51 protein-coding genes, 4 tRNA genes and 1 pseudogene (2 of these 56 cut by a window edge) are annotated in these 57,671 nt (G+C 52.5%); 29 read left to right on the top strand and 27 right to left on the bottom strand.

Annotated features, from left to right (window positions below; translation table 11 throughout):
• The 9 genes from hflC to nnr all read right to left on the bottom strand — a co-directional run.
• Window positions 1-135, bottom strand: partial view of a protease modulator HflC gene (gene hflC, locus H5P17_RS01625; RefSeq protein WP_020824908.1) — the 5' end (the start) only. The gene continues 873 nt to the left of window position 1, outside the view; 135 of the gene's 1,008 nt are visible here — the first part of the coding sequence; the start codon lies at window positions 133-135; its stop codon lies off the left edge, out of view.
• Between the two features lie 3 nt (window positions 136-138).
• Window positions 139-1,398, bottom strand: a complete 1,260-nt coding sequence (hflK, locus tag H5P17_RS01630) for an FtsH protease activity modulator HflK (RefSeq protein WP_182820943.1) — start codon at window positions 1,396-1,398, stop codon at window positions 139-141.
• Window positions 1,399-1,466: 68 nt separating this feature from the next.
• Window positions 1,467-2,747: a ribosome rescue GTPase HflX gene (gene hflX, locus H5P17_RS01635; protein ID WP_182820945.1), complete on the bottom strand. Its 1,281-nt coding sequence runs from the start codon at window positions 2,745-2,747 to the stop codon at window positions 1,467-1,469.
• Between the two features lie 95 nt (window positions 2,748-2,842).
• On the bottom strand, window positions 2,843-3,151 hold the full coding sequence (hfq, locus tag H5P17_RS01640; RefSeq protein ID WP_012004894.1) for an RNA chaperone Hfq: 309 nt from the start codon (window positions 3,149-3,151) through the stop codon (window positions 2,843-2,845).
• A gap of 114 nt (window positions 3,152-3,265) precedes the next feature.
• A complete protein-coding gene (miaA, locus tag H5P17_RS01645; RefSeq protein ID WP_182820947.1) occupies window positions 3,266-4,207 on the bottom strand; it encodes a tRNA (adenosine(37)-N6)-dimethylallyltransferase MiaA in 942 nt (313 codons plus the stop codon).
• Entirely contained in the window at window positions 4,200-6,074 is a 1,875-nt protein-coding gene (gene mutL / locus H5P17_RS01650) for a DNA mismatch repair endonuclease MutL (RefSeq protein WP_182820949.1), read from the bottom strand. Before mutL ends, miaA begins: the two co-directional genes overlap by 8 nt.
• Before the next feature lie 22 nt (window positions 6,075-6,096).
• Window positions 6,097-7,893: an N-acetylmuramoyl-L-alanine amidase AmiB gene (gene amiB / locus H5P17_RS01655; RefSeq protein ID WP_182820950.1), complete on the bottom strand. Its 1,797-nt coding sequence runs from the start codon at window positions 7,891-7,893 to the stop codon at window positions 6,097-6,099.
• Between the two features lie 7 nt (window positions 7,894-7,900).
• On the bottom strand, window positions 7,901-8,371 hold the full coding sequence (gene tsaE / locus H5P17_RS01660; RefSeq protein WP_044553933.1) for a tRNA (adenosine(37)-N6)-threonylcarbamoyltransferase complex ATPase subunit type 1 TsaE: 471 nt from the start codon (window positions 8,369-8,371) through the stop codon (window positions 7,901-7,903).
• Window positions 8,372-8,385: 14 nt separating this feature from the next.
• Window positions 8,386-9,897, bottom strand: coding sequence for a bifunctional ADP-dependent NAD(P)H-hydrate dehydratase/NAD(P)H-hydrate epimerase (gene nnr / locus H5P17_RS01665; protein ID WP_182820952.1), 1,512 nt, complete (start codon window positions 9,895-9,897; stop codon window positions 8,386-8,388).
• Between nnr and queG the strand changes: the two genes are divergently transcribed.
• A complete protein-coding gene (gene queG, locus H5P17_RS01670) occupies window positions 9,896-11,035 on the top strand; it encodes a tRNA epoxyqueuosine(34) reductase QueG (protein ID WP_182820954.1) in 1,140 nt (379 codons plus the stop codon). The two genes, nnr and queG, sit on opposite strands and share 2 nt — an antisense overlap.
• A 299-nt stretch (window positions 11,036-11,334) precedes the next feature.
• Here the strand turns inward: queG and H5P17_RS01675 are convergent.
• The 4 genes from H5P17_RS01675 to orn all read right to left on the bottom strand — a co-directional run bounded on the left by H5P17_RS01675 (window position 11,335) and on the right by orn (window position 12,431).
• Window positions 11,335-11,410: transfer RNA gene (locus H5P17_RS01675), tRNA-Gly, on the bottom strand.
• A 55-nt stretch (window positions 11,411-11,465) separates the two neighbouring features.
• A tRNA-Gly gene (locus tag H5P17_RS01680) sits at window positions 11,466-11,541 on the bottom strand.
• A 64-nt stretch (window positions 11,542-11,605) separates the two neighbouring features.
• Window positions 11,606-11,681 (bottom strand) — tRNA-Gly (locus H5P17_RS01685).
• Between the two features lie 204 nt (window positions 11,682-11,885).
• The gene (gene orn, locus H5P17_RS01690) at window positions 11,886-12,431 is read right to left on the bottom strand and encodes an oligoribonuclease (RefSeq protein WP_044553930.1); all 546 of its coding nucleotides are present in this window, start codon (window positions 12,429-12,431) and stop codon (window positions 11,886-11,888) included.
• 183 nt (window positions 12,432-12,614) lie between these two features.
• Between orn and rsgA the strand changes: the two genes are divergently transcribed.
• The 3 genes from rsgA (at window position 12,615) to mscM (ending at window position 17,998) form a co-directional block, all read left to right on the top strand.
• A complete protein-coding gene (gene rsgA / locus H5P17_RS01695; RefSeq protein ID WP_020824898.1) occupies window positions 12,615-13,664 on the top strand; it encodes a small ribosomal subunit biogenesis GTPase RsgA in 1,050 nt (349 codons plus the stop codon).
• Window positions 13,665-13,740: 76 nt separating this feature from the next.
• Window positions 13,741-14,637: an archaetidylserine decarboxylase gene (gene asd, locus H5P17_RS01700; RefSeq protein WP_044553929.1), complete on the top strand. Its 897-nt coding sequence runs from the start codon at window positions 13,741-13,743 to the stop codon at window positions 14,635-14,637.
• Window positions 14,638-14,650: 13 nt separating this feature from the next.
• Window positions 14,651-17,998: a miniconductance mechanosensitive channel MscM gene (gene mscM / locus H5P17_RS01705; protein WP_044553928.1), complete on the top strand. Its 3,348-nt coding sequence runs from the start codon at window positions 14,651-14,653 to the stop codon at window positions 17,996-17,998.
• A 69-nt stretch (window positions 17,999-18,067) separates the two neighbouring features.
• On the opposite strand, the gene epmA is transcribed toward mscM, so the two are convergent.
• Window positions 18,068-19,045, bottom strand: a complete 978-nt coding sequence (gene epmA / locus H5P17_RS01710) for an elongation factor P--(R)-beta-lysine ligase (RefSeq protein WP_020824895.1) — start codon at window positions 19,043-19,045, stop codon at window positions 18,068-18,070.
• A 385-nt stretch (window positions 19,046-19,430) separates the two neighbouring features.
• Here epmA and frdA point away from each other — a divergent pair, with 385 nt between their 5' ends.
• The 5 genes from frdA to blc all read left to right on the top strand — a co-directional run bounded on the left by frdA (window position 19,431) and on the right by blc (window position 23,355).
• On the top strand, window positions 19,431-21,227 hold the full coding sequence (frdA, locus tag H5P17_RS01715) for a fumarate reductase (quinol) flavoprotein subunit (RefSeq protein WP_182820956.1): 1,797 nt from the start codon (window positions 19,431-19,433) through the stop codon (window positions 21,225-21,227).
• On the top strand, window positions 21,220-21,954 hold the full coding sequence (locus H5P17_RS01720; protein ID WP_020824893.1) for a succinate dehydrogenase/fumarate reductase iron-sulfur subunit: 735 nt from the start codon (window positions 21,220-21,222) through the stop codon (window positions 21,952-21,954). The genes frdA and H5P17_RS01720 overlap by 8 nt, the downstream gene beginning before the upstream one ends.
• Window positions 21,955-21,969: 15 nt before the next feature.
• On the top strand, window positions 21,970-22,362 hold the full coding sequence (gene frdC, locus H5P17_RS01725; protein ID WP_037425927.1) for a fumarate reductase subunit FrdC: 393 nt from the start codon (window positions 21,970-21,972) through the stop codon (window positions 22,360-22,362).
• A 12-nt stretch (window positions 22,363-22,374) separates the two neighbouring features.
• Window positions 22,375-22,734, top strand: a complete 360-nt coding sequence (gene frdD, locus H5P17_RS01730; protein ID WP_044553927.1) for a fumarate reductase subunit FrdD — start codon at window positions 22,375-22,377, stop codon at window positions 22,732-22,734.
• An 87-nt stretch (window positions 22,735-22,821) separates the two neighbouring features.
• On the top strand, window positions 22,822-23,355 hold the full coding sequence (gene blc, locus H5P17_RS01735) for an outer membrane lipoprotein Blc (RefSeq protein WP_182820958.1): 534 nt from the start codon (window positions 22,822-22,824) through the stop codon (window positions 23,353-23,355).
• On the opposite strand, the gene sugE is transcribed toward blc, so the two are convergent.
• From sugE to efp, 4 genes are all read right to left on the bottom strand, one after another.
• Entirely contained in the window at window positions 23,349-23,666 is a 318-nt protein-coding gene (gene sugE, locus H5P17_RS01740; RefSeq protein ID WP_020824889.1) for a quaternary ammonium compound efflux SMR transporter SugE, read from the bottom strand. The two genes, blc and sugE, sit on opposite strands and share 7 nt — an antisense overlap.
• 218 nt (window positions 23,667-23,884) lie before the next feature.
• Window positions 23,885-24,016 (bottom strand): entericidin A/B family lipoprotein, encoded by a 132-nt coding sequence (locus tag H5P17_RS01745; RefSeq protein ID WP_044553925.1) that lies wholly within the window; start codon window positions 24,014-24,016, stop codon window positions 23,885-23,887.
• A gap of 121 nt (window positions 24,017-24,137) precedes the next feature.
• Window positions 24,138-24,269 carry an entericidin A/B family lipoprotein gene (locus tag H5P17_RS01750; RefSeq protein WP_071827072.1) on the bottom strand — a complete coding sequence of 44 codons (132 nt, stop codon included), beginning with the start codon at window positions 24,267-24,269 and terminating at the stop codon, window positions 24,138-24,140.
• 71 nt (window positions 24,270-24,340) lie between these two features.
• Entirely contained in the window at window positions 24,341-24,907 is a 567-nt protein-coding gene (gene efp, locus H5P17_RS01755; RefSeq protein WP_020824887.1) for an elongation factor P, read from the bottom strand.
• Window positions 24,908-24,949: 42 nt separating this feature from the next.
• Between efp and epmB the strand changes: the two genes are divergently transcribed.
• Window positions 24,950-25,978 (top strand): EF-P beta-lysylation protein EpmB, encoded by a 1,029-nt coding sequence (epmB, locus tag H5P17_RS01760; protein ID WP_182820959.1) that lies wholly within the window; start codon window positions 24,950-24,952, stop codon window positions 25,976-25,978.
• Window positions 25,979-26,061: 83 nt separating this feature from the next.
• Here epmB and H5P17_RS01765 read toward each other — a convergent pair whose 3' ends face one another.
• From H5P17_RS01765 to H5P17_RS01780, 4 genes are all read right to left on the bottom strand, one after another.
• A complete protein-coding gene (locus tag H5P17_RS01765; protein ID WP_020824885.1) occupies window positions 26,062-26,406 on the bottom strand; it encodes a DUF4156 domain-containing protein in 345 nt (114 codons plus the stop codon).
• Window positions 26,407-26,646: 240 nt separating this feature from the next.
• On the bottom strand, window positions 26,647-28,293 hold the full coding sequence (gene groL, locus H5P17_RS01770; protein ID WP_020824884.1) for a chaperonin GroEL: 1,647 nt from the start codon (window positions 28,291-28,293) through the stop codon (window positions 26,647-26,649).
• A gap of 44 nt (window positions 28,294-28,337) precedes the next feature.
• Window positions 28,338-28,631, bottom strand: a complete 294-nt coding sequence (locus H5P17_RS01775) for a co-chaperone GroES (protein ID WP_004952634.1) — start codon at window positions 28,629-28,631, stop codon at window positions 28,338-28,340.
• Between the two features lie 184 nt (window positions 28,632-28,815).
• Complete coding sequence (locus tag H5P17_RS01780; protein WP_182820961.1) at window positions 28,816-29,307, bottom strand: FxsA family protein; 492 nt, start codon at window positions 29,305-29,307, stop codon at window positions 28,816-28,818.
• Between the two features lie 345 nt (window positions 29,308-29,652).
• Here H5P17_RS01780 and aspA point away from each other — a divergent pair, with 345 nt between their 5' ends.
• From aspA to H5P17_RS01810, 6 genes are all read left to right on the top strand, one after another.
• The gene (gene aspA, locus H5P17_RS01785) at window positions 29,653-31,089 is read left to right on the top strand and encodes an aspartate ammonia-lyase (protein ID WP_020824881.1); all 1,437 of its coding nucleotides are present in this window, start codon (window positions 29,653-29,655) and stop codon (window positions 31,087-31,089) included.
• A gap of 126 nt (window positions 31,090-31,215) precedes the next feature.
• Window positions 31,216-32,517 carry an anaerobic C4-dicarboxylate transporter gene (locus H5P17_RS01790; RefSeq protein ID WP_044553921.1) on the top strand — a complete coding sequence of 434 codons (1,302 nt, stop codon included), beginning with the start codon at window positions 31,216-31,218 and terminating at the stop codon, window positions 32,515-32,517.
• A 125-nt stretch (window positions 32,518-32,642) separates the two neighbouring features.
• On the top strand, window positions 32,643-32,966 hold the full coding sequence (cutA, locus tag H5P17_RS01795; RefSeq protein ID WP_044553920.1) for a divalent cation tolerance protein CutA: 324 nt from the start codon (window positions 32,643-32,645) through the stop codon (window positions 32,964-32,966).
• Window positions 32,942-34,651, top strand: a complete 1,710-nt coding sequence (locus H5P17_RS01800) for a protein-disulfide reductase DsbD (RefSeq protein WP_182820963.1) — start codon at window positions 32,942-32,944, stop codon at window positions 34,649-34,651. The genes cutA and H5P17_RS01800 overlap by 25 nt, the downstream gene beginning before the upstream one ends.
• A 40-nt stretch (window positions 34,652-34,691) precedes the next feature.
• Window positions 34,692-35,267, top strand: a complete 576-nt coding sequence (locus H5P17_RS01805; RefSeq protein ID WP_044553918.1) for a transcriptional regulator — start codon at window positions 34,692-34,694, stop codon at window positions 35,265-35,267.
• 159 nt (window positions 35,268-35,426) lie between these two features.
• Window positions 35,427-35,502 (top strand) — tRNA-Phe (locus H5P17_RS01810).
• Window positions 35,503-35,744: 242 nt separating this feature from the next.
• Here the strand turns inward: H5P17_RS01810 and H5P17_RS01815 are convergent.
• Window positions 35,745-36,728, bottom strand: coding sequence for a site-specific integrase (locus H5P17_RS01815; RefSeq protein ID WP_050135188.1), 984 nt, complete (start codon window positions 36,726-36,728; stop codon window positions 35,745-35,747).
• Window positions 36,729-36,746: 18 nt separating this feature from the next.
• Complete coding sequence (locus H5P17_RS01820) at window positions 36,747-38,186, bottom strand: TraI domain-containing protein (RefSeq protein ID WP_072077654.1); 1,440 nt, start codon at window positions 38,184-38,186, stop codon at window positions 36,747-36,749.
• A gap of 308 nt (window positions 38,187-38,494) precedes the next feature.
• Between H5P17_RS01820 and H5P17_RS01825 the strand changes: the two genes are divergently transcribed.
• The 7 genes and pseudogenes from H5P17_RS01825 to H5P17_RS01855 all read left to right on the top strand — a co-directional run bounded on the left by H5P17_RS01825 (window position 38,495) and on the right by H5P17_RS01855 (window position 44,423).
• Complete coding sequence (locus H5P17_RS01825) at window positions 38,495-38,788, top strand: helix-turn-helix transcriptional regulator (RefSeq protein ID WP_050135222.1); 294 nt, start codon at window positions 38,495-38,497, stop codon at window positions 38,786-38,788.
• Window positions 38,789-38,852: 64 nt separating this feature from the next.
• Window positions 38,853-39,575: an arsenical resistance protein ArsH gene (gene arsH, locus H5P17_RS01830; protein ID WP_050135186.1), complete on the top strand. Its 723-nt coding sequence runs from the start codon at window positions 38,853-38,855 to the stop codon at window positions 39,573-39,575.
• 7 nt (window positions 39,576-39,582) lie between these two features.
• A complete protein-coding gene (locus tag H5P17_RS01835) occupies window positions 39,583-40,128 on the top strand; it encodes a sigma-70 family RNA polymerase sigma factor (RefSeq protein ID WP_050135185.1) in 546 nt (181 codons plus the stop codon).
• A 75-nt stretch (window positions 40,129-40,203) separates the two neighbouring features.
• Complete coding sequence (locus tag H5P17_RS01840) at window positions 40,204-40,563, top strand: arsenic metallochaperone ArsD family protein (RefSeq protein ID WP_050135183.1); 360 nt, start codon at window positions 40,204-40,206, stop codon at window positions 40,561-40,563.
• A gap of 37 nt (window positions 40,564-40,600) precedes the next feature.
• Window positions 40,601-42,367, top strand: a complete 1,767-nt coding sequence (arsA, locus tag H5P17_RS01845) for an arsenical pump-driving ATPase (protein ID WP_050135182.1) — start codon at window positions 40,601-40,603, stop codon at window positions 42,365-42,367.
• Window positions 42,368-42,581: 214 nt separating this feature from the next.
• A pseudogene (locus H5P17_RS01850) lies at window positions 42,582-42,927 on the top strand (recombinase family protein); the annotation flags it as partial.
• Window positions 42,928-42,953: 26 nt separating this feature from the next.
• The gene (locus H5P17_RS01855; RefSeq protein ID WP_182820964.1) at window positions 42,954-44,423 is read left to right on the top strand and encodes a sensor domain-containing diguanylate cyclase; all 1,470 of its coding nucleotides are present in this window, start codon (window positions 42,954-42,956) and stop codon (window positions 44,421-44,423) included.
• Window positions 44,424-45,150: 727 nt separating this feature from the next.
• Here H5P17_RS01855 and H5P17_RS01860 read toward each other — a convergent pair.
• The 3 genes from H5P17_RS01860 to H5P17_RS01870 all read right to left on the bottom strand — a co-directional run bounded on the left by H5P17_RS01860 (window position 45,151) and on the right by H5P17_RS01870 (window position 48,055).
• Window positions 45,151-45,588 (bottom strand): hypothetical protein, encoded by a 438-nt coding sequence (locus tag H5P17_RS01860; RefSeq protein ID WP_050136406.1) that lies wholly within the window; start codon window positions 45,586-45,588, stop codon window positions 45,151-45,153.
• A 345-nt stretch (window positions 45,589-45,933) separates the two neighbouring features.
• A complete protein-coding gene (locus H5P17_RS01865; protein ID WP_050147540.1) occupies window positions 45,934-47,382 on the bottom strand; it encodes a Cu(+)/Ag(+) sensor histidine kinase in 1,449 nt (482 codons plus the stop codon).
• Window positions 47,372-48,055 carry a copper/silver response regulator transcription factor gene (locus H5P17_RS01870; RefSeq protein ID WP_050136401.1) on the bottom strand — a complete coding sequence of 228 codons (684 nt, stop codon included), beginning with the start codon at window positions 48,053-48,055 and terminating at the stop codon, window positions 47,372-47,374. Before H5P17_RS01870 ends, H5P17_RS01865 begins: the two co-directional genes overlap by 11 nt.
• Window positions 48,056-48,250: 195 nt before the next feature.
• Here H5P17_RS01870 and H5P17_RS01875 point away from each other — a divergent pair, with 195 nt between their 5' ends.
• The 6 genes from H5P17_RS01875 to H5P17_RS01900 form a co-directional block, all read left to right on the top strand.
• Complete coding sequence (locus H5P17_RS01875) at window positions 48,251-49,636, top strand: efflux transporter outer membrane subunit (RefSeq protein WP_050147538.1); 1,386 nt, start codon at window positions 48,251-48,253, stop codon at window positions 49,634-49,636.
• 32 nt (window positions 49,637-49,668) lie between these two features.
• Complete coding sequence (cusF, locus tag H5P17_RS01880; RefSeq protein ID WP_050136396.1) at window positions 49,669-50,025, top strand: cation efflux system protein CusF; 357 nt, start codon at window positions 49,669-49,671, stop codon at window positions 50,023-50,025.
• Between the two features lie 127 nt (window positions 50,026-50,152).
• Complete coding sequence (locus H5P17_RS01885) at window positions 50,153-51,436, top strand: efflux RND transporter periplasmic adaptor subunit (RefSeq protein WP_050136391.1); 1,284 nt, start codon at window positions 50,153-50,155, stop codon at window positions 51,434-51,436.
• A gap of 10 nt (window positions 51,437-51,446) precedes the next feature.
• On the top strand, window positions 51,447-54,584 hold the full coding sequence (locus tag H5P17_RS01890; RefSeq protein WP_050136389.1) for a CusA/CzcA family heavy metal efflux RND transporter: 3,138 nt from the start codon (window positions 51,447-51,449) through the stop codon (window positions 54,582-54,584).
• A 102-nt stretch (window positions 54,585-54,686) separates the two neighbouring features.
• The gene (locus tag H5P17_RS01895) at window positions 54,687-55,127 is read left to right on the top strand and encodes a DUF411 domain-containing protein (RefSeq protein WP_050136386.1); all 441 of its coding nucleotides are present in this window, start codon (window positions 54,687-54,689) and stop codon (window positions 55,125-55,127) included.
• A 169-nt stretch (window positions 55,128-55,296) separates the two neighbouring features.
• Window positions 55,297-57,671: the 5' portion of a heavy metal translocating P-type ATPase gene (locus tag H5P17_RS01900; protein WP_306423607.1), read on the top strand. It continues 58 nt past the right edge of the window; only the first 2,375 of its 2,433 coding nucleotides appear in the window; its start codon is at window positions 55,297-55,299; its stop codon lies beyond the right edge, outside the window.

A 57,671-nucleotide genomic window follows, 5' to 3' on the forward strand; every position in this document is an offset into this window, starting at 1 on the left:
CGGCTTGTTGTCGCTGTCACGCAGTACCTTGCCAAAACGCAGCACGATGCCGCGCTGACCTTCCTGAACCACGAACAGAGAAGCGTATAACGCCACCAGCACCGCGAGGACGATTACTACAAAAGACTTACGCATTGATTACTCTCTCCCTACGCGAGTGGTGTCGTCACGCTGCGCATTTGCCCGGCGCTGGTCCATGACCGAGCCGCTGCTGGTGCGCTGGCTGCTGGAGCTGGCGCCGCTGTTGGCAGACGGAGCGGGGTTGAGACGAATCAGGCTGGTGTCTTTATTGCCGTCAGCCGCTGCGCCGGTTTGGCCACGCAGCATTTGTTCCAGCGGCAACACCATCAGATTGTTGCCTTTGTCGTTCACCAACACCTTACGGGTGTGGCTTAAGACTTTTTCCATGGTTTCGATATACAGACGCTCACGGGTAATTTGCGGTGCCGATTTGTATTCCGGCAACAGCTTGGCAAAGCGTGCAACCTCACCCTGAGCTTCCAGGACGGTACGGTCTTTATACGCTTTGGCATCTTCCAGCAGACGTTGTGCCTGGCCGTTCGCACGTGGCTGAACTTCGTTGGCGTAAGCTTCTGCTTCACGGATGTACTGCTGCTCGTTCTCACGTGCGGCAATCGCATCGTCAAATGCGGCTTTCACCTCTTCCGGCGGACGAGCGGCCTGGAAGTTGACGTCCAGCAGCGTGATGCCCATGTTGTACGGACGAATAGTTTCTTCCAGTACGCGTTGGGTATCGTTACGCACGATGGTACGGCCTTCGGTCAGGATCTTGTCCATGGTGTACTTGCCGATAACGCCACGCAGGGCACTGTCGGTAGCCTGGCTCAGGCTGTCGTCGGCATTGGTCACGCTGAACAGATAGGCTTCCGGATTGGTCACGCGGTACTGCACGTTCATTTCTACGCGCACGACGTTCTCATCGGAGGTCAGCATCACGCCAGAGGCCGCCAGTTCACGAACCGACTCCACGTTGACCGGACGTACTTCATCGATAAAGGTCGGTTTCCAGTTCAGACCTGGCTGTACCAGGTGGCTGAACTTGCCAAAACGGGTGACAACGCCGCGTTCGGCTTCCTTGATGGTGTAGAAGCCGCTGGCAGCCCAAATCACCACTACCGCTACCGCGGCAATGCCGATAATGCGACCGCTGAGGCCCGGGCCAGAAGTGCCGGTGCCGCCGCTGTTATTGCTGTTGGAGCCTTTGCCCCCGCCCAAACCGCTCAATTTCTTGCTCAGCTTGCGGAAGATATCGTCCAAATCAGGTGGTCCTTGATCACGACCGCCTTTGTTATTACCGCCAGAGTTGCCGCCATTGTTATTGCTGCTCCCCCACGGGTCGCGGTCCTGTCCGTTATTACCGGGCTGATTCCACGCCATGTTTTAGCTCCATATTCTGTGATTGGGTACTTCAGGCTTACGCGAAGCTCAAATGTAACAGGATATGATCATACTATAAAGTTAATCAGTTCCTGTTCCTGTTTGCAGAGGCGACGCCATTCGACGATAGGCATACGTACCACCACGCCAATGCTGCCGTCTTCTTCGTTCCACTCTTTTTCAATTGCCTGAAGCTGGTAAAAACGGCTACGAAGACGGCCTGCCTCTGGCGGTAAGCGCAGCTCATAATGCGCGATTTCCCCCGATAAGCGCTCCGTCAACGCCTGATACAGCAACGGGATACCTTCACCGCTGGCGGCGGACAGCCACACCCGGATCGGTAAGTTTTCATCGTTGCGGTCGATACGCGGGACAAAATCATCCAGCATATCTATTTTGTTCATCACTAAAAGTGTAGGGATCTCATCCGATTCAATCTCTGCCAACACGGTATTGACCGCTTCAATGTTTTCATCAACGCGGGTATCCGCGGCGTCGATTACATGTAACAGCAAAGATGCCTGACGCGTTTCTTGCAGCGTCGCCTTGAAGGCGGCCACCAGATCGTGCGGCAGGTGCCGGATAAAGCCTACGGTATCCGCCAACACGGTATCGCCCACATCGGCCACGTCAATGCGCCGCAGGGTAGGATCCAAAGTGGCAAATAGCTGGTCTGCCGCGTACACATCGGCGGACGTAATTCGGTTAAACAGGGTGGATTTACCGGCGTTGCTATACCCTACCAGCGACACGGTCGGCACTTCAGCACGGGTACGCGCACGTCGGCCCTGTTCACGCTGCTTAGCTACCCGCTCCAGGCGGCGTAGAATCAAGCTAATGCGATCGCGCAACAGACGACGGTCAGTCTCTAACTGGGTTTCCCCTGGCCCGCGCAGGCCAATCCCCCCCTTTTGACGCTCAAGGTGAGTCCAGCCACGAACCAAACGCGTGGCGATGTGACGCAACTGCGCCAGCTCTACCTGCAGCTTACCTTCATGGGTACGGGCACGCTGGGCAAAGATGTCTAGAATCAACCCGGTGCGATCGATCACCCGACATTCGCACAGGCGTTCAAGATTTCTCTCCTGCGCTGCGGAAAGGGAGTGATCAAACAGGACAACAGATGCGCCACTGGCTTTTACCGCGTCTGCAATTTCTTCGGCCTTTCCTTCACCGACAAAGTATTTGGGATGCGGGGCTTTGCGGCTACCAGTCACCACTTGCAAAGCTTCGACACCCGCAGAGGACACCAGGGATTCGAACTCACTGAGATCTTCTGTGTCTTTGTCTTGCGAGAAATAGATATGAACCAGGACGGCCTGCTCACCGGCTTCATAACGGTCAAACAAGCGTGCAACCTCTCAAACGGGAACCCGTGAGTTTGGGGGACATAAACAGCCCACGGCTGCTTATGCTCCCCTCCATGGTTGACTCGCAACGCGCTTTATTCAGCGTCATCGCTTTCCTGCTGCGGCTGTTGCGGCGCAGACGGATTGTTACCATGGTGATAGTTACTGGTGCCGCCGCTCGGGGTATTGCTATGGTGCGAAACCGGGCGTGACGGGACAACGGTAGAGATAGCGTGCTTATAAACCATCTGGCTCACCGTGTTTTTCAACAGGATGACAAACTGGTCAAAAGACTCAATCTGGCCTTGCAGCTTAATACCATTCACCAAATAAATAGAAACCGGAACACGTTCACGACGCAATGCGTTCAGGAACGGATCTTGCAAAGATTGCCCCTTAGCCATTCTATCTTTTCCTTATTTGCTTGTTGTTTTTAACTAAGAACCTGTCGGCTCTAAAATAAACGACCTAAAAAATTTGCGCGCTGAATACTCATCAATTGTACACAATCACTCGACCTATGCACTAACAACCTGTATTACCGAGTCCAAAGCCTCTCCCGGCTTCTCGCTGTCCAGCCAATGTACCGAGTTCCAGCCTCGTAACCAGGTCATTTGGCGCTTGGCCAACTGACGCGTTGCGCAAATACCACGATAAACCATCTCATCGTAACTAATTTCGCCAGATAAATATGACCACATCTGGCGATAACCGACACAGCGAATGGAAGGCAAATCCGTATGCAAATCACCCCGTGCAAAAAGTGCACGCGCTTCCGTCTCAAAACCTGCCGCCAACATTTGATGGTACCGCAGCGCTATGCGTTGATGAATCAACTCACGGCTGGTCGGTGCTATCGCAAATTGGTGAACATGATACGGCAACGATTCACCCGAAATTTTAGTCAGTTCCGTTAAAGTTTTACCCGAAATAAAAAAAACTTCCAGTGCTCTGGACAGTCTCTGCGGATCATTAGGATGAATTCTCAATGCCGCAATCGGATCAATCTCTTGCAACTGACGGTGTAAAACGTCCCAACCCTGCTCCGCAGCCTGCTGTTCGATACGCTCACGCACCGCCGGATCGGCAGACGGCAGCGGCGATAAACCTTCCAGCAGCGCCTTGAAGTAAAGCATGGTGCCCCCCACCAGCAGCGGGATACGCCCGGCGGCGGTAATGGCGGCCATCTCTTTCAGTGCGTCGGCGCGAAAATCCGCGGCTGAGTAAGCTTCGGCAGGATCGCGAATATCAATCAATCGGTGCGGCGCCTGCGCCAATTCTTCAGCGCTCGGTTTAGCCGTGCCGATATCCATGCCGCGATAAATCAGCGCGGAATCCACGCTGATCAGTTCCACAGGCAGGCGTTCACGCAGCGCGATCGCCAACGCGGTCTTGCCCGAGGCGGTCGGCCCCATAATAAAAATAGCCGGGGGTCGTGGTGTCATTTCAGTTTCAATCATGCGTAAGGGCTGCCAGTGCAGCCTGTAAATCAACAGGTTGTAAAAGTCCGCTCGGTGGTGATTTGACCAGCTGCGGGCAAAGTCGTTCAACGTCGGTCAGCAATTGTATCGCTTGCGAGGTGTTCCACTGCTCATATTCGCTGCCCAAGTGGCGTGCGAACCAGGTGGCTAACACCGGGGGCGACATCTCCTGATGCTCGGCCAGATAGCCTAACAGTTCGGGTATCAGTTTTTGTAAATTTTGTTGGCGTAATGGTAAAGGTACTGCGCGCAGCGTCACACGCCCATGATCTGTCTGCAAATCCAATCCCATTTTTACCAGTAACGGCTGATGGCGCACGCAAGCGGCCGCCTCTTGCTTATTCAGCGTCAGTTTGATGGGGATCAGCAACGGCTGCGGCCGCAGGCCTTCTTCAGCCGGGTTAAGCTGCGCCTGGCGTAACCAGCGTTCGGCCACCGGCAGGTTGAGCAACATCAATTGCTGGCGACGCTCAATCAGCGCGAAGCACGGTGGGTGGATCATCAGCACCCGGCCAAAGCTGTGCTGGCTGCCGTCCAGCGGCATATCACGCTCAGCCTTTACCGGTGGGAACAGCGGTTGTTTCGGCGTTTCTGGCGCTGGCTCCACCACCGGAGCGGCCTGCATCAGTTTGCCGTAAAGCTCGCCCTCACGCTTTTGGTAGCCGTTGCCAGCCTGGTAAGCCGGTTGAGGTGCGCGCTCACGCGCAACGCCAGCCTCACCAGGCTGAGATTCACGACGCGGCGCCGGCTGCGAAAAATGGTTGCCGCCGGCAGCGACGCGATTTTCCGGCTGCCAGGTTGGCGCCGATGGTTGCTCCGGCTCATCGTCCAGCGGCAGCGGCGCGTTGCCGACCTGCTGCAGCACGGTGGTCACCGCCTGATAAATAAAGTCATGCACCAGCCGCGCCTGATGGAAACGCACCTCGTGCTTGGCCGGATGCACATTCACGTCTACCTGATGCGGATCGACCTCGAGATACAGTACGTACGCGGGCTGCTGATCGTCTTTCAGTTGATCCTGATAGGCCTGGCGGATGGCATGGTTGATCAGACGATCGCGCATCATGCGGCTATTGACGTAGCAATACTGCATCTCACCCAATTGACGCGCCCCGGCAGGATCAGCCACCCAGCCGCGAATGGTCAGATCGCCGTGCTGCCAGGAAATGTTCAGCGCATGCTGCAAAAAAGACGGGCCGCAAATGCTGCCCAGGCGGCGCTCATATTGGCTCTCGTCTTTCGCTGCGCGATATTGGCGGATCAGTTTGCCGTTGTGGCTGAGGTTGATCGCCACATCGAAACGCGCCAGCGCAATACGCCGCACCACTTCATCGATATGGCTGAATTCGGTTTTCTCGGTGCGCATGAATTTGCGTCGCGCCGGGGTGTTGTAAAACAGATCCAGCACTTCCAGCGTGCTGCCTATCGGATGCGCCGCGGGTTTGACCGTCACCGCCTGATCGCGGCCTTCGGCATAGGCCTGCCAGGCTTCATTCTGTTCCGCGGTGCGCGAGGTGAGCGTCAAACGGGAAACCGAGCTGATGCTGGCCAGCGCCTCGCCGCGGAAGCCGAGGCTGACTATGGCTTCCAGATCGTCGAGCGTGCTGATTTTACTGGTGGCATGACGGGCCAATGCCAAAGCCAGATCGTCTTTACCGATGCCACAGCCGTTATCGCGGATGCGAATCAGCTTGGCACCGCCGCGTTCGATATCAATATCAATGCGTGTCGCACCGGCATCCAGACTGTTTTCCACCAGTTCCTTTACCACTGACGCGGGCCGTTCGACCACTTCACCGGCGGCAATCTGGTTGGCAAGCTGGGGCGGTAACACCTGGATGGGCATACTGATTCCTCTAATGTGGGCGCTAGGCCTGCGGAATGGTCAGCGTCCGATCCAGCGGCGCGACGTCCGACTTCAGTTTATTCACGCGCTTCAGGTCACTGACGCTGACGCCATAACGGGTAGCAATGGAGGACAAGGTATCACCGCGGGTCACTTTATGCCTGGACGGCTTCTTCACGCTGGGTTTTGCCTTGGCGACCGTACTGACCGTCGCGGCGGTTTTACCCGCCGGCACTTTAAGGCGCTGGCCGACCCACACGCCGTCTTTTTTCAGCTTGTTCAGGTCACGCAACGCCGCCATGGTGGTGCCATAGCTGTCGGCAATGCCGGAGAGCGTTTCGGCTCGCTTCACCACGTGGATCTGCGTTTTGCCGCTAATGCGGCTGCTGCCGGTCGAACGGGTGACCGGAGCAGGCTGACTGACGTCTTGTGTTGAGGAGTTAACCGCCGCTGCGACGTCCAGCGGTCGGTTTTCCACCTTTGGGTCAGCTTGTAGCGGGTGCGCCAGGAAATAACTGCGCAGGCCGTTGTGGATCGCCCGGGCAATTTTCTCCTGATATGCGCTACTGCCGAGCAGCCGCTCCTCCGTGCTATTACTGATAAATCCTGTTTCCACCAACAAAGATGGAATATCCGGCGAACGCAGCACGCCAAGACTGGCGTGTTCCGGACGACGTTTATGCAATGAACCGACGCTCTGCAACTGCTGCAAGACTTTTACCGCGACATCGTAGCCCACGCGTTGTGAGTGACCGAACTGCAGATCCAGCACCGCCTGGCTCAGGTAAGGATCCGCCTGGCTGTTGGCCAGCAAATCACCCGCACCGCCCAGTAATTCGGACTGTTTCTCATGCTGTTCCAGCCAGCCGGCCATCTCGCTGTTGGCGCGGCGGTTGGACAGAACCCAAACGGAAGCCCCGTTGGCGCTGCGGTTTGGCGCGGCGTCGGCGTGAATGGAGACCAGCACGTTAGCGCCTTGCTTACGCGCCACGTCAGAGCGGCCCATCACCGAAATGAAGTAGTCGCCGTTACGCGTCAACACCGGTTTAAACTGTGGATCGGCATCCAACAACGCCTGCAAGCGGCGGGCGATGGCGATAGTGACATTTTTCTCTTTCAGGCCGTTCGGGCCGATGGCCCCCGGATCCTGGCCACCGTGACCGGCATCGATAGCCACCACCACCCGATCGCCGGAACCGGCGGAAACGCGGCTGCTGCGCGGCGTGACCTCAGATGCGGTACCCGCAACCACGGTAGGCTTATTGGTGAAAGGATTGGAACCACTTGGCGCTCTGCGCACCGGAACAGGCTCTGGTTCAGGCTCACTCACCACCACCGGGGCTTTACGCGTCGGTGGGTTCACGACCACCGGTGCCGGCGTCGGGGCTTTTCGTACCGTGGTATTTGCGCTGCCCTCGGCGGCGATGGTAAACACCACGGTATAGACACTGCCATTCTGGCGCGTGGCTACCCGGGTCTTTGAACGCTGAGTCAAGTCAAATACCAACCGCACGCTCTGGGCATCTTTCGGTGCGCTGGAGCGAATGCTTTTCACCAGATTCTGGCCGCTGAAATTCAGAGGCAAACCGCCCACCTTGCCTTTCTGGTTTACATCCAACACCACGCGGTCCGGGCCGTGCAAGGGGAAGAAAGCATAGTCTGGCGGGCCGTTGAAGCTCACCGATACCGTGGCTTCACGCTGAGCATTGGTGACTTTAATATCAGACAACGACGATGCGGCCAAAGCACTGGCCGCACCCAAAGGCCCCAATACGGCGATCAGGGCGATTACGAGTAATTTTCTCAACGCATACGTCATTGCGGCGTCATTCCTGTGGCCCGTGAATACGGTCTAAAAGCTGGCTGCCGTAGGCAGAAACCGCCTGAATTTTTGCTTCGCGTCCCCGATCCTGGTAGCTGAGATGCAGCTCCAAATCCGGTTCCGGCAAGACGCCGGTCCCCTGCTGTGGCCATTCCACCAGGCAAATGGCATCCTGCGCAAAATAATCGCGAATGCCCATAAATTCGAGTTCTTCCGGATCGGCCAGGCGATACAGATCAAAATGGTATACCGCCAGCGGCTGCAGCGCATAAGGCTCCACCAGCGTATAAGTTGGGCTTTTAACGTTGCCCTGGTGGCCCAATGCCTGCAGAAAACCACGGCTGAAGGTGGTTTTACCGGCGCCCAGGTCACCGTAAAGGTATATTACGCTGGCGCGATCGCACGCCTTAGCCAAGGCGGTACCCAATGCGACAGTCGCTGCCTCATCCGGCAGAGGTAAAACGAGTTCTTTCATTCGATAGTTTCTATTTATGCCAACTCAGGATTAACGTAATAAGGGATTTCCGGCAATAAATCGCTCGCCAGCATCCCCCTTATTCCTTGTCTTGCCGCCACGCGATCGGCGGCTGCGCCATGCGCCACGCAACCGGCGCAGGCTGCATCATACAGTGAGAGCTTTTGCCCCAGCAAACCGCCGATGATACCGGACAGCACATCCCCCATTCCACCTGAGGCCATGCCGGCGTTGCCGACGTCGGCGATCGCCATCTGGCCTTGATCATCGGCGATCAACGTACCCGCACCTTTCAGCACGGCCACGCCACCGTAATGCGCTACCAGATTACGCACTGCAAGTAAGCGGTCACTCTCAATCTCGGCGGTACGGCACCCCAGCAGGCGTGCCGCCTCCCCAGGATGCGGGGTAATCACACGATTCTGACGCTTCTCGGGATTTAATGCCAGTAAGTTCAGCGCATCGGCGTCCCATAACGCCGGTTTATCACTGGCTTGCAATATTTTCAGCGCATTCCTACCCCATTGTCCCTGGCCCAGCCCCGGGCCAATCACCAGCACATCCGCCCAGTCGATCGCCTGCTGCAACCCCTCGTCGCTCAGCGGTTGCACCATCAGTTCCGGTCTGGCGGTCAGCAAGGGCCCGACATGCTCAATGTGAGTAAGTACTCGCACCAACCCAGCACCGCTGCGCAACGCAGCTTCTGCCGCCATGCGTATTGCGCCGCCAAAGCCGCGATCGCCCCCTACCACTAACAAACGCCCCTGTTCACCTTTATGTGAGCAGGGACGACGCGGTTTCAGCCACTGGGACAGCGATTCGGCAGTAAGCCGCTGAATCTGCGTCGGTTGCTTTGCCAGCCACCCCGATAATCCTAGCGTACTCTGGTGAAGTTGCCCGACCCAATCGCGGGCCTGGCCGGTCAGCAGACCCGGTTTGAGCGCGATGAAAGTCATGGTATGCGCTGCGCGAATGACGGCTCCAGGCGCGGCACCGCTTTCAGCCAGCAGGCCCGAGGGAATATCGAGTGCGATAACCGGCGCGCGGCTGCGGTTAACGGCTTCAATCAGGGCATCGTACGGCGCCCGCGGCGCACTGCTTAATCCAGTACCGAGCAGACCGTCGATGATCAGATCTATGTCTTCAGGCCAGCGGCTGTCGGTCGGATGGATCTCGCCGCCGCTGGCCAACCATGCCTGTCTGGCAGCAGCCGCTTCTGGGGGCAGTGGGCGCGTACCTTGGCAGGCAATCAGGCTGACTTTGACACCGGTCGCCGCCGCCAGGCGGGCGACAACGTAGCCGTCACCGCCATTGTTGCCATGACCGCACAGCACCAGCCAGTGGTGGGCGGCAGGGTATTGGTCGCACGCCAGCGTGTAAGCCGCCTCGCCGGCACGTTGCATCAGTTGATAGAGTGAGATGCCCTGCGAGGCGGCGGCGTCCGCTTCCGCCCGCCGGATCCAGTCCGCAGACCAGACAGAGTGTGGTAAACTGTCAGAGTATCGTTTTTCACTGTGGCCCGTCATGACTCACCCCCTCGATCTCAATCAACTCGCCCAACATATCAAGCAATGGGGGCAATCGCTAGGATTCCAGCAGGTAGGCATCTGCGACACCGATCTGAGCGCGGAAGAGCCCAAATTGCAGGCCTGGTTGGACAAACAATACCACGGTGAAATGGAGTGGATGGCGCGCCATGGCATGCTGCGCGCCCGACCGCATGAGCTGTTGCCCGGCACGCTGCGCGTGATCAGCGTGCGCATGAACTACCTGCCGGCCAAGGCGGCCTTCGCCAGTACCTTGAATAACCCGCAGTTGGGTTATGTCAGCCGCTATGCGCTGGGTCGGGATTATCACAAGCTGCTGCGCCAGCGGCTGAAAAAACTCGGCGATCAGATCCAGGCCTACTGCGGCGAACTTAATTTCCGCCCCTTTGTCGACTCCGCGCCGGTGATGGAACGCGCACTGGCCTCCAAAGCCGGTATTGGCTGGGTTGGTAAACACTCACTTATTTTAAACCGCGAAGCCGGCTCCTGGTTCTTTCTCGGCGAGCTGCTGATCGACCTGCCGTTGCCGGTGGATAAACCCCAGGAAGAGCAGTGCGGTCGCTGCGTCGCCTGTATCACCACCTGCCCAACCGGAGCCATCGTCGCCCCCTACACCGTAGACGCACGCCGCTGCATCTCCTATCTGACTATCGAGCTCGAGGGCGCCATCCCTGAAGAGTTTCGGCCGCTATTGGGCAACCGTATTTACGGCTGTGATGATTGCCAGCTTATTTGCCCGTGGAACCGCTTCTCGCAGCTCACTGACGAAGATGACTTCAGCCCACGGGCCGCGCTGCATGCGCCGCAGCTGATCGAACTCTTTGGTTGGACGGAAGAGAAATTCCTGCGCATCACCGAAGGTTCCGCCATCCGGCGTATCGGCCATTTGCGCTGGCTGCGTAATATCGCCGTGGCGCTGGGCAATGCCCCCTACCTGGATGCGGCAGTGGTGGCGTTGCGGGCTCGGTTGGAACAAGATGCGATGCTGGATGAACATATCCACTGGGCGCTGGCGCAGCAGCTGGCACGGCGTGAGGCGCAAGGCATAGAAGTGCAGACAACGCAGAAAAAACGATTGATACGGGCTGTGGAAAAAGGATTGCCGAGGGATGCCTGAAATCTTTCTTTCAGACCCGATAGTCACTCTGTGGATTTGTGCATAAAAATAAAAATGCTTTGTCTTTCAACTGCAACAAAAAGAGCAAGTGATCGGTATAACGTTTTTCGATAATTAAATATGCTTACAAATCAATGCAATATATATTTCATTTGTGTGGCGTTGATTTTTTGAACTGAGGGTATTATGAGCACTACCTGTGGATAAGTCTGTTCACAACATTTCGACAGGGTATGTATAACGAGACAAAGAACCGCGCCGTTAAAGGCGTTGGACTGAGTTTGAAATGAAGATAAAATTGGAGCGGGAAACGAGACTCGAACTCGCGACCCCGACCTTGGCAAGGTCGTGCTCTACCAACTGAGCTATTCCCGCATTGAGATGCTTTGGGCATCCGGCCATCAAACAACAACATGGCCTTTGAATTTTTTGGAGCGGGAAACGAGACTCGAACTCGCGACCCCGACCTTGGCAAGGTCGTGCTCTACCAACTGAGCTATTCCCGCGTCGCATGGGTACTGCCTGATACTTTTTTTATTCATCACGCCGCCTAAGCAGCATTGTTGAATTTGGAGCGGGAAACGAGACTCGAACTCGCGACCCCGACCTTGGCAAGGTCGTGCTCTACCAACTGAGCTATTCCCGCCCGGCGTATCGATGTCGGAACTAAACGAAATTCTTCATCGGTACGGGGTGCGCATTATACGAGAAATCCTTTTTGCCGCAAGCCCCTGAAAGCAAAAAAACGCGATTTTTGTTTGATTGCCGATTAAAGCGCCAAACTGACTAATTAAGCGGCGGAATCGGGAGCTTTCGGCAGTAAGGCCCCGATCAAGAGGCCCTGCATTCGTTATAGCTGGATGAAATGCTCGCGGTAATAGGCCAGTTCACCTACCGACTCGCGAATATCGTCCATCGCCTGGTGGGTGCCCTGCTTCTTAAAGCCACTGAGGATTTCCGGCTTCCAACGGCGCGCCAGTTCTTTCAGCGTGCTGACGTCCAGATAGCGGTAATGGAAGTAGGCTTCCAGTGCGGGCATATAGCGGAACAGGAAACGGCGGTCCTGACCCACGCTGTTGCCGCAGATCGGAGATTTGCCCGCCGGTACCCACTGTTGCAGGAAGGCGATAGTGGCCAGCTCGGCAGCGTGGTCGTCGAACTGGCTGGCTTTCACCCGCTCCACCAGGCCGCTGCCGGTATGGGTGCGCACGTTCCAGTCATCCATCAGGGCAAGCTGTTCATCGGATTGATGTACGGCGATCACCGGTCCTTCCGCGAGAATGTTCAGATTGGCATCGGTGACCAGCGTAGCGATCTCGATAATGCGATCGCGTTCAGGATCCAACCCGGTCATCTCCAGATCGATCCAAATCAGGTTATTTTCGTTTCCTGTCATGATATTTCCTGCGTAAAAGCCAAAAGATAAACAAACTGTAGGCAAGGCGGCGACCGGCGCTGGACGTTCAGCAGTCAAGGTACGCTGCGCGTGGCGGCTAACAACGGTTATTTAATATAAAATAGCGTGTATCATAGTCTTTTTGGTCGCCATGAGCGATAAAGCGGATTCAAGTGAGGCGCAGTGAGCAAGAACAAACTGTCCAAAGGTCAAGAACGCCGCGTGCAGGCGAACCATCAACGTCGCCTGAAACGCACCGATAAAAAACCGGAACTGGATGATTCCCAACTGGGCGAACCGCAGGACGGTATCGTCATCAGCCGTTTCGGCATGCATGCCGACGTTGAAGCGGCGGACGGCACCCAACACCGCTGCAATATTCGCCGTACGCTACGTTCGCTGGTCACCGGCGATCGCGTGGTGTGGCGCCCTGGCGTCGGTACCCATGAAGGGGTCAAAGGCATTGTCGAAGCCGTACATGAACGTACCTCGGTGCTGACACGCCCAGACTTCTATGACGGCGTGAAACCCATCGCCGCCAATATCAACCAAATCGTTATCGTTTCGGCGATCTTACCCGAGCTTTCGTTGAACATCATTGACCGCTACCTGGTGGCCTGTGAAACGCTGGAAGTTGAGCCGCTGATCGTACTGAACAAGATCGATCTGTTGGATGCCGAAGCGCGCAAACGGGTCGACGGCATGATGGATACCTATCGCAAGATTGGTTATCGGGTGCTGGAAGTCTCCAGCCAGACGCGCGAAGGCATGGAGGCGTTTGAACAGGCGCTGGTCGGGCGCATCAGTATTTTTGCCGGGCAGTCGGGGGTCGGCAAGTCCAGCCTGCTTAACGCTCTGCTACCCGCATCCAAAGAGCAAATTCTGGTAAATCAGGTTTCCGATGTCTCTGGGCTCGGGCAACATACCACCACCGCTGCACGGCTGTATCATTTCCAGCACGGCGGCGACGTGATCGACTCCCCAGGCGTACGCGAGTTTGGCCTGTGGCACCTGGAACCGGAACAAATCACCCAAGGTTTTGTCGAATTCCGTAATTATTTAGGCGGTTGCAAATTCCGTGATTGCCGCCACGATACCGATCCAGGCTGTGCCATCCGTGCCGCCATGGAAAAAGGCGATATCGCCAAAGAGCGTTTCGACAACTACCACCGTATTCTGGAAAGCATGGCGCAAGTGAAGGTTCGCAAGAACTTCACCGATGCCGCAGACTGATAATGCCGGGCGGCGTTGACGGCGGCAAAGCCACCGTTACAATGCGCGCCCTTTATCCTTATTCAAGAGGTTAAACGTGCTGGATAGCATCAAAATTAAATTGCAGTATTGGTTACCGAAGCTGGCACTGACCCGCCTGGCAGGCTGGGGTGCGGACAAGCAGGCCGGTTGGTTGACCCAGCTGGTCCTGAAGGGCTTTGCCCGCTATTACCGCGTAAATATGCAAGAGTCGCAACACCCAGAGCTGAGCGCCTACGCCAGCTTCAACGAATTCTTTGTACGCCCGCTGCGTGACGGCGCGCGCCCGATCATCAGCGACGCCAACTGGCTGGCGCTGCCCGCCGACGGTGCTATCAGCCAGCTCGGCCAGATCCACGACGACCAAATTTTCCAGGCCAAAGGCCACCACTACAGCCTGGAAGCGCTGTTGGCCGGCAACTATGTGCTGGCAGAGCCGTTCCGTAACGGTCTGTTCGCCACCACCTACCTGGCTCCGCGGGATTATCACCGCGTACATATGCCGTGCAACGGCGTGCTGCGCGAAATGATTTATGTGCCGGGCGACCTGTTCTCCGTCAACCCACTGACCGCCGCCAACGTGCCAAACCTGTTCGCGCGCAATGAGCGTGTGATCTGCGTATTTGATACCGCCGTCGGGCCAATGGTGCAGATACTGGTGGGCGCCACCATCGTCGGCAGCATCGAAACCGTCTGGGCCGGCACGGTAACCCCGCCGCGCGAAGGCATTATCAAACGCTGGACCTATCCTGAAGAAGGCGCGGAAGGCGCTATCGTGCTGGAGAAAGGCGAAGAAATGGGCCGCTTCAAACTGGGTTCGACGGTCATTAACCTGTTCACCCCTGGCAGCGTACAGTTCGCGCCGCAGCTGAATAACGGCACCGTGACCCGCATGGGCGAAGCCTTCGCAGAAATCCCGGCCGCGTCTGCTGCCGTTGAAACACCGCAGATCTGAAGGAATTGACGCTGTGCGCCTGATTATCACGTTATTGCTCGGTTGCCTACTGGCTCAACCGGTGCTGGCCGCCACGGTGCCCACCGAAACCCAGCTCAAACAGGAGCTGAAGCAGGCCGAGAGCAACAAGAGCGCGCCTAATCAGGCGGAAACCACTGAGGCGTTGCAAAGCGCCCTCAACTGGCTGTCGGAGCGTAAAGAGTCGCTAACGCGCGTTGAGCAATATCAGCGCGTGATCGACGATTTCCCGAAGATGACGCAGGAACTGCGTCGTCAGTTAGCGCTGGAAGACAGCAAAATCCTGCCGAACGGCGATAACCTGCCGGCCAGCGATTTGGAACAGCAAATCCTGCAAACCAGCAGCCTGCTGCTGGAACAGGCGCGTTTGCTGCAACAAGAGCAGGAACGTACGCGGGAAATCAGCGATTCCCTCGGCCAATTACCGCAGCAGCAGACCGACGCACGCCGTGCCTTGACCGAAGTTCAGCGTCGCCTGCAAGCCCAGCCCGCCAACCCGACCACTCCGCATGCTCAGGCTGCACTGGCGTTATTGCAGGCGGAAGCCGCTGCGCGCAAGGCCAAGGTCGATGAACTCGAGCTGGCGCAACTGTCGGCCAACAACCGTCAGGAACTGGCGCGAATGCGCGCCGAAGTCTACAAAAAGCGCCACGAGAAGATTGACGTCCAACTGCAGGCGCTGCGCAATAACCTCAATGCCCAGCGGCAGCGCGAAGCCGAACTGGCGCTGGAAAAGACCGAGCAGTTGGCCGAGCAGAACGGCGATCTGCCGAAAAGCATCAGCCAACAGCTGCAAATCAACCGTGAGCTGTCCGCAGCGCTGAACAATCAGGCTCAGCGCATGGATCTGATCTCATCCCAGCAGCGTCAGGCCGCCGCACAAACGCTGCAGGTGCGTCAGGCACTGAGCACCATTATCGAACAGGCCCAGTGGCTTGGTTCGTCATCGGCGTTGGGAGAAACCCTGCGTGCTCAGGTCGCCACGCTGCCGGAAATGCCCAAGCCGCAACAGCTTGATGGCGATATGGCCCAATTGCGCGTACAGCGCCTGCAGTTTGAAAGCCAACTGGAAAAACTGTCTCAGCGCGAATTCAAACGTGACGACGGCAGCGAACTGACCAGTGCGGAAAGACGCATCGTTGACGCCCAGTTACGCACTCAGAGAGAACTGCTGAATTCACTGCTGTCCGGGTGCGATACTCAGATCCTCGAGCTGACCAAACTGAAAGTGGCCAACACCCAGTTGATCGAGGCGTTAAACGAAATCAAGGATGCCACCCACCGCTATCTGTTCTGGGTGCCTGACGTCAATCCTATCACCCTGTCCTATCCGATTAACGTCGCGCACGACCTGACGCGTCTGCTGTCGCTGGATACGCTGTCACAGCTCGGCGGCGCCTTTATGATGATGGTGACCAGCCGCGAAACGCTGATCCCCATCTTCGGTGCCCTGCTGCTGGTGATTTTCAGCATCAGCTCTCGCAAGCACTACCACGCCTTCCTGACGCGCGCCAGCAGCCGGGTCGGCAAAGTGACCCAGGACGAATTCTTCCTGACCCTGCGCACCGTATTCTGGTCGATTCTGGTGGCACTGCCACTGCCGGTGCTCTGGGCGGCGCTCGGCTTTGGCCTGCAAAGCGCCTGGAACTACCCGGTAGCCGAAGCGATCGGCAAGGGCGTCACCGCCACGCTGCCGATCCTGTGGGTATGTATGATTTGCGCCGCCTTCGCCCATCCGCAGGGGTTGTTTATCGTGCATTTCCGCTGGCCGGTGAAGCAGGTTTCACGCGCCATGCGCTATTACAAAATGTCGATCTGGCTGATAGTGCCGCTGATCATGGCGTTGATCACCTTCGACAGCCTAAAAGAACGCGAGTTTGCCAATACCCTGGGGCGGCTGTGCTTTATCCTGCTGTGTCTGGCTTTGGCCATCGTCACCAATAGCCTGAAACGCGCCGGCATCCCGCTGTACCTGGATAAAAAAGGCTCCGGCGACAACATGGTCAACACTGCGCTGTGGGGGCTGTTGCTGTCCGCGCCGCTACTGGCGGCGCTGGCCTCCGCCGTCGGCTATCTGACCACCTCTCAGGCACTGTTGGCGCGGTTGGAAACTTCGGTGGCCATCTGGTTCTTCCTGCTGGTGATTTACCACATTATTCGCCGCTGGATGCTGATCCAACGGCGACGTATCGCCTTTGACCGCGCCAAGCAACGCCGGGCCGATATTCTGGCTCAGCGCGCACGCGGTGAAGAAGAAACGCCGCATACGCCCAACAGTACCGAAGGATCGATGGACATGGATGATTCAGAGATCGATCTGGATACCATCAGCGCCCAGTCGCTCCGGCTGGTTCGTTCGATCCTGACGATGATCGCGCTGGTGTCGGTGATCGTGCTGTGGTCAGAAATCCACTCGGCCTTCGCCTTCCTGGAAAACATCTCCCTCTGGGACGTGACGTCGACGGTCAACGGCGTAGAGACCGCGCATCCGATCACCTTGGGTGCGGTATTGATCGCCATCCTGGTGCTGATCGTTACCATGCAGCTGGTGCGTAACCTGCCGGCCCTGCTGGAGCTGGCGGTACTGCAGCACCTGGATCTGTCGCCGGGCACCGGCTACGCCATCACCACCATTACCAAGTATCTGCTGTTGCTGTTCGGCGCCATCCTCAGCTTTTCCTGGATCGGTATCGAATGGTCGAAATTGCAGTGGGTAGTGACCGCGCTCAGCGTGGGGTTGGGCTTTGGTATGCAGGAGATATTCTCCAACTTTATCTCCGGCCTGATCATCCTGTTTGAAAAACCGATCCGCATTGGTGATACCGTGACGATCCGCAACCTGACCGGTACCGTCACCAAGATCAATACCCGCGCCACCACCATTTCGGATTGGGATCGCAAAGAGATCATCGTGCCGAACAAGGCGTTTATCACCGAGCAGTTCATTAACTGGTCGCTGTCGGACAACCTGACCCGTGTGGTACTGACCGTACCGGCACCGGCAGAAGCCAACAGCGAAGAAGTGACCAAGATCCTGACCAACGCCGCCGAACGCTGTTCGCTGGTGCTGGATAATCCGGCACCGGAGGTTTATCTGGTCGATCTGCAGCAGGGTATCCAGATCTTTGAACTGCGTATTTACGCCGCCGAGATGGGCCACCGCATGCCGTTGCGTCACGAGATCCATCAGTTGATCCTGTCCGGCTACCGCGAGCACGGCATTACGCTGCCGTACCCACCATTCCAGGTACGCAGCGAGACGCTGTCCCGCCTGACCAGCAACGGTCGTACGCCGGCCTCCACACCGACGCCCAACACCAAACGCGAATCGGGCAGTTTGTAACCGCAGCATGCAAAAAGGGTTCGGCTATGGCCGAACCCTTTTTTTATCACAGTGGCACTAAATTAGCTGTTACGCGCGCCCGACCGGGAAGGCCAATACTTCACTCAGGCTCTCGGCGCCCAACGCCAGCATCACCAGCCGATCAACGCCCAGCGCCACACCGGAACACTCCGGCATACCGTGCTGCAGCGCATCCAGCAGGTTGTTATCAATCGGGTGCTGCGGCAAACCGCGTTCCGCTCGCTTGCGGTTATCCTGATCGAAACGCTGACGCTGCTCGCGGCTGTCGGTCAGTTCACGGAAGCCATTCGCCAGTTCAATACCTTTGAAATAGACTTCGAAACGCTCCGCCACGCGGTGATCTTCAGTGCTGATCTCCGCCAGCGACGCCTGGCTGGCCGGGAAGTGATAAACGAACGCCGGCTTATCACGGCCGATGTACGGCTCCACGCCAACGGTAAACAACAGTTGCAACAGCGTATCGCGATCCTCTTCGGTATCGGCAATGTTGCTCAGATCGAGTTTGGCCGCCGCTTCACGCAGTTGTACCTTCTCCGCTGACAGCGGATCGATATCCAGATGGCGCAGGAAAGCCTGCTGATAAGACAGGGTCTCCGCGCTCTCGCAGTCCAGCACTTGCTGCAGCAGATCATCCACCTCGTTCATCAGCCGGTACATGTCGTAGTGCGGACGGTACCACTCCAGCATGGTGAATTCAGGGTTGTGATGACGGCCGGCCTCTTCGTTGCGGAAACTGCGCCCCATCTGATAAATCGGCCCGCTGCCCGCCGCCAGCAGACGTTTCATGTGGTATTCCGGGCTGGTCATCATGTACAGCGTCATGCCATCCGCCGCACCGGGCCCGACAAAACGCGTCTGGAACGGGAACAGGTGAATATCGGTGACCGTCGCCTGGCTCATGGTTGGCGTCTCAACTTCCAGCACGCCACGATCGGCGAAGAAACGCCGGATCTCAGTCAGGATCGCTGCGCGTTTCAACAAATTGGCGATGGGTGCACTTGGCTGCCAGCTTGCCGTTTCGCTCATGGTAATTACTCCGAAATCAAACAGGGGATGCAGTCTACTCGTATCCTGGCATGCAAACAAATTCTTAACAGCCCGGCCGCTTTAACCTCGACATTACCTGATAAATAGTTGGCAAAAAGGGCAATAAAAGTTGAATAAACGTTAAATCCAGACCTCGGGCAATTATCCTTCCGCCCGCCGGTTAAAAGGCAAAACAATCGATCACATCAAATTTCTTCTACTTAACTTTAGGTATAGTTAATTCCACATTATTGGTGGGAGATATCTATCCTTAGGCTTTATGCAACGACAATGAACTCAGTTAGTTAGCACCCGAAGAATATTTATAAATATTAAGCATAGATATTTAATTTGCCGTTCTTAACAAGAATATTGGAGGAATGCAGTGCAAACCTTTAACGCCGATCTTGCCATTATTGGGGCCGGGGGTGCTGGTTTACGTGCAGCAATAGCCGCAGCGGAAGCCAACCCCCAACTGAAAATCGCGCTTATCTCAAAAGTCTACCCGATGCGCAGCCATACGGTAGCCGCCGAAGGGGGATCCGCCGCAGTCACTCAGGATCACGACTCCTTCGACTACCATTTCAACGATACCGTTGCCGGTGGCGACTGGTTGTGTGAGCAAGACGTGGTCGACCATTTCGTCCACAACTGTCCGCGGGAAATGACCCAGTTGGAACAATGGGGCTGCCCGTGGAGCCGTAAACCAGACGGTTCGGTCAACGTGCGTCGCTTCGGCGGCATGAAGATTGAACGAACCTGGTTCGCCGCCGACAAGACCGGCTTCCACATACTGCATACCCTGTTCCAGACCTCGCTTAAATACCCGCAAATCCAACGTTTCGACGAGCACTTTGTGCTGGATATTCTGGCGGATGACGGTCAGGTCCGTGGTCTGGTGGCGATGAACATGATGGAAGGCACCCGCGTGCAGATCCGCGCCAATGCGGTGATCATGGCCACCGGCGGTGCCGGACGCGTGTATCGCTACAACACCAATGGCGGCATCGTCACCGGTGATGGCATGGGCATGGCCTTCCATCACGGCATCCCACTGCGCGATATGGAGTTCGTCCAATATCACCCTACCGGCCTGCCGGGCTCCGGCATCCTGATGACAGAAGGCTGCCGCGGTGAAGGCGGTATTCTGGTGAACAAAGACGGCTACCGTTACTTGCAGGACTACGGCATGGGCCCGGAAACCCCGCTGGGCGAGCCGAAGAACAAATACATGGAGCTGGGCCCGCGCGACAAAGTTTCGCAGGCCTTCTGGCACGAATGGCGTGCCGGTCGCACCATCGCCACCCCGCGCGGCGACGTGGTCTATCTCGACCTGCGCCATCTGGGGGAAAAGAAGCTGCTCGAACGCCTGCCGTTTATCTGTGAACTGGCCAAGGCCTACGTCGGCGTCGACCCGGTAAAAGACCCCATCCCGGTACGCCCAACGGCGCATTACACCATGGGCGGCATTGAAACCGATCAAAACTGCGAAACCCGCATCAAGGGGCTGTTTGCCGTCGGCGAATGTTCCTCCGTCGGTCTGCACGGTGCCAACCGCCTGGGATCCAACTCGCTGGCGGAGCTGGTAGTGTTCGGCCGGGTGGCCGGTGAGCATGCCGCTCGTCGCTCGCTGGAATCTGGCCCGGCCAATGGCAGTGCCCTGGACGCGCAAGGGCGCGACGTCGAAACCCGACTGAGCAATTTGATGAAGCAGGAAGGCAGCGAAAACTGGTCGAAGATCCGCGATGAGATGGGGCTGTCGATGGAAGAAGGCTGCGGTATCTACCGTACGCCAGAACTGATGCAAAAAACCATCGATAAACTGGCTGAGCTGAAAGAACGCTTCAAGCGCGTCAAAATCACCGATAACTCCAGCGTGTTCAATACCGACCTGCTGTATACCATCGAGCTGGGCTACGGCCTGGACGTCGCCGAGTGCATGGCGCACTCCGCCTTCAACCGCAAAGAATCCCGCGGCGCCCACCAGCGTCTGGATGAAGGCTGTACCGAACGTGACGACGTGAATTTCCTGAAGCATACGCTGGCATTCCATAACCCGAACGGCGCACCACGCCTGGAATACAGCGACGTGAAGATCACCAAACTGCCACCGGCCAAACGTGTGTACGGCGCTGAAGCCGAAGCGCAGGACAAAAAGGATAAGGAGCAGGCAAATGGCTGAGATGAACACCCTGAAAATCGAGGTCATGCGCTATAACCCTGAATGTGACGCCGAGCCGCATTTCGAGACCTTCGCGGTGCCTTACGATGAGCAAACTTCGCTGCTCGACGCACTGGGCTACATCAAGGATAACCTGGCACCCGACCTTTCCTACCGCTGGTCATGCCGCATGGCCATCTGCGGTTCGTGCGGCATGATGGTCAACCGGGTACCGAAGCTGGCCTGCAAGACCTTCCTGCGCGAATACACCGACGGTATGAAGGTAGAGGCGCTGGGCAATTTCCCGATTGAGCGCGATCTGGTGGTCGACATGACCCACTTTATCGAAAGCCTGGAAGCGATTAAGCCTTACATCATCGGCAATAACCGCAAACCGGAAGACGGCCCCAACGTGCAAACGCCGGCGCAAATGGCCAAATATCACCAGTTCTCCGGCTGTATCAACTGCGGGCTGTGCTACGCCGCATGTCCGCAGTTCGGTTTGAACCCAGAGTTCATCGGCCCGGCGGCAATCACCCTGGCGCACCGTTACAACCTGGACAATCGCGACCACGGCCAGAAACAGCGCATGGCACAGCTCAACGGCCAAAACGGCGTGTGGAGCTGTACCTTTGTCGGCTACTGCTCTGAAGTGTGTCCGAAGCACGTCGACCCGGCCGCTGCTATCCAGCAGGGCAAGGTGGAAAGTGCCAAAGACTTCATGATCGCCATGCTGAAGCCGCAATAAGGGAGAGAAACCGCAATGACAACACAACGTAAGCCCTATGTGCGCACCATGACGCCGACCTGGTGGCAAAAGCTCGGCTTCTACCGTTTCTATATGCTGCGTGAAGGGACCTCGGTGCCGGCCGTGTGGTTCAGCATCGTGCTGATCTACGGCGTTTTTGCGCTGAAAGGCGGCGCGGACAGCTGGGCCGGGTTCGTCGGTTTTCTGCAAAACCCGCTGGTGCTGCTGATTAACGTGGTCGCGCTGCTCGCGGCGCTGCTGCACACCAAAACCTGGTTCGATCTGGCGCCGAAAGCCGCCAATATCGTGGTCAACAGCGAGAAAATGGGGCCTGGGCCTATCGTCAAAGCGCTGTGGGCGGTCACGCTGGTCGCCAGCGTGGTCATCCTGGCCGTGGCCCTGCTGTAATCCGGAGGAAACATGATAAATCAAGCACCTAAACGCTCAGACGAACCGGTTTTCTGGGGATTATTCGGCGCCGGCGGCATGTGGGGCGCAATCATCGCGCCTGCTATCGTGCTGCTGGTCGGCATTCTGCTGCCGCTGGGGTGGTTCCCCGCTGATGCGCTGGGCTATGACCGCGTACTGGCTTTCTGCCAAAGCCTGATTGGTCGGCTGTTCCTGCTGCTGATGATCATCCTGCCGCTGTGGTGCGGCCTGCACCGTATACACCATGCGATGCACGATTTGAAAATCCACGTGCCGGCCGGTAAATGGGTCTTCTATGGCCTGGCGGCCATCCTCAGCGTCGTCACCGTTATCGGTGTGGTAACGCTGTAAAACTCTTCTGGCGGCCAACTCCCGTTGGCCGTCTGCTTTACCTTTCGGCTACACTGTTTATTCCAACCCGGTAAACAGGAGTAACCAATGCGTTTTCGGTCAAAGCTATGCGCGATCATTCCCGCTTTTCTCTCCGCCGCTTGCAGCGTTTCCCCGCCGAAGAACATCAAAGTAGTGAATGATTTCGACAGCCAGCGCTATCTCGGCACCTGGTATGAAATCGCGCGTTTTGATCACCGTTTTGAACGCGGCCTCGAACAGGTCACCGCCAACTACAGCCCACGCGAAGACGGCGGCCTCAAAGTGGTGAACCGGGGTTTTAATACGCAAAAACAACAATGGCAGGAAAGCACGGGCAAGGCCTATTTTACCGGCTCACCGCAGGTAGCCGCACTCAAGGTATCCTTTTTTGGGCCTTTCTACGGCGGATATAACGTGATTGAGTTGGATGCAGATTATCGCTACGCGCTGGTTTGCGGCCCAAACCGAGGGTATTTGTGGATACTGTCGCGCACGCCGACGCTGGACGCCGCCACGCGCGACAGATTAGTGCAAACCGCGAAAAACAACGGCTTTGAGACCGATAAGCTGATCTGGGTGAAACAACCGCAGCATCAGTGACTGCTGAACTTCAATCCGAGTATGCCGACAACGATCAGACACAGGCTGAGGATGCGCGCGATGTTGGTTGATTCACCGAGCAATACCATTCCCATAATGGCCGCGCCTACCGCACCAATGCCTGTCCAAACGGCGTAAGCCGTGCCGGCGGGCAGCGTTTTCATCGCATGCGCCAACAACAGCATGCTGACCACCATGGCGGCAACGGTAATAATGCTCGGGGTAAGCCGAGTAAAACCATGGGTATATTTCAGGCCGACGGCCCACACGACTTCCAGTAAACCGGCAATAAGCAGAATAATCCAAGCCATGAAACAGGCTCCATAACGGTGGGGTCGTCCCCGAATGCAGAGGCGTAAACGGGTCGTCCCATTTAGCGTTGTGATATGCCCGGGGGATTATACCTGCAGCTAAGGGGGATAACAGCACAAAGGTGGCAGCAGGTGAATATTCAACGTGGGAAGCGGTATCCCACGGCGCCGTCTTTGGATGGCCGTTCGTGGAATACCGCCGGAGTCGGCAAAGAGGGCTATTGCGCGCTACGCTGGATGGCCTTACCGCCAGCCTGAATATCTTCGCCCACACCCTGAGTGGTGTTGCACGCGGTCAACGAGGTCAAAATCATCAAAGAGAAAATCGCGATAATACTTTTCTTCAGCATAGGAAAGTCCTTATTTGTCAGTGGCGATAAAGTACGGCTTTCTAAGCTTAGTAAATATTAGCGGGGGTTGCTGTTTAAATGGTTTTATTTCGCACAATTACATTAGAAAGGTTAATGCTTATTAACTTGCAGTGCGAGAGATAGCGCCACCAAGGTGCTGAACGTCTTCACCAAAGCCGCGGAAAGTATTACAACCGTTAAGGGACAGCAGTATTAACAGGGAGACAACGACCAACAGAGCTTTCTTTATCATGCTGATTCTGCCAAGGGGATGCGGAAGAGAATAAAGCAAAGGAGCCACACAGGGCTCCTTTGTTATGAAACTTATTTTACGCGTGAAACGTATTCGCCAGAGCGGGTGTCAACGCGGACAACTTCGCCAATCTGTACGAACAACGGAACCTTAACCACGGCGCCAGTGCTCAGGGTAGCAGGCTTGCCGCCGGTACCGGCAGTATCGCCTTTCAGACCTGGATCGGTGTCAGTGATTTCTGCTTCGATAAAGTTCGGTGGCTGAACCGCGATTGGACGACCGTCCCACAGGGTAACGATACATTCTGCGTTGTCTTGCAGCCATTTTGCCGCGTCAGAGACGGTTTTTTCTTCAACACCGTGCTGCTCGAAAGTCTCAGGGTGCATGAAGTGGTAGAACTCACCGTCGTTGTACAGGTAGTTCATGTTGGTATCTACCACGTCTGCGCCTTCGCAAGAGTCGGTAGATTTAAAGGTTTTCTCAACGCGAGTACCGGTCAGCAGACGACGCATTTTAACGCGCGCAAATGCCTGACCTTTGCCCGGCTTAACGAACTCACTGGATTCGATAGCGTAAGGTTCGCCCTCGAACATGATTTTAAGACCCGGACGGAAATCGTTGCTAGAATAAGTCGCCATGATGGCCCTCTGAATATTTAAACTGGTAGCTTAGCCAAAAAAATGGCACACATTATAACCCAAAGTACGGCATATAGAGAAGATTGGTTGCATCAACTCGCCGATGTTATTACCGATCCCGATGAATTACTGCAGCTTTTGTCACTGAATACGCATCCGGACCTGCCGCAGGGCCGTGAAGCCCGTCGACTGTTTGCATTGCGCGTCCCCCGCGCCTTCGCCGCACGCATGCGTCCCGGCGACGCCAATGACCCGCTATTGCGTCAGGTTCTGACCGCCAGCGAAGAATTCATCAATGCACCCGGCTTCACGACCGATCCGCTGGACGAACAGCGTAGCGTGGTGCCAGGCCTGCTGCATAAATACCGTAATCGCGCTCTGCTGCTGGTTAAAGGCGGCTGTGCGGTTAACTGCCGCTACTGCTTCCGCCGCCATTTTCCGTATCAGGACAACCAGGGCAATAAGGCCAACTGGCGTCAGGCGTTGGATTATATCCGCCAACACCCGGAACTGGATGAGATTATTTTCTCCGGCGGCGATCCGCTGATGGCAAAGGATCACGAGCTGGACTGGCTGATCGGTGAGCTGGAAGCCATTGAACATGTAAAACGCCTGCGCATCCACACCCGTTTGCCGGTGGTGATCCCGGCGCGTATCACGCCAGAGCTGTGCCGCAGGCTGTCGGCCTCTCGTCTGCAGGTACTGATGGTCACACACATCAATCATGCCAATGAGATTGACCGTGAACTGCAGGGAGCCATGACGCAGCTGCGTCTGGCTGGCGTCACCTTGCTGAACCAAAGCGTGTTGCTGCGCGGCATTAACGACAACGCCGACACCTTGGCGGCACTGAGCAATGCGCTGTTCGACGCCGGAATTCTGCCCTATTACATCCACGTGCTGGATAAGGTACAAGGCGCGGCGCACTTTATGGTCAGCGACGACGAAGCGCGCACCATTATGCAGGCGCTGCTGAGCAAGGTTTCCGGTTATATGGTTCCGCGTCTGACCCGTGAAGTCGGCGGCAAGCCAAGCAAAACGCCGCTCGATCTGCGCCTGATGCAAGATTGACTGTTCGGCGCAATGACAGAAACAAAAGAGGCATGCCTGGGCATGCCTCTTTCTTATGCTATGGCGTACGCATTAATCTTGCGTTACGGGCACTTATAAACCTGGCCGGCCATTTTGCTGTCCAACGGGGCAAAGCTTGAAAGCAGGTTCTGGCTTGGGCTGGTAGCACCATAAATCACGTTGCCGCCCATTGCCGCTGCCTTGTTGCGCAGATCGTTTGCCGCGCCGCGCATGGAGCTGCCTTCACCACCGTTACCGGACAACCAGTTGCTCTGGGTGCCAGTCACTTCGCCCACCAGCTGGCATTCCGCCGCCGGTTTGGTATCGGTAAATTTAACCTGCTGACCTGCGGCGGAAAGTTCATTGGTGCTGCTGCAACCTGCCAGCAGCAAGGCTGCCGAAAGACCCAGTAAGGCTTTAATCCGCATCTTGTTCCCCATCTATATTGAGAGTTTCGCAAAAGCTTATCAGAAAGCGTTGCTATCTCTTAAGCATCCGTTGCCACTGGTGCTGGCCAACGTCTTGAGCGACAGCTGATGAAAGATCAGTTTACCAGCTAAATCAGCCCGGTCTGCATAAATATCATCAAAAGCAGTGAGACAAAGCACGCAAAAAAAAGCCCCGACCAATTGGCCGGGGCTTTTGCACACGCGAACGTGGGGGGATGATTACATCATGCCGCCCATGCCGCCCATGCCACCCATACCGCCAGCGCCACCTAAATCAGGTGCGTCGCTTTTTGGCAGGTCGGTCACCATGCACTCGGTGGTGATCATCAGGCCAGCCACAGAAGCCGCGTACTGCAGAGCAGAACGGGTTACTTTGGTTGGATCCAGGATACCCATCGCGATCATGTCGCCGTATTCTTCGGTGTAAGCGTTGTAGCCGTAGCTGCCTTCGCCTGCTTTCACGTTGTTGGCAATCACGGAAGCTTCTTCACCGGCGTTGATTACGATCTGACGCAGTGGAGATTCCATCGCGCGCAGAGCAACCTTGATACCGACGTTCTGGTCTTCGTTGTCGCCTTTCAGGTTAGCGATTTTGCTGGCTACGCGGATCAGTGCAACACCACCGCCGGCAACCACGCCTTCTTCAACCGCAGCACGGGTCGCGTGCAGGGCATCTTCAACGCGGGCTTTCTTCTCTTTCATTTCAACTTCAGTTGCTGCGCCCACTTTGATAACGGCAACGCCGCCGGCCAGTTTAGCGACACGCTCCTGCAGTTTTTCACGATCGTAGTCAGAGGTAGCTTCTTCGATCTGCTGACGGATCTGGGTAACGCGGCCTTGGATAGTCGCTTCGTCGCCCACGCCATCGATGATGATGGTGGTGTCTTTGTTGATCACAACGCGTTTAGCCTGACCCAGGTCTTCCAGGGTCGCTTTTTCCAGCTCCAGACCGATCTCTTCAGAGATAACGGTACCGGCAGTCAGGGTAGCGATGTCCTGCAGCATGGCTTTACGACGGTCGCCGAAACCAGGTGCTTTAACCGCAGCCACTTTCACGATGCCGCGCATGGTGTTAACCACCAGAGTAGCCAGCGCTTCGCCTTCAACATCTTCAGCGATGATCAGCAGTGGTTTGCCGGCTTTCGCTACGGCTTCCAGTACTGGCAGCATTTCACGGATGTTGGAGATTTTTTTGTCAGCCAGCAGGATGAACGGGCTTTCCAGTTCGATAGAACCGGTTTCTGGCTTGTTGATGAAGTATGGAGACAGGTAACCGCGGTCGAACTGCATCCCTTCAACAACGTCCAGCTCGTCTTGCAGGCCAGTGCCTTCTTCAACGGTGATAACGCCTTCTTTGCCTACTTTTTCCATCGCTTCTGCAATCAGTTTACCCACGGTTTCGTCGGAGTTTGCAGAGATGGTGCCTACCTGAGCAATAGCTTTGGAGTCAGAGCAAGGTACAGACAGTTTTTTCAGCTCTTCAACAGCGGCGATAACCGCTTTGTCGATACCGCGCTTCAGATCCATTGGGTTCATGCCGGCAGCCACTGCTTTCAGGCCTTCGGTGATGATGGATTGAGCCAGTACGGTTGCAGTGGTGGTACCGTCGCCTGCCGCGTCGTTCGCTTTAGAGGCAACTTCTTTCACCATCTGCGCGCCCATGTTTTCAAACTTGTCTTCCAGTTCGATTTCACGAGCAACAGATACGCCATCTTTAGTGATGGTAGGAGCGCCGAAGGACTTATCCAGCACTACGTTACGGCCTTTCGGGCCCAGGGTCACTTTTACTGCATCAGCGAGAACATTCACGCCGCGGAGCATTTTCACGCGTGCGTCATTGCCGAATTTTACGTCTTTAGCTGCCATTGGTATTTCCCTTCAACTCGTTCAGTTCAGAAGATAAAGCGTGTTTACGCTTCAACAATTGCCAGAATGTCGCTTTCGGACATGATCAACACTTCTTCATTGTCGATCTTCTCTGCTTTCACGCCGTAACCGTCGTTGAAAATCACGATATCGCCAACTTTCACATCCAGCGGCTGGATGTTGCCGCTTTCCAGAACACGCCCTTTACCCACCGCGACAACTTCGCCACGAGTAGATTTACCCGCTGCAGAGCCAGTCAGGACGATGCCGCCAGCAGATTTTGATTCAACTTCTTTGCGCTTGACGATAACGCGGTCATGCAATGGACGAATACTCATTGAACGCTCTCCTGTAAGAAGGTCTCTATCAGATTTAGGGTTGTCACCGGATTGTTAATACCGGCTTGTGGGATTTGAAATGGGGGCATTCCATCCCCCTTCAAGGGGGCGGCCAAAAAAATTTTCGCTTTTGATGGCAATACTGGGCTACTGATGCGAAAAACGCGGCCTGGGCCGCGTTTTTTCAACGATCGTTGCGTTTGTCATGATCGTCGGGCTGATGATCCAGCGTATAGCGATCGTCGTTTTTACGCTGGAACTCGCCGTCGAAGGTGTTGCCGTTGGCGGCATCACCGCCCTGGCTCCAACCGCCGGGGCGATAAACGGAAAGATGCGGCATCAGTTTCAACGTCAGCGATTTTTGCACCGGGGGCAGTAACAGCAACAGGCCGAGGAAATCGGTAAAGAAACCCGGTACCAGCAGCAAAAAGCCCGCCAGCACCAATGACACGCTCTTCACCATTTCTGATGCAGGACTTTCCCCCGCCGCCAGTTTTTGTTGCATCTGCATGAAGGTTTTCATGCCCTGATTGCGCACCAGCGAAATGCCGACGCAGGAAGTGAACACCACCAGCAACAGGGTGATCGCCACGCCCAATACGGCGGCGACTTTGATAAATAGGGATATCTCTATGTAAGCCAACAGAAATATCAGCAGTAACGGTAACCAGCGCACCTGGTTCTCCTCTGGTAGATCTGCGCAACCGCACGTTGGCGACGGCGCGAAAAGGGGGCCGGTAAACGGCCGACCTAAATACAATGGGGTCTGCCGGCGTGCATTTCAACCAAAGGCCCTTTTTTATTGCTAAAGTTAATAAACGTGAAAGGGATCACAGAACCAGAAACAGGCAATTTAAGAAGGCTCAGAAGGTGATCTGGATTCAGTCATTTATTACTAACCAGCATATGATCTGGGCAGCATCGGGCACAGTGGTTAATCGTTTCATGCCTGAAGCCTTCGGCAACATAATTTGGTTCCCTGACAATTAATTAATTCGGCAGCAATACAAAGAAGGTTCACATGTCAAATAACATTCGTATCGAAGAAGACCTGTTAGGAACACGTGAAGTCCCCGCAGAAGCCTATTACGGTGTTCACACTCTGCGTGCGATTGAAAACTTTTATATCAGCAACAGCAAAATCAGCGATGTGCCCGAGTTTGTTCGCGGCATGGTAATGGTAAAAAAAGCCGCCGCGATGGCGAACAAAGAACTCAAAACCATTCCACGTAAAATCGCTGATGTCATCATCCAGGCCTGTGACGAAGTGCTGGATAAAGGCAAATGCATGGATCAGTTCCCGGTGGATGTGTTCCAGGGCGGCGCAGGCACTTCATTGAACATGAACACCAACGAAGTGCTGGCGAATATTGGTCTGGAGCTGATGGGCCACCAGAAAGGCGAATACCAATACCTGAACCCTAACGATCATCTCAACAAGTGCCAGTCTACCAACGACGCCTACCCAACCGGTTTCCGCATTGCGGTTTACGCCTCCAACCAAAAGCTGATCGACGCCATCAACCAGCTGCGTGAAGGGTTTGACCGCAAGGCAAAAGAGTTTGAAACCATCCTGAAAATGGGGCGCACCCAGTTGCAGGATGCGGTACCAATGACTTTGGGACAGGAATTCCATGCCTTCAGCGTGTTGCTGAAAGAAGAAACCCGCAACCTGCATCGCACCGCCGAGTTGCTGCTGGAAGTGAACCTGGGCGCGACAGCAATCGGGACGGCGCTGAACACCCCGGAAGGCTACCCGCAACTGGCGGTTCAAAAATTGGCAGAAGTCAGCAATCTGCCTGTCGTGCCGGCCGAAGACCTGATCGAAGCCACCTCCGACTGCGGCGCCTACGTGATGGTGCACAGCGCGCTGAAACGCCTCGCGGTTAAACTGTCTAAAATTTGTAACGACCTGCGCTTGCTGTCTTCAGGCCCACGCGCCGGTCTGAACGAAATTAACCTGCCGGAACTGCAGGCGGGTTCTTCCATCATGCCGGCCAAGGTCAACCCGGTCGTGCCGGAAGTGGTCAATCAGGTGTGTTTCAAGGTGATTGGCAACGACACTTGCGTTACCATGGCGGCCGAAGCGGGCCAACTGCAGTTGAACGTTATGGAGCCGGTGATTGGCCAGGCGATGTTCGAGTCAATCCACATCCTGACCAACGCCTGCTATAACCTGCTGGAAAAATGCATTAACGGCATCACCGCGAATAAAGAGGTGTGTGAACACTACGTCTTCAATTCTATCGGTATCGTCACCTATCTGAACCCGTTCATTGGCCACCACAATGGTGACATCGTCGGGAAGATCTGCGCCGAAACCGGCAAGAGCGTACGTGAAGTCGTGCTGGAACGCGGCCTGCTGACCGAAGCCGAGCTGGATGACATCTTCTCCGTGGAGAACCTGATGCATCCGGCCTATAAAGCCAAACGCTATACGGATGAAAATGAACAATAACAGACACACCCGGTAGCCCAAAAAAGGCACGCTGAATCCCCTGGATAGCGTGCCTTTTTACTTTCCATCGCCCACAAAATTTTAACTTTTCGTTTTCAAAAAAACTTATTTTAAGGAGTAGACACTATGTTAGCCGTAGAATTGGTTATCGTTCTGCTGGCCATTTTTTTAGGGGCCAGGCTGGGCGGTATCGGGATTGGATTTGCAGGCGGGCTGGGGGTTTTGGTCCTGGCTTTGATTGGCGTGAAACCGGGCAGTATTCCGTTCGACGTCATTTCCATCATCATGGCGGTGATTGCCGCGATCTCGGCGATGCAGGTCGCCGGCGGTATGGATTATCTGGTTCAGCAAACGGAAAAACTGCTGCGCAAGAACCCTAAACACATCACTATTCTGGCGCCGATCGTCACCTATTTTCTGACTATCTTCGCCGGTACCGGCAACATCTCGCTTTCCGCACTGCCGGTGATCGCCGAAGTGGCGAAAGAACAGGGCATCAAGCCTTGCCGTCCGCTGTCTACCGCCGTGGTATCCGCCCAGATTGCCATCACCGCCTCACCGATTTCCGCCGCGGTGGTGTACATGTCATCAGTGATGGAAGGCCACGGCGTCAGCTATCTGCACCTGCTGATGGTCGTGATGCCGTCTACCTTCTGCGCCGTACTGGTGATGTCGCTGCTGGTAAGCTGGCTGTTCGACTCCAAGCTGTCTGACGATCCGGTTTACCTCAAGCGTCTGGAAGAAGGCCTGGTGACCCTGCGCGGCAACAAGATCATGGAAATCAAACCCCGCGCCAAAGTGTCGGTGCTGCTGTTCCTGCTGGGCGTGCTCTGCGTCGTGGCTTACGCCATCATCAACAGCCCGGGCCTGGGCCTGGTGGCAAAACCGCTGATGAACACCACCAACGCCATTCTGATCATCATGCTTAGCGTCGCTACCCTGACCACCCTGCTGTGCCGTGTCGATACTGATATGGTGCTTAACTCCAGTACCTTTAAAGCCGGGATGAGCGCCTGTATCTGTATTCTGGGGGTAGCCTGGTTGGGCGACACCTTCGTGCAGGCCAATATCGACTGGATCAAAGAGACAGCAGGCACGGTCATTCAGTCCCACCCGTGGCTGTTGGCGGTGATCTTCTTCTTCTGCTCGGCACTGCTGTATTCTCAGGCCGCCACCGCCAAGGCGCTGATGCCGATGGCGCTGGCGTTGAACGTGTCGCCATTGACCGCAGTGGCTTCCTTCGCCGCCGTTTCCGGCCTGTTTATCCTGCCAACCTACCCAACGCTGGTCGCCGCGGTACAAATGGATGATACCGGCACCACCCGCATTGGGCGTTTTGTGTTTAACCACCCGTTCTTTATCCCCGGCACCATCGGCGTGATATTGGCGGTGCTGTTTGGCTTCCTGCTGGGCAGCGTGATGCTGTAATGCTTCACCCCGGGGCTGCGGCCCCGGTTTCACTTCCTCCTGCCCCACTGGCGATAAACTCGCCTTCTAGCTGACCGCCCTTCAAGGTATAGTGCCCACTGATTATCTGGATGAGAGGGCTGAAGATGTCTGATTGCGAAGCTGTCGTCATACTCTGCACCGCACCCGATGAGGCCACGGCACAAGACCTGGCGGCCCGAGTTCTGGGGGAAAGGCTGGCGGCCTGCGCCACGCTGTTACCCGGCGCAACGTCGTTATATTATTGGGAAGGGAAACTGGAACAGGAATATGAAGTGCAGATGCTGTTCAAAAGCGATCGCCGCCATCAAGACGCCCTGCTCAACTACCTGAAACAACATCACCCCTACCAAACGCCCGAGCTGCTGGTACTGCCGGTGATGGCCGGAGATAAAGACTACCTGTTATGGATCAACGCCTCATTAAACTGATTTTTCTGCTTTGCAGCCTGTTCTTTCTGCCGCAGGCGGCCCAGGCTTCGCTGTTCGGCCAAAACGGCGGCAGCCAGTTCGTGCCTGTCGATCAGGCCTTCGCCTTTGATTTCAAACAGCAAGGCAATCAGCTGTCGCTGGACTGGCAAATTCGTCCCGGTTATTACCTCTACCGCCAGCAGATCAAACTGGTGCCGAAACAGGCCTCGCTGGGCACCTTCGAACTGCCCGCCGGGCTGAGCCACAAAGACGAATTTTTCGGCGAGGTCGCCATTTTCAAGCAACAGCTCAACCTGAAGGTTCCGCTGCAGCAAGCAACGGCGGATGCCAGCCTGAGCGTAACCTACCAGGGCTGCGCAGAAGCCGGCTTCTGCTACCCGCCGGAAACGCGAGTCATCCCGTTGAATGCCGTGAGCGCTTCCGCCGTTCCGGTAATCCCAGAGCCGACAGAGCCGGTGCCGGCACCTAACGATCTGCCATTCTCGCCGCTGTGGGCATTGCTGATCGGTATCGGCATCGCTTTCACCCCCTGCGTTCTGCCGATGTACCCTCTGATTTCCGGCATCATTTTAGGTCGTGAAAAACCGCACAGCAGCGGACGTATCCTGGCGTTGGCGGTGGTTTACGTGCAGGGCATGGCGCTGACCTATACCTTGCTGGGTTTGGTGGTCGCTGCCGCCGGGCTGCAGTTTCAGGCGGCATTGCAACATCCGTACGTATTGATTGGCCTCTCGGTGCTGTTTATCGCGCTGGCATTGTCGATGTTTGGCCTCTATTCGTTGCAATTACCGGCCTCGCTACAAACGCGCCTGGCGGGCTGGAGCAATACCCAAAAGGGGGGCTCGTTGCCCGGTGTGTTCCTGATGGGGGCTCTGGCCGGATTGATCTGTTCTCCCTGTACCACCGCACCGCTCAGCGCGATCCTGCTCTACATTGCCCAGAGCGGCAATATGTGGGCCGGTGGCGGTACCTTGTACCTTTACGCATTAGGCATGGGGATCCCGCTGGTGCTCGTCACCCTTTTCGGCAACCGCCTGCTGCCGCGTAGCGGCCCATGGATGCAGTATGTCAAAGAGGCTTTCGGCTTTGTGATCCTCGCCCTGCCGGTATTTCTGCTGGAACGTGTGATCGGCGATCTGTGGGGGATACGGCTGTGGAGCCTGCTGGGTCTGGCGTTCTTCGGCTGGGCCTTCGCACTCAGTTTGAAAACCTCTCGCGGCTGGGCGCGCGTCTTACAAATGCTGTTGTTGGCAGCGGCGGTGATCGCCGCCCGGCCGTTGCAAGACTGGGCTTTTGGCGCCAATAGCTCGCAGCAGGCTACGCCACACCTGAGCTTTACGCAGGTCAGTAATGTGGAGCAGCTCAACCTGGCGCTGCAGCAAGCACAGGGTAAACCGGTGATGCTGGATCTGTATGCCGATTGGTGCGTCGCCTGCAAAGAGTTCGAAAAGTATACCTTTAGTGATGCGGCCGTTCAGGCTAAGCTGGCCAATGCCGTGCTGCTGCAGGCGGATGTGACTGCCAACAATGCCGAACAGGCAGCATTGCTCAAGCACTTGAAAGTCCTGGGTTTGCCGACAATTCTATTTTTTAACGGCGCTGGACAAGAGTTGACGGCCCAGCGGGTGACCGGATTTATGGACGCTCCAACGTTCAACGCGCATTTGCAGAAAGTAGTGCAATAAATAACACTGAAGTTCAGAACCGAATTTGGAGGGAGCACAAGTGCAACGCGAACAAGTTCTTGATACGGCACTGGGGCTGTTGGAACAACAGGGCCTGGCAACCACCACATTAGAAATGCTGGCAGAAAAACTCGACGTACAGCCGGGCGATCTTAAACGCTTCTGGCCGGACCGCGAAGCACTGCTGTACGACTGCCTGCGCTATCACGGCCAGCAAATTGACACCTGGCGTCGTCAGTTGCTGCTGGATGAAACCCTGAGCCCGCAACAAAAATTGCTGGCACGCTACGACGTGCTGGCAGAGTACGTCCAACACGATCGCTATCCTGGCTGCCTGTTTATTGCCGCCTGTAGCTTCTTCCCGGAGGTGGATCACCCTATCCACCAGTTGGCCGAGCAGCAGAAGTTGACTTCACTGGAACTGACGCGCGACCTGCTGCGAGAAATGGACGCCGACGATGCGGATATGGTGGCGCAGCAGATGGAACTGATCCAAGAGGGCTGCCTCAGCAAACTGCTGATAAAACGCCAGCTCCAGGACGTATCCGTCGCCAAGCGGCTGGCAGAGGATATCTTGCAGGTCGCTCAGTGCCGCAGAAATGGCGCATTAAGCTGAATGACACCGTGGTGGCGAGCGCAACCACGGTACTTTAAGCCCATCTCGCGTTTTTTTTGCTCCCTTTGACTGAAAAGCCAGCAACCGGATGCGTTTTGCCTTATTTCGTTCACAAAGCCGTTGACTGCCTTCGGCCAATACGGTTTAATGCTGCGCGTTGCCCGGATAGCTCAGTCGGTAGAGCAGGGGATTGAAAATCCCCGTGTCCTTGGTTCGATTCCGAGTCCGGGCACCATATTCAGAAGCGCTTGTCAATAATTCAGGATGAAAAATTGACCGGTTCTAAAGCGGGTCCAGATACACGATAACCGAAGGTGTGGTTGGAAAGTTTCATCCAGTGATACCATTACCCGGTTGTTGTAAAAAGGCTCTCGATGATCCCGCCTATCTCACTAGGCGGGATCTTTCGTGTACGATTTTTACAGCTTCCATAGGCGAATGTCAAATTGTGTCAAGGGGATACTCGTATTCAGCATCTCACCCTTTTCCCCATTCCTGCTCCAGAAGTTCACGTAACGCATCAATATCTTCATCAATATACTCCAACGTAGACCGTAAGCTGGAGTGCCCCAACAGACGTTTGACGGCTTGAATATTACGATCCGGGGATTTCATCAGGTTGGTCGCTACCGTGTGCCGAAAACGGTGAGGGCTGACAGCAAATCGGCACTCCTTGGAAATACGCCGAAAAAAAGCCCTTATGGGGTAAATCCCCATGTCTATGTCGTAACTTCCTGCCGCAAGCTGTGCTCTTCGTTTCAGGTCAAAACGGTTCACATTGAAAAGCTGATCACCTGATCCCGCACCTGCCGCTAATGAGCGTTCTAGAATGACCTCTAAGCGCGGATATAAAATAGATGTTATCGGAACCTTGAATTCACGGTGATTTTTTGAACCTTCGGAAATCACATCGATCCAGCGCTCCTCCAGATTGACATCGCACACCCGTACATGCAGAAGTTGGTTTTGACGCATCCCGGTATGACTTAACGTATCCAGTACAGACAGCCAAAACCAGGCAGGATAGCAAGCATTGGCTCGAGTGCTCATGGCATACGATTGAGCAAAGAGTCTCTCCTGTTGATGATGTTGATCCATCAATCGATAAACTGTTTTCACCTGCCCCTTTGAAAGCGTTTTTTTCTTCTTTTTCCCTACCCGGACAACCGCCTTATTAAAGGGGTTTTCCGTGTGGGATAGTAATCCCTTCTTCATGCCAAAATTAAATAATGCTCGCATATGCGTGACTTTATTGTTCCAGGTACAAGCCTCCAGTTTCTGTTCTTTAAGAACATGCCTACGCCATTCAAGTACCAATGTATTGCTAACATCACCAGGCAATTGCTGTGCGTACTTCTGAAAAGTTCGAACAACTTTCCGGTAACTCCATTCCGTCGCTGGCCGAAGAGAGTTACTGAAAAAATACTGCTCCATCAACTGTTCAAACGTCACATCCATCATGCCATAACTCCCTATTTCCTAAGGTTTTATCATCACAAGTGGGTTATCCCCTGGAATGTTATGGCCTTTATACAGTTTTTTGGCAACGATAAGATAACCTGTCATTTTCTGGAATCGCCCTTCCCTGGCCTTATCTTGATAGACATGGCAGGTATACATCACGCCTTTATCCTGTCGATGTCTCCCTAATCGTTCGAAGGCATTCTGTAAATGAGTTTTATCTTCGGAATGCCCCTGATTTTCCGATAAAAATTGGTGAAAAATATTTGGCGCACGAATAAAGACATAACCTGCAATAATATGAATCCTGGCATCGACAGTATTTACTGCAAAATCCCCTGAGCAACATCCTTCACTCAACCATCGCCAAAAACGTTCTCCAATCCCCTCTGGATCTGAAGGAGCGATGTCTTCCCCTGATTCAATCGCCGTATGCATCGATAATGCCTGCGCATCCTGCACCAAATTAGTGGGGTCAGAAAAACCCATGACAGCCAATAAATCCCCCGTAGTATCTTCTTCAGGAGAAGCTGGTTTGACAGCTTCACTATCAGGCACAGCGCTGTCGAGAGAGAAAGCAAGCCCTTCTGGTAGAGGACTCTCACCAGGTAGGAAAGAGGGAACCAGTTCCGGGGAAGATGCTGACTGAAGAGAGCTATTCACTAATGGCATTATCGTTTCAGGTGCAACCTGTGGGGTTGAGGCCGTAGTAGCAATGGCAGGTTCCCCTTTTCCTATTGATGTAGAGATAGCTTCAGAGACAATGGCATTGACTATTCCTGATTCGTTTCGAAATCCCGTCAAATACAGGGACAACGTGTTCAGCACCTCCGGCCAAGTACTCAACCAGATCAATACCTCATCAGGGATGACTTTCCAGGCCAGCATCGCGCCCAAGCTCTGCACCCGTATCGCATCAGCAACAGGCTTGAAACGAAAACGGTAAGGTGCATCCGGCATGGCACCAAGCGGCATCCAGCGCTGTCCACTTTCCAGCTCAACTTCGATATGGCATAACATGTCGAGCGACTGCAGCATGGCGGCATAGACAATCACCGCATTCCAGGCGGCACTCTGTGAGGCCTGATCTTCCGGTTGTGCCCCAACCGGCAACAGGTAATTTTTTGATAGCCGGGCAGCATAGGCCACTGTTTCAAGCAGATGATCCACCATCCCCCCCAGATAGGCATGATGGCCGTTCTCCGTGGCAGGGAACTGCTGCATCAGCGTGACGCAGTGTTCCAGCGGTTGCAGGTAATACTGCTGATACAGACTTTTTGGCAGTGACGAGTAATCCCACAACATCTGCAGCCATTGACGGCGCGGTGATATAGCCAAAAGTTTGGCTGCTTGTTCAGGTGCATGATAGCCATCAGGAACACTAGCGCCAGAGATAGCAACTCTCGCCTCCCCCTTTCCGATCGCCGTAGGTAGAAGTTTAAGGAGTGATTTCAACATGACTATTCTTCCAATAAGGTGTGTTTAGCAACAGTCTCAGCAAACTTACTTAACACCGTTTTTGCGATGAAATAACGCGCTAAAAAATATCTTTTATCAACACAATCAAATCCTTACAATAAGTTAACCCTACCATTTTATGGATATGCTTTTTCTCAGCAACAAAGAACCATAACTCACGCTTTAAAAGTTATTTATCTTCATTTTTTCATAGCTACATTCAATTAAAAAATGTCAGCTAAGGGCTTCATGATAACAAATACTTCTGTTATTCTCGAAATATGGAAATGTAAAAAGTGAGAGTCATGATGGAACTAGATGCCGTCGCAAGCGCCCTGAAAGAGTTGGGCCACCCTACCCGGTTGAGCGTTTACAAAGCGCTTGTCCGGTCTGGAGAGTGCGGGCTTCCCGTTGGTGAACTGCAAAAACGGTTAGACATTCCAGGCTCCACATTGAGTCATCACATTTCTGCACTAGTGTCGGTCGGTTTGCTGCAACAACGTCGTGAAGGCCGTACGCTGCATTGCCTTCCGCAATACGAAGTCCTCAACCAAATCGTCTCTTTCCTGGTTGAAGAGTGCTGTGCCGATCAAGACAAGTAATCACAATACACTGAATTTATTCTATTTAATTCGAAGTAAAAAATGCGAGGAGAAGCAATACACGATGAGCGACCTACTTTCTACATTGGATAACGTGGATAAGCCCCTCTTTGATTTGAGTATTTCTGAAGATCGATTTTTCGGTAAAAAAATCAATCATGCACCACGTATCTTGATGCTCTACGGCTCAGTGCGGGAGCGTTCTTACAGCAGGCTCGCGACGGAAGAAGCAGCACGTTTGTTGACAGCTATGGGTGCGGACGTGCGTATTTTTAATCCATCCGGATTACCGCTACCTGACGATGCCCCCGATACTCATCCTAAAGTGATGGAGTTACGTGAGTTGGTGATGTGGTCCGAAGGCATGGTGTGGTGCTCACCAGAGCGTCACGGTGCGATGACGGGGATCATGAAGGCTCAAATAGATTGGATACCTCTTTCGACCGGTGCCGTCCGTCCCTCACAGGGAAAAACGCTGGCAGTGATGCAAGTCAGTGGAGGTTCCCAATCATTTAACGCTGTGAATCAAATGCGTATCCTCGGGCGTTGGATGAGGATGATCACTATCCCCAATCAATCTTCTGTAGCAAAAGCCTGGCAGGAATTTGATGATGAAGACCGAATGAAACCTTCGTCCTATTATGATCGTATCGTCGATGTGATGGAGGAACTCATGAAATTCACCCTACTCACTCGCAGTAATTCTGACTATCTTGTCGATCGCTACAGCGAGCGTAAAGAAAGTGCTGAGGCGCTGTCTGCCCGCGTCAATCAAGGGAGCATCTAGCCAGACAATGGAGGCACTTCAACAGTTTAATCACTGCATGACCACCTTTTGGACGCAGCATCAGGCTGAGTTCCACCAATTTTTGAGAGCAAGAACTGGCGATAACGAATTAGCGTCCGACTTATTGCAGGAGCTTTTTCTCAAAGCCAGATCGATTTCTGATAACTTTTGCCAAATGCAGAACCCCAGAGCCTGGTTGTATACCTGTGCCCGCAATTTATTAATTGATACGCATAGAACTGCCAAGCCATTTCAGGAACTGCAAGAGTCATTTCTGTATCAAGAAGAACATTCACCGGCCATTACGTCATTGACAGAATGTTTGCCTGAGGTGCTTCAAACACTCAATGAGGAAGAACGTGAACTCATTGAACTTTGCGATATCTATCAGTACAGCCAGAAAGAAGTAGCAACATACAAAAATCTGTCACTTCCCGCGGTTAAATCGCGGTTACTCCGCGCCAGGCAACACCTTAAGCAGCAAATGATGGAAACCTGTACCATTGAGCTGGATGAGTTGGCCCAAATCTGTTGCCATAAAAAAATTTCCTGAAAAAACGCATCCTTTTCTATCCCCATTCGTTTACCTCAATGTAAGGCTACCCACTACTACATTGAGGATCAGAAAATGCCAAAAATTGAAATCTTTGAACCGGCTGGCTGCTGTGCAACCAGTAGTGTTGTTGTCAATCAGGACGCCATCACTTTCAGCACGGATATGGAATGGTGCAAGCAGAATGGGCTGGATGTTACTCGGCATAATCTGTCAAAAAATCCGCAAAGCTTTCTGCAAAACACCGTCGTCAAATCTTTCCTAAATTCTTCTGGGGCAGACTCCCTTCCATTAACCCTGCTTGATGGAAATGTAGTTATGGCAGGCCGTCTTCCTACCCGAGCTGATTTTGCCCGCTGGACAGATACCCCGTTGACTGCGGACTCAGCGGACACTAAGCAACCATCCTGTTGCTCTATCCCCCGTATGCCATAACGTTCCAGAAAATTTAAAAAGTTAGAAGAGGTTCATCATGAAAATTAATTTTTTAGAAGGGATCACCCCCTTTATTTTCTTTACCGGGAAAGGTGGCGTTGGGAAAACATCGCTGGCTTGCGCCACCGCAGTTACACTGGCTGACAGCGGGAAAAAGGTTCTGCTTGTCAGTACCGACCCTGCGTCAAACGTCGGACAGGTATTTGACCAGAAAATTGGGCACCAGATTGTTGCTATAACTAAAGTTGCCAACCTGTCAGCGATGGAAGTCGATCCAATGGCTGCGGCACAAGCCTACCGAGACCGTGTGTTAGATCCAGTCCGTGATGTGATGCCCAAAGAAATTGTGCAAAGTATTGAAGAACAACTGTCAGGCTCTTGCACCACGGAGATCGCCGCCTTTGATGAGTTTACTGGCTTGCTCACCAACACTTCTCTTCGCAGCGATTTTGACCATATTGTTTTCGACACTGCACCAACAGGCCATACAATCCGTATGCTGGAACTCCCTGGAGCCTGGTCAGGCTATCTTGAAGCCAACCCCGACGCAGCAGCAAACCTGGGGCCACTCATCGGTCTTGAAAAACAGAGAAATCAATATGCTGATGCCGTTGCTGCACTGTCAGACCCTGAACTGACTCGATTGGTACTAGTTGCCAGAGCCCAGGCATCGACTCTGAAAGAGGTCTCTCACACCTATGAGGAGCTCTACAATATTGGTCTGAAGCAGCAATACCTGGCTATCAACGGTATCCTGCCTGCAGAAGCGGCCAAGAATGACATTCTGGCCGAAAGCATCATTGCCCGAGAGAAAAAGGCACTGAATGAAATGCCGAAGAATCTTTCCGCATTACCCTTAAGCCAACTGCCGTTGAAACCGTTCAACCTGGTAGGCTTGGGTGCACTGCGCAAATTGTTCACCGATAGCAACACTGACGAACTGGAAACGATCCGGGCTGACCAGCAGGATCTGACCTTCCCTAGATTGTCTCAACTCGTCGATGAATTAAGTGCGTCAGGCAAAGGCCTGGTGATGACAATGGGTAAAGGTGGCGTAGGTAAAACTACCATTGCCGCCTCTATTGCAGTTTCTCTCGCACAAAAAGGGCATAAAGTTCATTTAACGACCTCAGATCCTGCAGCCCATTTATCTTATACCCTTGATGGTAGCCTGGATAACCTGACGGTCAGCAGGATTGACCCGAAGGTTGAGACAGAAAAGTATCGCCAGTTTGTTCTGAGTAATCAGGGTAAGGGACTTGATGCTGAAGGGTTAGCGGTTTTAGAGGAGGATTTACGCTCCCCGTGTACTGAAGAGATTGCAGTCTTTCAGGCATTCTCCCGCGTCATTAAAGAAGCAGAAGACCATTTCGTCATTATGGACACCGCACCAACCGGCCATACGTTGCTGTTGCTGGACGCCACCGGCGCTTACCACCGCGAAATGGTACGTCAGATGGGACAAAGTGGTGAACAGGCATTGACCCCCATGATGCAACTGCAAGATCCTGATCAAACGAAGGTGGTGATTGTCACCCTCGCTGAAACTACACCGGTATTGGAAGCGGCCAACCTGCAGGAAGATCTGCGCCGGGCAGACATTGAGCCTTGGGCATGGGTTATCAATAATAGCCTGGCGGCTGCATCACCCAGCTCTCCATTCCTCATTACCCGCTCAAATCGCGAACTGCCCCTCATTTCTGAGGTTGAAAAGAAATACGGCCATCGGATTGCTGTTGTTCCTCAACAATCCGCTGACCCTGTTGGCGTGGCCCAACTGCAAAAGTTGGCAGCTAGCGAATAACATCCCTCACGGCACAAGGCACGCGCGCAGAGCGTGCCTTGTGCCGTGAGGGTTTTAGTTTTGAAAATTCACAACTTTACTTCTTCTTTCCATCAACATAACATCCCGCCACACGCCACTCATCTCACTGACTTTTTCCCGGATACCTATTCGACTTTTCATGCAGCCTGACACTGCCTGTATGTTCGGGAAAGATACCCGCAATCAGAGTCCAGACATGATCAACATCGTAGATACCTGCTATAAAAAGGGTATCGCTATTCGATTTCTTGAGAATGGCTTAAGTACCGAGGGGACAATGGCGAAGATGGTCATTCAGATACTGACTGCCGTGGCCGTGGCTGAGGCTGAACGGGAACGAATTTTGGAGCGGACAAATTGACAGCCATGGCATCAGGAGTAAAGTTCGGACGTAAACCACACAATAAATCTGCGATAGTACGGGAGTTGATAGGGCAGGATAAACCGGAAAAAACTATACTGGAAAAACAGGTATATCACGTGCGGTCTTATACAGACTGAAAAAAATTACTCGGACAGAGCAAAAACCCTCCGGGTAATAGTAAAAAAGTAAGGGAATGTAAAAATGCAAGAAAGCAAAGTAAACATAAACCGAATTCACTCCCTTTACGAATCATTGGTCAAAAGGCATGCCTCACTTGAGGATACCTACCACGCCATTCTCAATGAAGGATTGAAAGCCTTTAACCTGTCTCTGGGGATTATAAGCCAAGTAGATGGCGACCGTTACTCTCTGCTTGCCGCTTCACCGGCGGGAAAAAACATTTCAGCAGGCATGACTTTTGAATTAAAAAACACCTACTGTCAACTTGTGATAAATGAAAGAAAAATAATAAGCATTGAGCATGCGGGAGCAAACCCCAATTTTAACACTAATCCAGTCTATATTGATATGAGGATTGAAAGTTACATATCTGCGCCAATATGGGTAACAGAAAAAGTATGGGGCACACTTAATTTTTCTTCTAATCAGATAAGAGAGATATGTTTTTCTGAAGATGATCATGAGTTCATTAGTTTAATGGCTGATGGCATCGGTTCGTTAGTCGAGATGACTCTATTAAACATTGAAAAAGAACGTGTTATTTCAGAACTGAGTAAAAACAATGATATCCTAGAAAGTATTTTTGAAAATTCAACGATCGGAATGGCACTGGTGTCCCCCTCAGGGCAATGGGTGAAAGTCAACAGATCACTGACACACATGCTGGGGTATTCTGAAGCACACTTACTTTCCATCAACTTTCAAAATATCACCCACCCTGAAGATTTAACCACAGACTTAAAACTACTAGAGACACTTTTTCAAGGGAAAATTCCTTCCTACCAATTGGAGAAAAGATATCTGACGGTATCAGACAATTATATCTGGATCCTCTTGAGTGTCTCCTTGGTACGGGAGAGTAATGGTGATGTAAAATATTACATTGCTCAGATTCAAAGTATTGATGAGCGTAAAAAAATGGAAATGGAATTGAAAAAACAAAAAGAGGAATTATATAACATCAATACTATTCTAGAACGGATGGCAACAGAGGACAGTCTGACGGAAATTGCTAACCGCCGAAAATTCATGCTCTGGTTTGATAGTGAAATGACAAGAATGGAACGTTATCCGTTCTCCGTATCACTTGCACTTGCCGATATCGATTTTTTTAAATCGTATAACGATGACTATGGCCATCAGGAAGGTGATTTTGCTTTGAAGAATATTGCCAAAAGGTTAAGTAGCACACTAAGAAGCCAGGACAAAATAGCCCGATTTGGGGGTGAGGAATTCATAATTCTTTTACCTGAAACAGATGAAAAAGGCTGTCTTTTAGCCTGTGAAAGATTAAGAAAAAGCGTTGAAAACTTAATGACTCTCAGAAGAACCGTTACGATCAGTATTGGTGCAGTGACATACTTCCCACCGCATGGGGAACTTGTACATTTTGATGATTTACTTAAAGCATCTGATGCGAAACTATATGAAGCGAAAAGGTCGGGGCGAAATCAGGTAAAAATGATTAACTTTACGGACTACCAAGGCTAATCTCTTTCTTATTTTAACTCTGATTAGATGGAATCCAAATCAAAAGCAATTCATTGATTATATAACATTAATAAAATACAGTAAATCCTCATGCAAAATGGCACAACAACATAATTTTTTAATCATAACAAATATTATCAATAAAAATCAGACATATTTAACATACTAAGTTTAGTTTACAAAAAAAGCCCGGAGACTATTCCGGGCTTTGCTTTACAGCCTATTTTATGTTGTCCTGATTATGCGGTCAGGACATATACAATAATACGCTTCTCAAAAATTATGGCAATGTAAACTCATTATTTTTAGATAACTTTACAATTAACTTACCCCCAAGCACTACTTAACAGCACTGTTCCCCCCCACTTCTGGATGTTGGTCGTGGTTAAATTACACTTATTATATAACCACCTTACTTTCACAACTGTCTATTATTCAATTTCTAGAGCATTACACAGCCATGAGTTTTATTTAGTTAAAAGCATCAAGGGGTTTATTTACCGGTTAATAGCACGCATGGGAATTTTATTCCTGGCACATGTAAAATACAGTCTAAAAATACTTGTGCAGAGGTGATTTATTTCAATTTCATGATATTATTATTGGTATGATAATATTTATTATGATCAAAAACCACTCATATTGGATGTTGGGTCAATAAAAAAGCCCCGGTGACGGGGCAATAATGTCAATAAGGATGTGTTTTTATTATGGGGTACACGCTTACTCAGTTAGATTGCATCATACTGCGATGCTTTTCAGCCTGTTCTTTATGCGCACTTGACTGAGCATTTTTCACCGTTTCATGGGCGATGGCGGCTTTTTCATGCTCATCCATCTGCGAGAATGATTTGGTATTTTTGCGTTCAGCATCAGTAACGCCCTGCTCTCCCATCATTTTCTTATGCTGTTCAGCCATTTTTTTATGGGCGTCAGAATTACTGTTATTCACGGTTTCATGTGCCACCACCGCTTTCTGGTGCTCATCCATGTCCATCATTTTTGTGCCAACACCGTCTACCGCAGATTTCGGTGTAGATGACATCATCTGATGTGCTGGCGCTTGGGCATTATTAACCCGCTCATGGATGTTCACGGTTTCTGCAGCCCAGGTTGAGGAAACAAAGGTCATAGCAAAAGCAGTGGCAATGATAATTTTGTTCATGGTGTGTTCTCCATTTTCACATCATACGTGTTCGAATCGTCTGAAACATCCTTTTACAGGGGATCTTAAAGATGTCTCGGTTTGCAGTAAATGGTCACAACGTAATCCAGTTAACATCAGGATCTCGCTGTGCCTGTTCAAGTTAAGAGTAATTATAAGGGAGGGGTTCTGTTGGACTCGTGACAGAATGATGACAAATGTGTAATGTTAGGATGTTTATTTAATTTTTATATAAAACAGATAGTTATGCATTGTTTTATTGAACGCTTTTAGTTGAAAGAATCTGACTTACAACTGTGAGCGGTTATATGACGGGCATATTTATTTTAAATACACCCGTCCTCTTCATGCGACGAACCGGGGAAAAGAGAGGGTGAAACGGGTTGAAATCGTATCTGAGATAACGCTAATTCTACCTTGATGTGCTGTTACGATGGATTTCACGATAGCCAGACCGATACCACTTCCCTCACTTTTTCTTTGTCTAGAGGGATCAACCCGATAGAAGCGGTCAAACAATCGGGGAAGGTGCTCTTGAGGAATGGGGGTTCCAGGATTTTCAACGATAAGATCAACCCATTCATACCGTTCGTTAACACGAACGGTAACCATCATTCCTCTGGGGGTATAACGAATGGCATTCGATAAAAGGTTATTGATGACCCGCCGCAACATGAGTGGATCTCCTCCAATGAGGGCAGGACTCCCCTCAAACTCGAGACTCACTTCTTGCTCCTCAGCCCAGGCTTCAAAAAACTCGAAGACCTTCATCGTTTCTGACCTGAGATCTATTATTGATCGCTCAGGAATGAGTTGGTTATTGTCTGCCTGAGCCAGAAACAGCATGTCACTGACCATCTTGGCCATACGATTGTATTCTTCAAGATTAGAGTAAAGCACATCCTCCAGTTCTTTATCCGGTCGGCGCTGACTTAACACAATTTCGGTCTGAGTAACAAGATTAGTAATGGGAGTCCTAATCTCATGGGCGATATCTGCAGAGAAATTAGCCTGTCGGGTAAAAACATCCTCGATACGTTCAATCATATGATTGAAGGAAATAACCAGTTGTTCCAGTTCTATGGGTACCCGATCAGGCTCAAGTCTGACATCCAGATTCTCAGAAGTAATATTTTTTATTTTCAGGCTGACATTTCTTAAAGGTTGATGTCCCTTGTGAACAGCAAACAAAACAGTAAAAATAATCATCAAACTGATGACTGAGGCGATCATGACAAGATTGTTTTTGAGCTCATCAATATAATGCAGATGAAAATCGATTGAGAGCGCTATCAGCAACGTGTATGGTTTGACGCTCTCCGGCGTCCTTACTGAGGATGCAATAAGGCGGTACGTTGTATGCCTCATCTCGCTATCAGAGTGATCCGCATTACTTTTCTTCTCTCCTGTCCAGAGAAATACGTCGCCGGAGCCAAGGTGCTGCGAAAAATCCAGCGTGGATGACACAGGGAGAAGATCGGGCCCATCCGGCGAGCGATAAAGTACCTGGTTATTTCCGTTGCTGAGTAATACCGAGATATTCCGGTAACTTTGCAATACTGTGCTGAGTCGTTCGACTTTCTGTCGCTCCGATCCATCAGGACTTTTAAGTATATTTTCCAAGGTCATACTGACTTGTTTCAGATCATTGACATCCTGCTCCGCAAAATGCCTCTCCACAGAATGCAACATGATCCACGTAAATGCCACAAAGGCGATGGTCGTCGACAAGCTGATGAAAAAAGTGAGGCGAGAGGCAAGAGAAAAAGGGCGGTGACGACAGTTAATCCTCATCGGGTACCTCAAGCACATAACCAACGCCACGTACCGTCTGAATCAATTTGGGTTCAAAATCGTTATCAATTTTTGCCCGTAACCGTTTAACAGCCACATCGATGGCATTCGTGTCACTGTCAAAGTTCATATCCCAGACCTGTGAAGCGATCAGTGAACGTGGGAGTACCTCTCCCTGATGGCGGATGAAGAACTCAAGGAGTGTGAATTCCTTACTGGTCAGCGTGATCCGGCTGCCCTTGCGATTCACTTTTCTCGACACCAGATCAAGGGTTAAGTCTGCCACCTGGAACTGGCTTTCCACTATAACGGCAGTGCCACGACGTAACAATGTTCTGACTCTCGCCAGAAGTTCTGCGAAGGCAAAGGGCTTGACCAGGTAATCATCAGCACCGAGTTCAAGGCCCTTGACACGATGCTCGATGGTACCGAGTGCCGTCAGGAGCAAAATGGGCATACCTTTATTTGCCGCCCGCAACATTTTCACGATATCCCAGCCATTCACATCGGGTAGCATGATATCCAGAACAATCAGGTCGTAATCTGCTGTCATGGCCAGGTGATACCCGGTCATGCCATTATCTGCCAGGTCGACAACAAAACCAGCTTCAGTCAACCCCTTACAAAGATATTCACCTGTTTTAACCTCATCTTCGACGATCAGTATTTTCACGCGCCCTCCGGAACATCGATATGGATGTTGTCATTCTAGTGGGCAAAAGGACGATATCAACGAATTAAAACGAAAATGACAGTTTTGTCATTATCCTGTCACTCACCAAACAGAGTCACTCCGGTAAGGTATCCACAATAATCATCAGGAAATCATTTGAACCATTTAACCAGGTGTACCTGGACGAGAAACGATATGTTCAAATTAAAACTACTAACTCTCAGTACATTGTTCGTTTTGGCGGGGTGTACCTCATTGGCTCCGGAATACCAGCGCCCTGAACTCCCCGTGCCACAACAATTTTCGCTCTCCCGGAACGCACTGGTTCCGGCAACGGCAGACTATCAGGATACCGGTTGGCGAGTATTCTTTGCTGACCCTCAGGCACAGACTCTGATTAACGACGCGCTGAGTAACAACCGTGATCTAAAAATGGCGACACTCAAAGTCCAGGAAGCACGAGCCCAGTACAATGTGACAGACGCTGACAGATATCCGCAACTGAATGCATCTTCCGGTATCACCTACAGTGGGGGACTTAAAAATGAAAGTTCCACTACCCAGGAATATGCAGCGGGCATTGACCTCAGCTTTGAGCTGGATTTCTTTGGCAAACTGAAGAACATGAGTGAGGCTGACCGCCAGAATTTCTTCGCCAGCCAGGAAGCTCAGCGTGCTGTACAGATTCTTCTTGTTTCCAACGTCTCACAAAGCTATTTCAACCAACGACTGGCTTATGAGCAATTGCAGATTGCCAGAGAAACACTGAAAAACTACGAGCAATCCTACGCCTTCGTGGAGCAACAACTTATCACCGGCAGCACAAACGTACTGGCACTTGAACAGGCTCGGGGAGTGATCGAAAGTACCCGTGCTGACATTGCCAAAAGAGAAGGTGAACTTGCCCAGGCGAACAATGCGCTCCAACTGGTGGTCGGAAAATACTCTGTACTGCCCGATGGTAAACTTAATGCGGAAACAGATATTAATCCGGTAAAACTGCCTTTGAACCTGTCGTCCAACATCTTGTTGCAAAGACCGGATATTATGGAAGCTGAACATGTGCTGAAAGCGGCAGATGCCAATATTGGGGCAGCCAGAGCCGCATTCTTCCCGTCAATTTCGTTGACGGGCGGCCTTTCAGGAAGCAGCACTGACCTTTCAAGCCTGTTTAATGCCGCGAGTGGCATGTGGAATTTCATCCCTAAAATTGAAATTCCCATCTTCAATGCGGGCCGTAACAAAGCCAACCTGACACTCGCGCAAGTACGCCAACAACAGTCAATTGTCAGTTACGAGCAAAAAATTCAGACTGCGTTTAAGGAAGTTGCTGATGCACTGTCACTTCGAGAAAGTATAAGCGGGCAATTAACAGCACAACAACGTTTTCTGGAGTCCCTTCAGATAACGCTGCTACGGGCACGCGGTTTATATTCCAGCGGCGCTGTAAGTTATATCGAAGTCCTGGATGCGGAAAGAACACTATTTTCAACGCAGCAAGCCATTCTGGATCTGAGATATGCCCAGCACGTTAACGAAATAAACCTTTTCACTGCCTTGGGTGGTGGTTGGACAGAATAAATTATTTTTGAAATAAATAAGGAGTTATAAATATGCGTCAGTCAATAAAAATAGCTTTATTGGGGATCTTCTCGGTTGTCATGGCCGCAGGTGTTCAGGCAAACGAGCACCAACACAGCACAGCAGATAACACGAAGGCCGAAGCTTCTTCGCAGCAGGTTATCAGCACTGCGGGGGTGGTGAAGGATATTGATATGAAAGAAATGAAAATCACCATCGCGCACGAAGCGATACCTGCCGTGGGTTGGCCTGCAATGACCATGCGATTTACGTTTACAGCATTGGATGACAATATCCGCGCACTGAAAGTCGGTAGCCATGTGAACTTCACTTTTGTGCAGCAGGATACTATTTCATTGCTTCAGGAAATTAAAAAAAGCCAGTCTTAATTGATTTTATGATGAGCGTTTATTGTGCCTGTCATACCCCCTGTTATGGCAGGCATGATTATTTACCCCCTACGGCTCCCTCCGAGTTAACAGGTTTGGCTTCTATCAATATTCAGTGGAATTAAATATGGCTTCTATAAAACTTAAATATACTGCAGTTATTGTCAGCAGTCTTTTGATGGGAGGGCTTATATCCGTTGGGGCTTACCATTATCTTTTCTCTGCAGACAAAACAGAAATACCGTCATCAGAGCGTAAGGTTCTGTTCTGGTTTGACCCAATGAAACCCGATACCAAGTTCGACAAACCGGGAAAGTCACCGTTTATGGACATGGATCTGGTCCCCAAATATGCCGATGAAGGTGGCTCCGAAAACAGCAACGGTATCCGTATCGATCCTACCCAGGTGCAAAATCTGGGTATTAAAACAGAAAAAGTCCGTACCGGACGTCTGACTTATGCGCAGACACTCCCTGCCACGGTCAGTTTTAACGAATATCAATTCGTTATTGTCCAGGCCAGATCAGACGGTTTCATTGAAAAAGCGTATCCGATGACTATTGGGGATAAAGTGAAAAAGGGTACCCCCCTGATTGACATCACTATTCCGGAGTGGGTCGAAGCGCAGAGCGAGTACCTTTTACTCTCAGGTACTGGCGGTTCAGCGACGCAACTTAAAGGGGTGCTGGAACGCCTTCGCCTTGCCGGGATGCCCGAAGATGACATCCAGCGCTTACGCAATACACGGAACATTCAGACCCGATTCACGATTAAAGCGCCTATCGATGGGGTGATCACCGCGTTTGATTTGAGAACCGGGATGAATATTTCAAAAGATAAGGTTGTTGCCCAGATCCAGGGGATGGATCCGGTCTGGATTAGCGCTGCGCTACCGGAATCTATCGCTTATTTGCTGAAAGAGAACTCTCAGTTTGAAATTTCCGTGCCCGCTTATCCCGAGAGAAAGTTCAACATCGAGAAATGGAATATTCTGCCCAGTGTTGACCAAGCCACCCGCACACTTCAAGTTCGCCTGCAGGTAGACAATAAAGATGAATTACTGAAACCAGGAATGAATGCCTACTTGAAACTTAACACCCAGAGCCAGGATATGTTGCTGATCCCGTCTCAGGCGGTCATCGATACCGGCAATGAACAACGTGTCATAACTGTCGATGGCAATGGCCGGTTCGTTCCTAAAGTCATCAAGGTGTTGCATGAGTCACAACGCCAGTCTGGGATTGGGGCTGGCTTGACAGAAGGTGAATCGATTGTCGTCAGCGGCCTCTTCCTCATTGACTCTGAAGCGAACATTTCCGGTGCGCTGGAGCGTATGCGTCATCCAGAGAAACACGCGACTACAGCGCCAGAAATGACGGCCCCTTCAGCAAACGCACATTCAGGTCACTGAGGAGACGAAGATGATTGAATGGATTATCAGGCGTTCGGTCGCCAACCGCTTTCTGGTCATGATGGGAGCCCTGTTTCTGAGCATCTGGGGAACCTGGACTATCATCAATACCCCAGTAGACGCCCTGCCTGACCTCTCTGATGTTCAGGTTATTATTAAAACCAGTTACCCGGGACAAGCCCCACAGATTGTAGAAAACCAGGTCACCTATCCCCTGACGACCACCATGCTCTCGGTACCCGGAGCAAAGACGGTCCGAGGGTTTTCACAATTCGGTGACTCGTACGTTTATGTGATTTTCGAAGACGGTACCGATCTGTACTGGGCAAGATCCCGTGTATTGGAATACCTGAATCAGGTTCAGGGCAAGTTGCCTTCAGGAGTCAGCTCCGAGATAGGACCTGATGCAACTGGAGTGGGCTGGATTTTCGAATATGCGTTGGTGGATCACAGCGGTAAGCATGACCTCTCGGAATTACGTTCTCTGCAAGATTGGTTCCTGAAATATGAGCTGAAAAATATTCCGAATGTGGCAGAGGTTGCCTCTGTGGGCGGCGTCGTCAAACAATACCAGATCCTCGTTGACCCGATGAAACTGGCCCAGTTTGGTGTAAGCCTGCCGGAAGTTAAGCAGGCCCTAGGCTCCTCCAACCAGGAAGCGGGCGGTTCTTCTGTCGAGATCGCCGAAGCAGAGTACATGGTACGTGCCAGCGGTTATCTGCAGGGCATTGATGACTTTAACAATATTGTCCTCAAGACGGGTGAGAATAGCGTCCCTGTTTACTTAAGGGATGTTGCGCGTGTTCAGATTGGGCCAGAAATGCGTCGTGGGATCGCGGAGCTGAATGGTGAAGGTGAGGTTGCGGGCGGTGTAGTGATTCTGCGTTCAGGCAAGAATGCGCGTGAAGTCATTTCTGCGGTCAAGGATAAGTTGGAAACCCTGAAAAGCAGTCTGCCAGAAGGTGTGGAAGTGGTGACCACGTACGATCGTAGTCAACTGATTGACCGTGCGATTGATAACCTGAGCTATAAACTTCTGGAAGAGTTTATTGTGGTTGCCATCGTGTGTGGCCTGTTCCTTTGGCACGTTCGTTCTGCACTGGTTGCCATTATCTCGCTTCCTCTGGGGCTGTGTATTGCCTTTATCATCATGCATTTCCAGGGGCTAAATGCCAATATCATGTCTCTGGGGGGTATTGCGATTGCTGTTGGGGCAATGGTGGATGCCGCCATCGTCATGATTGAAAATGCGCACAAACGGCTTGAAGAATGGGACCATAGTCACCCTGATCAGCAAATTGACAATGAAACTCGCTGGAAAGTGATCACCAATGCTTCTGTTGAAGTTGGACCCGCCCTCTTTATTAGCCTGTTGATCATCACCCTTTCATTCATTCCTATTTTTACACTGGAAGGACAAGAAGGGCGTTTGTTTGGGCCTCTGGCCTTCACAAAAACCTATGCCATGGCGGGGTCTGCATTACTGGCGATTGTGGTCATTCCTATCCTGATGGGGTATTGGATCAGAGGGAAAATACCGGCAGAAACCAGTAACCCACTGAACCGCTTTCTAATAAAAATTTATCATCCGTTGCTGCTGAAGGTTCTTCACTGGCCAAAAATGACGCTTCTGGTGGCTGCCCTGTCAATTTTTACCGTGATATGGCCACTCAGTAAAATGGGGGGAGAATTCCTGCCTAAAATCAACGAAGGCGATTTGCTGTACATGCCTTCAACACTGCCAGGTGTATCACCCGGTCAGGCTGCTGCCCTGTTGCAGACGACAGATAAACTGATCAAAACGGTGCCTGAAGTGGCTTCTGTTTTTGGTAAGACGGGTAAAGCAGAAACGGCAACAGATTCAGCACCACTTGAAATGGTGGAAACCACGATCCAACTGAAACCCCAGGACCAGTGGCGACCGGGAATGACGCTTGACAAGATTATTGAAGAGCTGGATGAAACGGTTCGACTACCAGGCCTGGCCAACCTCTGGGTTCCGCCTATCCGTAACCGCATTGATATGTTGTCCACCGGTATCAAGAGCCCGATAGGCATTAAAGTCTCAGGCACGGTACTCTCCGATATTGATGTCACGGCGCAGAGTATAGAAGAAGCGGCGAAAACTGTTCCTGGCGTGGTATCCGCTCTGGCAGAACGCCTGGAAGGTGGACGCTATATCGATGTCGATATTAACCGGGAAAAAGCGGCCCGATATGGCATGACCGTCGGTGACGTGCAGTTATTTGTCTCGTCTGCCATCGGGGGAGCCATGGTCGGCGAAACAGTGGAAGGAGTGGCCCGTTATCCGATCAACATCCGCTACCCTCAGGGGTTCCGCGACGGGCCTGGCGCATTGAAGCAATTACCGATATTGACGCCGACGAAGCAGCAAATCACCCTGGGGGATGTGGCCGACGTGAAGATCATTTCAGGCCCGACCATGCTGAAAACAGAAAACGCCCGTCCTTCAAGCTGGATTTATATCGATGCCCGTGGCCGCGACATGGTGTCCGTTGTTAACGACCTTAAAGCGGTTATCAGTGAAAAGGTCGAACTCAAACCGGGTACCAGCGTCTCGTTCTCGGGACAGTTCGAATTACTGGAGCATGCCAACAAGAAATTGAAGTTAATGGTTCCCATGACCATCATGATTATCTTCATTCTGCTTTACCTGGCATTTCGTCGCGTTGATGAAGCCTTGTTGATCCTGATGAGCCTGCCGTTTGCGCTGATTGGTGGTATCTGGTTCCTGTACTGGCAGGGATTCCACATGTCCGTTGCCACGGGCACGGGGTTTATCGCACTGACCGGGGTAGCCGCAGAGTTTGGTGTAGTGATGCTGATGTATTTACGTCAGGCTATTGAAGCGGACCCTAAATTGTCCAAGCCGGAAACATTCACTCGTGAAGGTCTTGATAACGCGCTTTATCACGGTGCTGTACTGCGTGTTCGTCCGAAAGCTATGACGGTCGCGGTCATCATTGCTGGACTTTTACCTATCCTGTGGGGGACTGGGGCAGGCTCAGAAGTCATGAGTCGAATTGCCGCCCCGATGATTGGCGGGATGATCACCGCCCCTCTGCTGTCCATGTTTATCATTCCGGCAGCCTATAAATTGATCTGGCTACGTCGGCATAAAAATTAATCATGCAAATCTGCGGGAATATCGGCTTCAGAGCCGAGTTCCCGCCATCACCCTTCCCTGTCCGGATAATAAAATCCGTGCGAGTAACATACAGAGGATCTTATGAAAAAAGTGTTGTTAATGACCATCATGCTAGCGTCTTCCCTATCTGCATTCGCGGGTGAAAAAATCATCGATTTATACAAGTCAGAAAATTGTGGTTGCTGTACGCAATGGGGCCAGGTTATGGAAAAGCAGGGCTATCAAGTTAACACTCACGTAATGAACGAGAGCGCCCTCGCCACATTAAAAGATAAATATGCCATCCCCACGGACTTAAGAAGTTGCCATGTGGCCATCACTGGCAATTTAATCATTGAAGGACATGTGCCTGCGGAGGCTATCAGCAAAGCTTTGGTTCCGGGTTCGGGTATCTATGGCCTTGCAACACCGGGGATGCCTGCTGGCAGTCCAGGCATGGAAATGGGCGATAAAAAGGACCCCTATAACGTCATCGCATTTGACAAAAACGGGTCACAGCGTGTGTTCCAGCGCATTGAATAAACGGGCACAGAGACTTTTCAGCCAGCCCTATATTCCGGTCTGGCTGAATACCGTAAAGAAAACTGCAGATAAATCACAGAGACATTCGTGATATCTGTGACCGTGACATATCCTGAAAAGAGTGACCAGTGCATGTCCAACAGGTCACGTGAACGTAAGGAGAAGTGCCGTGAATAAGAAAGGGTACGACATCCCTGATGCCGGTGAGACTTCCGGGCTTTCCGACTCACACCCCGAAAAACGCCGGGCAGTGAAAACTGTCCAGGATCCTGTTTGTGGCATGGCGGTAGATCCTGAGAAATCCGGGTTCAGTATGCCATTTCAGGATAAAAAATTTTTCTTCTGTTCTGCCTCGTGTGAATTAAAGTTCAAAACACATCCTGAACAGTATATTCATACCCAGTCCGCCTCCTCAGCACAGCATAAAGATCCCCAACCTCATCATACGCATACTGGCACGCCAGATGTCGGTCATAGTAGCGATGCCGTCTGGACCTGCCCTATGCATCCGGAAATAATACGTTATGCCCCAGGAGGTTGCCCTATTTGTGGGATGGCTCTTGAACCTCTGATTGTCACTGCAGATGCAGGTCCGAGTAACGAATTCCGAGATATGACTCGGCGTTTTTGGATCGGCGTATTATTGTCTTTGCCTATCCTTGTACTAGAGATGGGTGTGCATTTATCAGAAATGCTAACCCGGCTTATCCCACCCATATTATCCGTCTGGCTCCAACTGGTTCTTGCCACTCCGGTTGTTCTGTGGTGCGGTTGGCCTTTCTTTGAGCGCGCCTGGTTATCTCTACAAAACCGATCACTGAATATGTTCACCCTTGTCGCCATGGGGACCGGCGTAGCCTGGCTGTATAGTGTTATTGCGACCCTTTTCCCGTCCATATTCCCTCCCTCCTTCAGAAATACAGCTGGTGTAGTTGCTATTTATTTCGAAGCTGCTGCAGTCATTACCGTACTCGTTCTTCTGGGGCAAGTGTTGGAGCTTCGGGCCAGAGAACAGACCTCAGGGGCAATCAAAGCCCTGCTGAACCTTTCCCCCAAAACAGCCAGACGAATTAACCCCGATGGCCAGGAAGAAGACATCAGTATTGATGACGTGCTTCGGGGGGATCGGCTCAGAGTAAGGCCAGGGGAAAGTGTGCCTGTTGATGGTATTGTCGAAAATGGCAATTCATCCATTGATGAATCCCTGGTAACAGGAGAGTCAATGCCTGTCACCCGGGGAGTAGAGGACAAGGTCATTGGCGGGACCATAAACCAGACGGGAAGTCTGATCATTCGTGCGGAAAAAGTGGGCAGCGAGACGATGCTGGCCAGAATAGTCCAGATGGTGGCTGACGCCCAGCGAACACGAGCACCTATTCAGCGTATGGCAGACAAAGTGTCAGGGTGGTTTGTCCCCCTGGTGATTGTCATTGCCATTCTGTCATTCATTATCTGGGGGATATGGGGTCCTGAGCCCAGACTCGCTCATGGATTGATCGCTGCAGTATCGGTATTAATCATTGCCTGTCCCTGCGCTCTGGGATTGGCCACCCCGATGTCAATTATGGTAGGGGTAGGTAAAGGCGCGCAATCCGGTGTCCTCATCAAAAATGCGGAAGCACTTGAGCATCTGGAAAAGATTGACACGCTTGTTATTGATAAGACTGGCACACTGACAGAAGGTGCGCCCTCCGTCACCGCGATTATTTCTTTAATACGGGGAGGAGAAGATGCCCTTCTCAGGATCACTGCGGCAGTTGAAAAATCGTCTCAGCACCCATTAGGCCAAGCTGTCGTCGCTGCAGCCATAAGAAATGGCATTGATATTCCCGACGCAAGCGATTTTGATGCGCCTTCCGGGAAGGGCGTTATCGGCAAGGTCGAGGGCAAGGAGGTGGTGATTGGTAACGCAGTGGCGATGCATGAAAATGGCATTTCAACTGAAACCCAGCAGGAAGTGGCGGACTCGCTGCGTCGGGAGGGAGCCACGGTCATTTATGTCGCTGTCGAGGGAGTTTTAGCTGGCATGATGGCCATCGCCGATCCCATTAAAAAATCCACACCAAGTGCCCTCAAATCTCTTCAGAAAGAAGGGATCCGGATCGTGATGCTAACGGGGGATAACAGACTGACCGCTGAAGCTGTTGCCCGAAAGTTAGGAATTGATGAAGTAGAGGCTGACGTCCTTCCTGAGGGGAAAAGTGCCATTGTGGCCCGTCTCAGACAAGAAGGTAAAATCGTTGCAATGGCGGGTGATGGGGTCAACGATGCTCCCGCTCTGGCGGCGGCAGATGTCGGGATTGCCATGGGGACAGGTACGGATGTTGCCATAGAAAGTGCAGGCGTAACCCTTCTCAAAGGGGATCTCACGGGGATCCTGAAAGCTCGACGGCTATCTGAGGCGACGATGGTTAATATTCGTCAGAACCTGTTCTTTGCGTTTATCTACAACGCACTGGGTGTACCTGTGGCTGCTGGGCTGCTGTATCCTTTTTACGGGATATTACTCTCCCCGATAATCGCCGCTGCAGCAATGGCTTTATC

The sequence above is a fragment of the Serratia sp. OS31 genome (genome assembly GCF_014164835.1).
GTDB lineage: Bacteria > Pseudomonadota > Gammaproteobacteria > Enterobacterales > Enterobacteriaceae > Serratia > Serratia liquefaciens_A.

Bases quoted from the DNA above. Each gene is read 5' to 3' on its own strand.
- amiB (WP_182820950.1), bottom strand. From the start codon at position 7,893: ATGACGTATGCGTTGAGAAAATTACTCGTAATCGCCCTGATCGCCGTA.
- H5P17_RS01885 (WP_050136391.1), top strand. From the start codon at position 50,153: ATGGCTTCTATAAAACTTAAATATACTGCAGTTATTGTCAGCAGTCTT.
- H5P17_RS01840 (WP_050135183.1), top strand. From the start codon at position 40,204: ATGCCAAAAATTGAAATCTTTGAACCGGCTGGCTGCTGTGCAACCAGT.
- epmA (WP_020824895.1), bottom strand. From the start codon at position 19,045: ATGAGCGAAACGGCAAGCTGGCAGCCAAGTGCACCCATCGCCAATTTG.
- frdC (WP_037425927.1), top strand. From the start codon at position 21,970: ATGACAACACAACGTAAGCCCTATGTGCGCACCATGACGCCGACCTGG.
- H5P17_RS01835 (WP_050135185.1), top strand. From the start codon at position 39,583: ATGGAGGCACTTCAACAGTTTAATCACTGCATGACCACCTTTTGGACG.
- H5P17_RS01865 (WP_050147540.1), bottom strand. From the start codon at position 47,382: ATGAGGATTAACTGTCGTCACCGCCCTTTTTCTCTTGCCTCTCGCCTC.
- frdD (WP_044553927.1), top strand. From the start codon at position 22,375: ATGATAAATCAAGCACCTAAACGCTCAGACGAACCGGTTTTCTGGGGA.
- H5P17_RS01820 (WP_072077654.1), bottom strand. From the start codon at position 38,186: ATGTTGAAATCACTCCTTAAACTTCTACCTACGGCGATCGGAAAGGGG.
- H5P17_RS01815 (WP_050135188.1), bottom strand. From the start codon at position 36,728: ATGATGGATGTGACGTTTGAACAGTTGATGGAGCAGTATTTTTTCAGT.
- H5P17_RS01825 (WP_050135222.1), top strand. From the start codon at position 38,495: ATGGAACTAGATGCCGTCGCAAGCGCCCTGAAAGAGTTGGGCCACCCT.
- sugE (WP_020824889.1), bottom strand. From the start codon at position 23,666: ATGGCTTGGATTATTCTGCTTATTGCCGGTTTACTGGAAGTCGTGTGG.
- H5P17_RS01895 (WP_050136386.1), top strand. From the start codon at position 54,687: ATGAAAAAAGTGTTGTTAATGACCATCATGCTAGCGTCTTCCCTATCT.
- H5P17_RS01855 (WP_182820964.1), top strand. From the start codon at position 42,954: ATGCAAGAAAGCAAAGTAAACATAAACCGAATTCACTCCCTTTACGAA.
- aspA (WP_020824881.1), top strand. From the start codon at position 29,653: ATGTCAAATAACATTCGTATCGAAGAAGACCTGTTAGGAACACGTGAA.
- H5P17_RS01800 (WP_182820963.1), top strand. From the start codon at position 32,942: ATGGATCAACGCCTCATTAAACTGATTTTTCTGCTTTGCAGCCTGTTC.
- efp (WP_020824887.1), bottom strand. From the start codon at position 24,907: ATGGCGACTTATTCTAGCAACGATTTCCGTCCGGGTCTTAAAATCATG.
- arsA (WP_050135182.1), top strand. From the start codon at position 40,601: ATGAAAATTAATTTTTTAGAAGGGATCACCCCCTTTATTTTCTTTACC.
- epmB (WP_182820959.1), top strand. From the start codon at position 24,950: ATGGCACACATTATAACCCAAAGTACGGCATATAGAGAAGATTGGTTG.
- arsH (WP_050135186.1), top strand. From the start codon at position 38,853: ATGAGCGACCTACTTTCTACATTGGATAACGTGGATAAGCCCCTCTTT.
- mutL (WP_182820949.1), bottom strand. From the start codon at position 6,074: ATGCCCATCCAGGTGTTACCGCCCCAGCTTGCCAACCAGATTGCCGCC.
- H5P17_RS01875 (WP_050147538.1), top strand. From the start codon at position 48,251: ATGTTCAAATTAAAACTACTAACTCTCAGTACATTGTTCGTTTTGGCG.
- hflK (WP_182820943.1), bottom strand. From the start codon at position 1,398: ATGGCGTGGAATCAGCCCGGTAATAACGGACAGGACCGCGACCCGTGG.
- tsaE (WP_044553933.1), bottom strand. From the start codon at position 8,371: ATGAAAGAACTCGTTTTACCTCTGCCGGATGAGGCAGCGACTGTCGCA.
- blc (WP_182820958.1), top strand. From the start codon at position 22,822: ATGCGTTTTCGGTCAAAGCTATGCGCGATCATTCCCGCTTTTCTCTCC.
- orn (WP_044553930.1), bottom strand. From the start codon at position 12,431: ATGACAGGAAACGAAAATAACCTGATTTGGATCGATCTGGAGATGACC.
- H5P17_RS01765 (WP_020824885.1), bottom strand. From the start codon at position 26,406: ATGCGGATTAAAGCCTTACTGGGTCTTTCGGCAGCCTTGCTGCTGGCA.
- hfq (WP_012004894.1), bottom strand. From the start codon at position 3,151: ATGGCTAAGGGGCAATCTTTGCAAGATCCGTTCCTGAACGCATTGCGT.
- H5P17_RS01775 (WP_004952634.1), bottom strand. From the start codon at position 28,631: ATGAGTATTCGTCCATTGCATGACCGCGTTATCGTCAAGCGCAAAGAA.
- queG (WP_182820954.1), top strand. From the start codon at position 9,896: ATGACTCACCCCCTCGATCTCAATCAACTCGCCCAACATATCAAGCAA.
- miaA (WP_182820947.1), bottom strand. From the start codon at position 4,207: ATGATTGAAACTGAAATGACACCACGACCCCCGGCTATTTTTATTATG.
- H5P17_RS01860 (WP_050136406.1), bottom strand. From the start codon at position 45,588: ATGAACAAAATTATCATTGCCACTGCTTTTGCTATGACCTTTGTTTCC.
- groL (WP_020824884.1), bottom strand. From the start codon at position 28,293: ATGGCAGCTAAAGACGTAAAATTCGGCAATGACGCACGCGTGAAAATG.
- cutA (WP_044553920.1), top strand. From the start codon at position 32,643: ATGTCTGATTGCGAAGCTGTCGTCATACTCTGCACCGCACCCGATGAG.
- H5P17_RS01745 (WP_044553925.1), bottom strand. From the start codon at position 24,016: ATGCTGAAGAAAAGTATTATCGCGATTTTCTCTTTGATGATTTTGACC.
- nnr (WP_182820952.1), bottom strand. From the start codon at position 9,897: ATGACGGGCCACAGTGAAAAACGATACTCTGACAGTTTACCACACTCT.
- cusF (WP_050136396.1), top strand. From the start codon at position 49,669: ATGCGTCAGTCAATAAAAATAGCTTTATTGGGGATCTTCTCGGTTGTC.
- H5P17_RS01750 (WP_071827072.1), bottom strand. From the start codon at position 24,269: ATGATAAAGAAAGCTCTGTTGGTCGTTGTCTCCCTGTTAATACTGCTG.
- H5P17_RS01720 (WP_020824893.1), top strand. From the start codon at position 21,220: ATGGCTGAGATGAACACCCTGAAAATCGAGGTCATGCGCTATAACCCT.
- H5P17_RS01890 (WP_050136389.1), top strand. From the start codon at position 51,447: ATGATTGAATGGATTATCAGGCGTTCGGTCGCCAACCGCTTTCTGGTC.
- H5P17_RS01790 (WP_044553921.1), top strand. From the start codon at position 31,216: ATGTTAGCCGTAGAATTGGTTATCGTTCTGCTGGCCATTTTTTTAGGG.